The sequence below is a fragment of the Desulfosarcina sp. genome (genome assembly GCF_055467485.1).
Genome location: NZ_JBUOIV010000026.1, coordinates 1 through 56,866 on the forward strand (window position 1 = coordinate 1; position 56,866 = coordinate 56,866).

General features: G+C 58.3%; 55 protein-coding genes (1 of these 55 cut by a window edge). 37 read left to right on the forward strand and 18 right to left on the reverse strand.

What is annotated here, in order from left to right:
- The first annotated feature begins 220 nt into the window (after positions 1-220).
- Positions 221-619 (forward strand): hypothetical protein, encoded by a 399-nt coding sequence (locus ACZCED_RS13460; protein ID WP_464860998.1) that lies wholly within the window; start codon positions 221-223, stop codon positions 617-619.
- Between the two features lie 770 nt (positions 620-1,389).
- Here ACZCED_RS13460 and ACZCED_RS13465 read toward each other — a convergent pair.
- The 3 genes from ACZCED_RS13465 to gatB form a co-directional block, all read right to left on the reverse strand.
- On the reverse strand, positions 1,390-3,111 hold the full coding sequence (locus ACZCED_RS13465; RefSeq protein WP_464860999.1) for an FG-GAP-like repeat-containing protein: 1,722 nt from the start codon (positions 3,109-3,111) through the stop codon (positions 1,390-1,392).
- A gap of 168 nt (positions 3,112-3,279) precedes the next feature.
- Positions 3,280-3,645 carry a four helix bundle protein gene (locus tag ACZCED_RS13470; protein ID WP_462968518.1) on the reverse strand — a complete coding sequence of 122 codons (366 nt, stop codon included), beginning with the start codon at positions 3,643-3,645 and terminating at the stop codon, positions 3,280-3,282.
- A 232-nt stretch (positions 3,646-3,877) separates the two neighbouring features.
- Entirely contained in the window at positions 3,878-5,305 is a 1,428-nt protein-coding gene (gatB, locus tag ACZCED_RS13475) for an Asp-tRNA(Asn)/Glu-tRNA(Gln) amidotransferase subunit GatB (RefSeq protein ID WP_464861000.1), read from the reverse strand.
- 534 nt (positions 5,306-5,839) lie between these two features.
- Here gatB and ACZCED_RS13480 point away from each other — a divergent pair.
- The 3 genes from ACZCED_RS13480 to ACZCED_RS13490 all read left to right on the forward strand — a co-directional run bounded on the left by ACZCED_RS13480 (position 5,840) and on the right by ACZCED_RS13490 (position 7,778).
- A complete protein-coding gene (locus tag ACZCED_RS13480) occupies positions 5,840-6,616 on the forward strand; it encodes an enoyl-CoA hydratase/isomerase family protein (RefSeq protein ID WP_464861001.1) in 777 nt (258 codons plus the stop codon).
- 314 nt (positions 6,617-6,930) lie between these two features.
- Positions 6,931-7,383: a cyclic nucleotide-binding domain-containing protein gene (locus ACZCED_RS13485; RefSeq protein ID WP_462968515.1), complete on the forward strand. Its 453-nt coding sequence runs from the start codon at positions 6,931-6,933 to the stop codon at positions 7,381-7,383.
- Between the two features lie 110 nt (positions 7,384-7,493).
- A complete protein-coding gene (locus ACZCED_RS13490; protein WP_462968514.1) occupies positions 7,494-7,778 on the forward strand; it encodes an antibiotic biosynthesis monooxygenase family protein in 285 nt (94 codons plus the stop codon).
- Between the two features lie 66 nt (positions 7,779-7,844).
- On the opposite strand, the gene ACZCED_RS13495 is transcribed toward ACZCED_RS13490, so the two are convergent.
- Positions 7,845-8,138 carry a GYD domain-containing protein gene (locus ACZCED_RS13495; protein ID WP_462968513.1) on the reverse strand — a complete coding sequence of 98 codons (294 nt, stop codon included), beginning with the start codon at positions 8,136-8,138 and terminating at the stop codon, positions 7,845-7,847.
- Between the two features lie 489 nt (positions 8,139-8,627).
- On the opposite strand from ACZCED_RS13495, the gene ACZCED_RS13500 reads away from it, so the two are divergent.
- From ACZCED_RS13500 to ACZCED_RS13570, 15 genes are all read left to right on the forward strand, one after another.
- Complete coding sequence (locus ACZCED_RS13500) at positions 8,628-9,236, forward strand: arylesterase (RefSeq protein WP_464861002.1); 609 nt, start codon at positions 8,628-8,630, stop codon at positions 9,234-9,236.
- Positions 9,237-9,435: 199 nt separating this feature from the next.
- Positions 9,436-9,819 (forward strand): acyl-CoA thioesterase, encoded by a 384-nt coding sequence (locus ACZCED_RS13505; RefSeq protein ID WP_462968511.1) that lies wholly within the window; start codon positions 9,436-9,438, stop codon positions 9,817-9,819.
- Positions 9,820-9,821: 2 nt separating this feature from the next.
- Entirely contained in the window at positions 9,822-11,561 is a 1,740-nt protein-coding gene (locus ACZCED_RS13510) for a DegV family protein (protein ID WP_464861003.1), read from the forward strand.
- Positions 11,562-11,648: 87 nt separating this feature from the next.
- On the forward strand, positions 11,649-11,951 hold the full coding sequence (locus ACZCED_RS13515; RefSeq protein ID WP_462968601.1) for a TRL domain-containing protein: 303 nt from the start codon (positions 11,649-11,651) through the stop codon (positions 11,949-11,951).
- Between the two features lie 7 nt (positions 11,952-11,958).
- Entirely contained in the window at positions 11,959-12,357 is a 399-nt protein-coding gene (locus ACZCED_RS13520) for a hypothetical protein (protein ID WP_462968602.1), read from the forward strand.
- On the forward strand, positions 12,354-13,115 hold the full coding sequence (locus ACZCED_RS13525; protein ID WP_464861004.1) for a glycosyltransferase family 2 protein: 762 nt from the start codon (positions 12,354-12,356) through the stop codon (positions 13,113-13,115). Before ACZCED_RS13520 ends, ACZCED_RS13525 begins: the two co-directional genes overlap by 4 nt.
- A gap of 4 nt (positions 13,116-13,119) precedes the next feature.
- Complete coding sequence (locus ACZCED_RS13530; RefSeq protein ID WP_464861005.1) at positions 13,120-14,001, forward strand: LpxL/LpxP family acyltransferase; 882 nt, start codon at positions 13,120-13,122, stop codon at positions 13,999-14,001.
- 179 nt (positions 14,002-14,180) lie between these two features.
- Positions 14,181-14,435 (forward strand): acyl carrier protein, encoded by a 255-nt coding sequence (locus tag ACZCED_RS13535; RefSeq protein WP_462968605.1) that lies wholly within the window; start codon positions 14,181-14,183, stop codon positions 14,433-14,435.
- A gap of 97 nt (positions 14,436-14,532) precedes the next feature.
- Positions 14,533-15,771 carry a beta-ketoacyl synthase N-terminal-like domain-containing protein gene (locus ACZCED_RS13540; protein WP_462968606.1) on the forward strand — a complete coding sequence of 413 codons (1,239 nt, stop codon included), beginning with the start codon at positions 14,533-14,535 and terminating at the stop codon, positions 15,769-15,771.
- Positions 15,772-15,861: 90 nt separating this feature from the next.
- Positions 15,862-16,644, forward strand: coding sequence for a lysophospholipid acyltransferase family protein (locus ACZCED_RS13545; protein ID WP_464861006.1), 783 nt, complete (start codon positions 15,862-15,864; stop codon positions 16,642-16,644).
- 30 nt (positions 16,645-16,674) lie between these two features.
- Positions 16,675-18,159 (forward strand): B12-binding domain-containing radical SAM protein, encoded by a 1,485-nt coding sequence (locus ACZCED_RS13550; protein WP_464861007.1) that lies wholly within the window; start codon positions 16,675-16,677, stop codon positions 18,157-18,159.
- 14 nt (positions 18,160-18,173) lie between these two features.
- Positions 18,174-18,422: a hypothetical protein gene (locus tag ACZCED_RS13555; RefSeq protein WP_464861008.1), complete on the forward strand. Its 249-nt coding sequence runs from the start codon at positions 18,174-18,176 to the stop codon at positions 18,420-18,422.
- 377 nt (positions 18,423-18,799) lie between these two features.
- A complete protein-coding gene (gene dnaK / locus ACZCED_RS13560; protein WP_464861009.1) occupies positions 18,800-20,713 on the forward strand; it encodes a molecular chaperone DnaK in 1,914 nt (637 codons plus the stop codon).
- A 361-nt stretch (positions 20,714-21,074) separates the two neighbouring features.
- Positions 21,075-22,532: a 4-hydroxyphenylacetate 3-hydroxylase family protein gene (locus tag ACZCED_RS13565; protein WP_462968611.1), complete on the forward strand. Its 1,458-nt coding sequence runs from the start codon at positions 21,075-21,077 to the stop codon at positions 22,530-22,532.
- 111 nt (positions 22,533-22,643) lie between these two features.
- On the forward strand, positions 22,644-23,075 hold the full coding sequence (locus ACZCED_RS13570; RefSeq protein ID WP_464861010.1) for a YbhB/YbcL family Raf kinase inhibitor-like protein: 432 nt from the start codon (positions 22,644-22,646) through the stop codon (positions 23,073-23,075).
- 170 nt (positions 23,076-23,245) lie between these two features.
- Here ACZCED_RS13570 and ACZCED_RS13575 read toward each other — a convergent pair whose 3' ends face one another.
- The 5 genes from ACZCED_RS13575 to ACZCED_RS13595 form a co-directional block, all read right to left on the reverse strand.
- The gene (locus tag ACZCED_RS13575) at positions 23,246-23,665 is read right to left on the reverse strand and encodes a Fur family transcriptional regulator (RefSeq protein ID WP_464861011.1); all 420 of its coding nucleotides are present in this window, start codon (positions 23,663-23,665) and stop codon (positions 23,246-23,248) included.
- A 235-nt stretch (positions 23,666-23,900) separates the two neighbouring features.
- Positions 23,901-26,096 carry a response regulator gene (locus ACZCED_RS13580; protein WP_464861012.1) on the reverse strand — a complete coding sequence of 732 codons (2,196 nt, stop codon included), beginning with the start codon at positions 26,094-26,096 and terminating at the stop codon, positions 23,901-23,903.
- Positions 26,089-26,949, reverse strand: coding sequence for an alpha/beta fold hydrolase (locus tag ACZCED_RS13585; protein ID WP_462968615.1), 861 nt, complete (start codon positions 26,947-26,949; stop codon positions 26,089-26,091). The genes ACZCED_RS13580 and ACZCED_RS13585 overlap by 8 nt, the downstream gene beginning before the upstream one ends.
- 81 nt (positions 26,950-27,030) lie before the next feature.
- Positions 27,031-28,143, reverse strand: coding sequence for an NAD(P)/FAD-dependent oxidoreductase (locus tag ACZCED_RS13590; protein ID WP_462968616.1), 1,113 nt, complete (start codon positions 28,141-28,143; stop codon positions 27,031-27,033).
- A 230-nt stretch (positions 28,144-28,373) separates the two neighbouring features.
- On the reverse strand, positions 28,374-29,216 hold the full coding sequence (locus ACZCED_RS13595; RefSeq protein WP_464861013.1) for a rhodanese-like domain-containing protein: 843 nt from the start codon (positions 29,214-29,216) through the stop codon (positions 28,374-28,376).
- 302 nt (positions 29,217-29,518) lie between these two features.
- Here ACZCED_RS13595 and ACZCED_RS13600 point away from each other — a divergent pair, with 302 nt between their 5' ends.
- From ACZCED_RS13600 to ACZCED_RS13660, 13 genes are all read left to right on the forward strand, one after another.
- Positions 29,519-29,974 carry a ferritin-like domain-containing protein gene (locus ACZCED_RS13600; RefSeq protein WP_462968618.1) on the forward strand — a complete coding sequence of 152 codons (456 nt, stop codon included), beginning with the start codon at positions 29,519-29,521 and terminating at the stop codon, positions 29,972-29,974.
- Positions 29,975-29,977: 3 nt separating this feature from the next.
- Positions 29,978-30,862, forward strand: coding sequence for a DUF3786 domain-containing protein (locus tag ACZCED_RS13605; protein WP_462968619.1), 885 nt, complete (start codon positions 29,978-29,980; stop codon positions 30,860-30,862).
- Positions 30,828-31,040 (forward strand): hypothetical protein, encoded by a 213-nt coding sequence (locus ACZCED_RS13610; RefSeq protein ID WP_462968620.1) that lies wholly within the window; start codon positions 30,828-30,830, stop codon positions 31,038-31,040. The genes ACZCED_RS13605 and ACZCED_RS13610 overlap by 35 nt, the downstream gene beginning before the upstream one ends.
- A 21-nt stretch (positions 31,041-31,061) precedes the next feature.
- The gene (locus ACZCED_RS13615) at positions 31,062-31,283 is read left to right on the forward strand and encodes a hypothetical protein (protein ID WP_462968621.1); all 222 of its coding nucleotides are present in this window, start codon (positions 31,062-31,064) and stop codon (positions 31,281-31,283) included.
- 214 nt (positions 31,284-31,497) lie between these two features.
- Entirely contained in the window at positions 31,498-32,238 is a 741-nt protein-coding gene (locus tag ACZCED_RS13620; protein ID WP_464861014.1) for a DUF547 domain-containing protein, read from the forward strand.
- 11 nt (positions 32,239-32,249) lie between these two features.
- Entirely contained in the window at positions 32,250-33,737 is a 1,488-nt protein-coding gene (locus tag ACZCED_RS13625; protein ID WP_464861015.1) for a dihydrolipoyl dehydrogenase family protein, read from the forward strand.
- 139 nt (positions 33,738-33,876) lie between these two features.
- Positions 33,877-34,209, forward strand: coding sequence for an arsenosugar biosynthesis-associated peroxidase-like protein (locus ACZCED_RS13630; RefSeq protein ID WP_462968624.1), 333 nt, complete (start codon positions 33,877-33,879; stop codon positions 34,207-34,209).
- Positions 34,210-34,230: 21 nt separating this feature from the next.
- A complete protein-coding gene (gene arsS / locus ACZCED_RS13635) occupies positions 34,231-35,205 on the forward strand; it encodes an arsenosugar biosynthesis radical SAM (seleno)protein ArsS (protein WP_464861016.1) in 975 nt (324 codons plus the stop codon).
- A 232-nt stretch (positions 35,206-35,437) separates the two neighbouring features.
- Entirely contained in the window at positions 35,438-36,226 is a 789-nt protein-coding gene (locus ACZCED_RS13640; protein ID WP_464861017.1) for an alpha/beta hydrolase, read from the forward strand.
- A gap of 28 nt (positions 36,227-36,254) precedes the next feature.
- Positions 36,255-38,984 (forward strand): 2-oxoglutarate dehydrogenase E1 component, encoded by a 2,730-nt coding sequence (locus ACZCED_RS13645; RefSeq protein WP_462968627.1) that lies wholly within the window; start codon positions 36,255-36,257, stop codon positions 38,982-38,984.
- A gap of 119 nt (positions 38,985-39,103) precedes the next feature.
- A complete protein-coding gene (odhB, locus tag ACZCED_RS13650) occupies positions 39,104-40,396 on the forward strand; it encodes a 2-oxoglutarate dehydrogenase complex dihydrolipoyllysine-residue succinyltransferase (protein ID WP_462968628.1) in 1,293 nt (430 codons plus the stop codon).
- A gap of 1 nt (position 40,397) precedes the next feature.
- The gene (gene lpdA / locus ACZCED_RS13655) at positions 40,398-41,810 is read left to right on the forward strand and encodes a dihydrolipoyl dehydrogenase (RefSeq protein WP_462968629.1); all 1,413 of its coding nucleotides are present in this window, start codon (positions 40,398-40,400) and stop codon (positions 41,808-41,810) included.
- 325 nt (positions 41,811-42,135) lie between these two features.
- Complete coding sequence (locus tag ACZCED_RS13660; RefSeq protein ID WP_462968630.1) at positions 42,136-42,837, forward strand: flavodoxin family protein; 702 nt, start codon at positions 42,136-42,138, stop codon at positions 42,835-42,837.
- On the opposite strand, the gene ACZCED_RS13665 is transcribed toward ACZCED_RS13660, so the two are convergent.
- Entirely contained in the window at positions 42,785-43,372 is a 588-nt protein-coding gene (locus ACZCED_RS13665) for a hypothetical protein (RefSeq protein WP_464861018.1), read from the reverse strand. The genes ACZCED_RS13660 and ACZCED_RS13665 overlap by 53 nt on opposite strands.
- Here ACZCED_RS13665 and ACZCED_RS13670 point away from each other — a divergent pair.
- From ACZCED_RS13670 to ACZCED_RS13680, 3 genes are all read left to right on the forward strand, one after another.
- The gene (locus ACZCED_RS13670; protein WP_464861019.1) at positions 43,360-43,629 is read left to right on the forward strand and encodes a hypothetical protein; all 270 of its coding nucleotides are present in this window, start codon (positions 43,360-43,362) and stop codon (positions 43,627-43,629) included. The genes ACZCED_RS13665 and ACZCED_RS13670 overlap by 13 nt on opposite strands.
- Complete coding sequence (gene dksA / locus ACZCED_RS13675) at positions 43,626-43,991, forward strand: RNA polymerase-binding protein DksA (protein WP_462968632.1); 366 nt, start codon at positions 43,626-43,628, stop codon at positions 43,989-43,991. The genes ACZCED_RS13670 and dksA overlap by 4 nt, the downstream gene beginning before the upstream one ends.
- Before the next feature lie 271 nt (positions 43,992-44,262).
- Positions 44,263-45,654: a sigma-54-dependent transcriptional regulator gene (locus ACZCED_RS13680; RefSeq protein ID WP_462968633.1), complete on the forward strand. Its 1,392-nt coding sequence runs from the start codon at positions 44,263-44,265 to the stop codon at positions 45,652-45,654.
- A gap of 113 nt (positions 45,655-45,767) precedes the next feature.
- Here ACZCED_RS13680 and lpxD read toward each other — a convergent pair whose 3' ends face one another.
- The 5 genes from lpxD to ACZCED_RS13705 all read right to left on the reverse strand — a co-directional run bounded on the left by lpxD (position 45,768) and on the right by ACZCED_RS13705 (position 52,298).
- The gene (gene lpxD / locus ACZCED_RS13685; protein ID WP_462968634.1) at positions 45,768-46,787 is read right to left on the reverse strand and encodes a UDP-3-O-(3-hydroxymyristoyl)glucosamine N-acyltransferase; all 1,020 of its coding nucleotides are present in this window, start codon (positions 46,785-46,787) and stop codon (positions 45,768-45,770) included.
- Positions 46,788-47,153: 366 nt separating this feature from the next.
- Positions 47,154-47,744: an NF038143 family protein gene (locus tag ACZCED_RS13690; RefSeq protein ID WP_464861020.1), complete on the reverse strand. Its 591-nt coding sequence runs from the start codon at positions 47,742-47,744 to the stop codon at positions 47,154-47,156.
- A gap of 5 nt (positions 47,745-47,749) precedes the next feature.
- Positions 47,750-48,100 (reverse strand): hypothetical protein, encoded by a 351-nt coding sequence (locus ACZCED_RS13695; protein ID WP_462968636.1) that lies wholly within the window; start codon positions 48,098-48,100, stop codon positions 47,750-47,752.
- A gap of 89 nt (positions 48,101-48,189) precedes the next feature.
- Positions 48,190-49,953, reverse strand: coding sequence for a YeiH family protein (locus tag ACZCED_RS13700; protein ID WP_462968637.1), 1,764 nt, complete (start codon positions 49,951-49,953; stop codon positions 48,190-48,192).
- Positions 49,954-50,357: 404 nt separating this feature from the next.
- A complete protein-coding gene (locus ACZCED_RS13705; RefSeq protein WP_462968638.1) occupies positions 50,358-52,298 on the reverse strand; it encodes a c-type heme family protein in 1,941 nt (646 codons plus the stop codon).
- A gap of 140 nt (positions 52,299-52,438) precedes the next feature.
- Here ACZCED_RS13705 and ACZCED_RS13710 point away from each other — a divergent pair, with 140 nt between their 5' ends.
- Positions 52,439-53,590: a radical SAM protein gene (locus tag ACZCED_RS13710; protein WP_462968639.1), complete on the forward strand. Its 1,152-nt coding sequence runs from the start codon at positions 52,439-52,441 to the stop codon at positions 53,588-53,590.
- A gap of 102 nt (positions 53,591-53,692) precedes the next feature.
- Here ACZCED_RS13710 and ACZCED_RS13715 read toward each other — a convergent pair whose 3' ends face one another.
- Positions 53,693-54,628, reverse strand: coding sequence for a DMT family transporter (locus tag ACZCED_RS13715; RefSeq protein ID WP_462968640.1), 936 nt, complete (start codon positions 54,626-54,628; stop codon positions 53,693-53,695).
- A 254-nt stretch (positions 54,629-54,882) separates the two neighbouring features.
- Here ACZCED_RS13715 and ACZCED_RS13720 point away from each other — a divergent pair, with 254 nt between their 5' ends.
- The gene (locus ACZCED_RS13720; RefSeq protein WP_462968641.1) at positions 54,883-55,872 is read left to right on the forward strand and encodes a UbiA family prenyltransferase; all 990 of its coding nucleotides are present in this window, start codon (positions 54,883-54,885) and stop codon (positions 55,870-55,872) included.
- Between the two features lie 131 nt (positions 55,873-56,003).
- Here ACZCED_RS13720 and ubiE read toward each other — a convergent pair whose 3' ends face one another.
- Positions 56,004-56,819, reverse strand: a complete 816-nt coding sequence (gene ubiE / locus ACZCED_RS13725) for a bifunctional demethylmenaquinone methyltransferase/2-methoxy-6-polyprenyl-1,4-benzoquinol methylase UbiE (RefSeq protein ID WP_464861021.1) — start codon at positions 56,817-56,819, stop codon at positions 56,004-56,006.
- Positions 56,788-56,866, reverse strand: partial view of a bifunctional 2-polyprenyl-6-hydroxyphenol methylase/3-demethylubiquinol 3-O-methyltransferase UbiG gene (gene ubiG, locus ACZCED_RS13730; protein WP_462968643.1) — the 3' end only. 659 nt of this gene lie beyond the right edge of the window; the window shows 79 of its 738 coding nt (coding positions 660-738); the start codon falls outside the window, past its right edge — the gene reads right to left on this strand; the stop codon is at positions 56,788-56,790. Before ubiG ends, ubiE begins: the two co-directional genes overlap by 32 nt.

The window sequence follows — 56,866 nt, forward strand, 5'->3', positions numbered from 1 at the left end:
TCAGCTGGCTCATGACCTTGTGTGCTTGGTCATTGACAGATTGATTGAGATGTCGATTATTCAGGAACCTAACGGGTCCTAGCTTAAACTTGAATTTACACCCAATTTACTCACCCCCAGAATCCAGTTCTTCTCCATCACCGGTTTCGCCGGCTACCAGACCTATGAGCTGGACGGCGCGCAGAATTTCGACGTCGATTCTTACGTCGCCGGCATTGGCGTGGGACTGAACTTCGGTCCGATTTTTGTCAACCTGGGCGGCCACATCGGCCAGAACCTGGGCAACTATGGTGCCTACCAGCCTTATCTGGACGACGATGCCACCCTCGGCGCCACCGACATAGTGGACAATGACGGGCTGGGCTACCTGGCAGTTGTCGGTTTCAAAGCTTCCGACATGTTCACCATCGAAGCCGGTTACGGTCATGAAGAATCCGAACTGGATGATGGTGCCAACAACACCCAGGAGGCCGACCAGTACTACCTGAACGCCACGATCAACATCACCAAGGGCTTCTTCATCGTTCCTGAAGTCGGCATGATTACCCTCAGCGAAGACGCATCCGCTGCGGAACCCGAAACCTTCTACTTTGGTGCCAAATGGCAGATCAACTTCTAATCGCCGCTTAGCGGTTTAGTTAGAAGCCAATTCCAAAAATAAAAAACCCGGGGCGATTGCCCCGGGTTTTTTTTGTACTCAGGCCTGCAGGCCCCTTGGGAAGGGGGTTGCCATCGTCGGTCCGCCCGCGCGCCAATGGCTGAACCCGGTTCCATTGGTCATTGGTTCGATACCCACCGGCGCAATCGGCAACCGCATGAAGGTTGCCTGCCGCGATATCCAAAACCCTCGAAGGCTTGATGAAATCCATCGGATCGTATGATTGCGGGTAAAAAACGCACGACTATTCCACCATTTTCGGTGACCTCAAACGCCACCTCATCGGAATCGGAATCGCTATCGGGATCGACAAGAAAACCGATGCCTCCCAAACCGATAACGGTCCTGAAACCCATTCGGCATCATCCGGGCAGGGTGATGTCTGTTTCTTCGATTTCGATACCGATAGCGTAAGCTTGCGCCGGTCATCTCCCGAACGACGGAGCGAAGCGACCGCATCATTAATGATAACATGTCATTTACACCATTTGGCGCACGCCGCCAAGCATCGGCGCCATCCACCAAGTTCGATCAGTTTTGCGGACTCCGGACATCCGCGTTGTCGCTTCCGGGATGACACCCGTTTGGCGCTCCCTCAGGCGGCCGGCGTGGCCTTTCTATAGCAGCGGCATGGTTGGGTGGACGATCTGGTAAAGAAAAGCCCTTCCCCTGAATCTGAACAGGGGAAGGGCTTTTCTGATGGTGATGCGCTGGGGTGGTCGTGCTGTGGATTATTGGGGGTCGAGATCAAAAGCGATCAGGCTGCTCACCGCATCCGTAAACGCGATGGCACCCTCTTTGGACACCACGGCGATGATCAACTCGTCCTGGCCGTCATTGTCGAAATCGCCGACGACGAAATCGCTGGACCGGCCGCCGAATGTCTGGGTTTTCCATTGGGGGACGAGACCGAGACCGTCCCAGGACATGGACTCGATCTGGGCATTGCTGAAGGATCGAAAGTTCTTGAGCATGCTTTTGGCCAGTTCGGCATGCCGGGCCACCAGGACCTCGGGCTTGCCGTCCCGGTTGATGTCGGCCGTCCGGATTCTCAAGGGAAAAAACTGCAGGTTTTCATGGCCCGGTTCGACCTTGGGAAGAGTGAAAGAGAGGGTGTTGCCGCCGGAGCGGTCGCCGTCTTCCCAGATCATCTCACTGCCATTGCTGTAAACACGGACGCGGTCCCAGTCCGAATAGGCGACGATGGTACTTTGGCCGGAACTGGTGATATCGGCATAGGTTACCCCCATCAGGTTGGCCTTTCCGCTTTTGAGGAGTTGGCGGCCGGGTTCGATTCGATCGCCCTGCCAGCTCATTTCATGGATGGAACCCTGGAAAATGGATGGGTCGCCCGTTCGCTGCCGCTGGCCCAGGAGAACGGTTCCCCTGTCGTTGGTTCGAACCACCCGGTAGTACCAGCTTTCGCCATGGGTTATGCGCTTGTAGCGGCTACCGGTGAATTCCAGAACAAAGGAATCGACGGTGTTCTGGTTGGGCCCCAGACTGGTTACATAAATTTCAGGGATCCCGTTGCCGTTGATGTCGCCGGCATCCGCACCGATATAGGTGCCTGTGCGGGTTTCTGCGATTTCGGTAGATTTGACCAGCCGCCCATTCGCCATGCGGTAGATGGAAACCAGTTTGTCTGATACGACGACGACTTCCTGTTGGCCGTCATTGTCCACATCGGCAACGTCCATCCCGGTGATGCGCGTCTTGAAATTGCGGCTCTTCCAGAAGTTGCGATTTCCGGCAACCGCACCGGCGGCAGGTGCGGTTGCCACGAAGGCCGGGTTGGGCGTCTGGTAGGGTTGGCCGGCCACGGGCACCTCGGTTTCGGGTTGAAGACCCGACTGCAGCAGCTTTTCCGGGTGCATGCGCGGGTCTTGGACTGGCGGTGCCGGTTGAACCCCTCCGGCCGCCGCGGCTCCGGCCGGCACTGCCGCCGGCCGCTGGGCCACCTCGCGGCCGAATACGGCTGCGTTGATGTTGCTGGCGAACTGGTTGATCTGGGGGATCACCTCGCCCATGCTGCGGGTCTGGGCGAAAAAGGGCACAGGGGGCTGCTGGCCGGTCACATCCACCATCTTGGCGTCGATGCTGACGCTTTCGCCGAACACCGTCAGGCTGCCGAAAAGAACGTAGTCGGCCTGGAGTTTGCCGCCCACCAGCAGCGCCCGGCTCTCCCCTTCGAAACCGTCAACGGATGTCAGGGCCGCCTTGGTTTCATTTTTATTGATCACCTCCACCTTGTCCCGCCAGGCCAACCGGGACCCCAACATGTCCATAATGCCCTCCTGAAGAAAGGTCATGTCTTTTTCTGAATTGATGGCGAAGGGAAGGATGGCCACCCGGGCAGGAGCGGCGAGGACCGGAGTGGCAGTGCCGAGCAGCAGCAGGGAGAATAGCAATAATAGGGTGTTGCGGATCAGGTTGCATGAATTGTTCTTCAATGGGGTCTCCTGTACATTGGGTTGTACTTAACCCGGATTAACCGGAAATCATAAATCACAAAAATCAAGAATTAGAAAAAAATTACAAATTACAATAATCAAATTCCAAATAAATTCCAAACAACAATATCGAAATTTCAAACGGGAAGGAAACCCAGAAACTGAGGATTACTTTGATTTTTCCAAAATTGACGAAAGGATCTTTTTTAATTCTATTGCCTCTTGCATCAAACCCTGGGCATTATCACCGTTGTTCAAAGTGTTTGTTTCCTGAATCAGTCTGAGCCAATAGGCGCTTTCTTTGGCTTCTTTACGGCTTATTTTAATTCTCATCAAAAAGTCTTTTTTGCTCAATGATTCATTGGCTTCTCTATAATTTGCACCCACCGAACCTGAAGCCCGGACCAGTTGTCTGCCATCATCGATATTCGCAATCGTTTTAGGCAGTGTTTTAACAAAAAACCGCACCTTTTTGGCGAATTGGAATGTTCTTTCTTCGAGATCATAAGGCTTTTCGTTGATGGCTTCGTACATTTTTTAATTCTATTTGATTTGTTTTTCAGCAGTGAATAAAACGATCATATACGAAATCACAAATCACAATATCCAATTTACAAATTAATTCCAAATCTCAATGCCGAAATTTCAAACGAGTACAAAGGTTGATCTTGTTTGATATTTGGAATTTGGTCATTGTGATTTATTTGGAATTTGTGTTTTGGTTGTTGTAATTTTGACAGTCTGCTTTTAACCCTTCCCTATCGATTCAACCCAACTTCTTTTCCAGTATCTCATTCACCACCTTCGGATTGGCCTTCCCTTTGGTCTGCTTCATCACCTGGCCGACGAAAAAGCTGATCAGTTTTTTCTGGCCGCTGCGGTAGCGTTCGACCTCATCGGGGTGGTCGGCAATGATGCCATCGACGATGGGGTCGATGGCCGATGCGTCGGACACCTGTACCAGCCCCTTCTTTTCGACTATGGTTTCAGGCGGTTGGCCGGTTTCGGCCATGGCCTCGAAGACCGTTTTGGCGATTTTCCCGCTGATCACCTCGGCATCCAGCAGCTTCAGCAGGCCAGTCAGGCTGGTTGGCGAAACCGGCGAGTCAATAATGTCCAGGCCCCTGGCGTTGAGCAGGCCCAGCAGGTCTCCCATGACCCAGTTGGCTATCGTTTTGGGCTGATCGAATTCAGATAGGCAGGCTTCGAAGTAGTCGGCCAGTTCGCGACTGCCGGTCAATACCCGGGCATCATCGGATGACAGGCCGTAGTCTTTCATATACCGGACCTGGCGATCGGCTGGCAGCTCGGGCATCTGCGCGCGCATGCATTCGATCCAGTCCGGGTCGATCACCAGGGGCAGCAGGTCCGGGTCAGGGAAATAGCGGTAGTCATGGGCATCTTCCTTGCCGCGCATGGACACCGTCCGCCCGTTGTCCGGCTGCCACAGGCGGGTCTCCTGGACCACTTGGCCGCCATCGAGAAGGATCTCCTTCTGGCGGGCCATTTCGTAGTAGATGGCCTTTTCCACGTGCTTGAAGGAGTTGAGGTTTTTCACCTCAGCCCGAGTACCGAAGGCGGACGATCCCTCCGGCATGATGGAAACGTTGGCGTCGCAGCGGAAGCTGCCCTCCTCCATGTTGCCGTCGCTGATATCCAGGTATCGAAGGATGGCGCGCAGCTGGCGCAGGTACTCGCCGGCGGCCTCGGGGCTGCGGATGTCCGGCTCACTGACGATTTCCATCAGCGGTACGCCGGTTCGGTTCAGGTCCACCCGGCTGAAGGGGCGATCAGGGTCGTGGATGAGTTTTCCGGCATCCTCTTCCATGTGAATGCGGGTAATTCCGATACGCAGGGAGCTTCCGCCAACCTCGATGTCCAGGTAGCCGTCGGTGGCGATGGGCAGTTCGTATTGGGAGATCTGATAGCCTTTGGGCAGGTCCGGGTAGAAATAGTTCTTGCGTGCGAAGCGGCTTTCCGCCTGGACGGTGCAGTGGGTTGCCAGGGCCATTTTGATGGTATAATCCACCACCTTTTTGTTGAGCACCGGAAGCACGCCGGGCATTCCCAGGCACACCGGACAGGTGTGGGTGTTGGGGGGCGCCCCGAAAGCGGTGGAGCAACTGCAGAATATTTTGGTCCGGGTTTTCAGCTGGGCATGGACTTCAAGGCCGATGACGGGGGTAAATTCCATCTGATTGTGTTCTTTTCGTTGTTTGCAGGCTATTCGTGAAAATCTTCCTCTACCTTGCAAAAGCTTGCACTATCACCAACGGCAATGATTGTAAAGACCGGCATGGCGGTGCTTTGGAATGCATCGACAATGCAACAATCGCTTTCGTCGCCCAATCACCGAGACATGTTTGACGAGTCATCATCTCTTAATTGTATCATCCGCACGCAGCCATGGCCGTTTTATGTGACCGTTTTTTAATCATCGTTGGATGAAGGATCGATGAAGGTGAGATGATCGGTGCCGACGGGATGGCAGATCCCCCGGGCGGCGGGTTCGACACATTGGTCCCCGAAAGGGCGTGTTGGATCGAGAATTTTAGACCCTGGCAAGGTCTCAAAAAAAGGAGGCGTCGGACTTCCTTTTCTGGTATATAAAAAGCACTCCTGAACTTCGAATCCTCCGGTGCCTGGCCGGTTTTCGAACCGCTGGCATCGGACAGGGCTGTTTATTGCAGGAACGACTAAACCCCTCACCACTGCAAGGAGGCTTGAAATGGCCGAGACCGTTATTGTCGACATGCTGGAGAATCACATCGGCGAAATCACCCTGAACCGTCCGGAAAGCCTGAATACGTTCACACTGGCCCTGGCATCGGAACTGACCGCGGCGCTGCTTCAGCTGGACGGTGAATCGGCGGTGAGGGTCGTCATCCTCAAAGGCGCCGGCAAGGCCTTTTGCGCGGGAATCGACGTGGGAGATTTTTTCGGCAAGAGCACCAACGAATACCGGGAGTGGATCACCTCCATGGAAACGCCACTGGAGACGATCAGCCGCATGAAAAAGCCGGTGTTGGCCCAGGTGCACGGCGTGGCTGCGGCCAATGGCGCCGGCCTGGTGGCTGCCTGCGACCTGGCCATTGCCGCCGACAACGCCCGCATGGGCCTGACCGCCATCAATGTGGGCCTCAATTGCGTGGGGCCCGTGATTCCGGTGACACGGTCCGTGGGCCGCAAGCGGGCCATGGAAATGCTGCTCTACGGGGAGCTGCTCAAGGCTCCGGCGGCGCTGGACATGGGACTGGTCAACAAGGTGGTGCCGGCGGACGACCTGGAGATGGAAACCCGGCGCTGGGCCGCCGTGCTGGCCGCCAAAAGTCCCGTAGCCGTTCAGAACGCCAAGTCAGCCTTCTATGCCGCCGCCGACCTGAGTTATGACAAGGCGTTTGCCTATATGAACGAGGCCTTTGCCCGTCTGTGTTCCACCGAAGACGCCAAAGAGGGTGTTTCGGCCTTCCTGGAAAAGCGCAAACCGCAATGGCAGGAGAAGTAGTATAATTAAAATCTTGACGCCCGGAAGCTGTGGAACTAATCTTATCTTACGGCCGACATGCTAATCGTTCCAATCGGGTGCCAACACGGTTTTGCCTTCACAACCCTCGCGCTGAATCCCTACGCGACCTCATTCATTGCAGCGCCAGTTAAATTTTTAAAACAAGCCAAACGCAATCGGACCATTGCCTCAAATGAGGCTCCCGTGCAGACCGACACCTGCACGATCGTTTATTGTCAGGCTGAAAAGCCGTATGTTCGACGATCTGCATCACCATCGTTTGATGAACAGGCACAAGAGGGAGGGTGTGAAAGATGAACGAAAAATCAACCGGTTGGGAATTCCGTATTACGGAGATGGATCTTTTTTCAGGCCTGGACTTGACCGTCATGGGACAGATCGCCGACACCGCCTGCACGGAAGCAACCTATCCCGAAGGCGCGCTGATTTTCAATGAAGGCGATTCGGCAGATGCCCTTTACATTCTAAACAAAGGTGCTGTCGTCCTCAAGATCGGCGGGGAAAAAACCGTCTATCGACTGACTGAGGAGAGCGACATCTTCGGCTGGTCCAGTCTGGTTGAAAACGCACGTTACACGGCCACTGCAATCGCCGCCGCAGATATCCACGCGGTCAGAATCGACACCCGGAAAATGAATCGGGTGTTTAACGACAACCCTGCTTTCGGGCTTGCCGTTTACCGGCGTCTTTCGGCGGTTTTTAACAAAAGGCTGTCCAGTATCTACCACCGGTTTCTGTCCGTTTAACGATACGTTTAAGGTCGTATCATCCATGTGGGACGGTGCGACGCCCATTCGCCGCTGCAGGTGCGATATCCCGCTTAAGGCTGCATCGACGTAGACAAGGAGCGGCAACCATGATCAGAATCCACATTCGGCGGAGAGTCTCCGAGGACAAGCAACAGGCGTTGATGGCGCTGATAAACCAGATGCGATCGTCGATCGTGGGCAGTCCCGGTTATGTGTCCGGTGAAACGCTCAAACGGGTCGATCAGCCGGGTGAGATTCTTGTTATATCGAAATGGCAGTCTCATTACTACTGGTCACAGTGGCATGCCAGTAAGGAGCGCACGGCCTTGCAGGCCGAAATTGACGAATTGCTTGGGGAGCAGACGAATTACGAGATTTACGAATATGAATAGCGATCAACCCAAGCAGGGTTGACGGGAATGCCCGCCGCATGGGTGCTCGCCCGCCAGGTCCGGTGCTCAGATATTTTTCACCTTGGCGATCAGTTTGTCGAACAGTTCAACTTCGACGACCGGTGAGGTGGTAAATGCGATCCCGGTCAAGGTGTTCAGGGCCACCGACGTGGCAAAGGCGTTTTCCGCATCCGGAAAATCTAGCGTAAAAACCAGGTCGTGCCTGCCCATGACCGCGTACATCGAAATGACCTTCCCGCCGTTGGCTTTGATCACCTCAACAGCCTTTTCCGTCCTTTCCGGGCTGATGTTCTGCATCGCCTGCGTGGTGTACTTTCCAAACATCATGAAGATCGGCATGTTTTCCCTCCTTTTTAGATGGTGAATGACAAAGATGGTCGATTCCATTAGAACCTTAAGATCGCAAGTCGGTTCGATGTGGGTTGGATCTGAACAGATCCGCATGCATGGTGACATGAGAAGGAGGTAGGATGAGGCGCTGAGAACGTGCTAAAGCACGGGTTGCCGATACCGACGCGGCAATCGGTGCAGGTGTGAAGATCTGCAGACCTTATCAGATGGTCGAATTATAGACGAAAATGATGGGTGCTGCAAGACCCCGATCCTTGGGACGGCAGAACATAGATGCTAAAAAGGCTGTGGGCTGGTATAAATCCGTGCCAAATTTCTTGCTATCAGCTATCGGCTGGACTATTACTCTGGCAACCAAAGATGCCAGCCACATCTTGCCCGGCTTTCTCCGGAATGACATCCATAGGCATGGTTGATTGACAAAATATCAACAAACGCTGAGTTGAGGTAAAAAGACGATTCAAAAGTGACTGCGGCATGAAAAAAATCGCTATCGGAATCATCGCCCTCAGCGCGATTGCGGCGGTCTATCATTTCATCACGCCTGCCTCCACGATTGTCAATCGCGTGCCGTCCGGCGAGACCATTGTTTGCTTCGGCGACAGCCTGACATACGGGACCGGTGCATCCAAAGGGATGGATTATCCGGCCCAACTGTCGCGCCTGATCGGCCTGCCCATTATCAATGCCGGTGTCCCCGGCGATACGACCGCAACGGCGTTGAATAGGCTGGACAGTCTCCTGGAAACACGTCCGCGGGTGGTATTGATTACCCTGGGGGGCAATGATCTTAAAAACGGTATACCCCGGCAGACCGCATTCGCCAACCTGCGGGCGATCATCCGCTCCATTCAGGCCGAGGGCGCCCTGGTCATCATCGGTGGCATCGATATCCCTTTCTACGGCAAGGGCTTTGGTGAATCCTATCGGGAACTGGCCGAAGCGACCGGAACGGTGCTGGTACCCAATGTGTTCGCCGGCATCATGGGCAGGCGCAGCCTGATGAGCGACCCCATCCACCCCAACAGCCGGGGGTACGGCATCATGGCGCAACATTTTTACCGTGCCCTTCAGCCGTATATATAGCCCTCATCGACCCCCATCTTCCATGCGGCATTGATTAATTCCGACAAAGGCCTTAACGTTGGTCGTTGCTTTGAAATTGAAATTCCACTAAAAAGCAAACAGCAAACAATGGTCAAAGAAACGAATCTCTTGCCGGAGTGTGGCAGGTGTTCGAACCGAACCGTGACGTGAAAAAATGGCGGCCTCCTTCGATATTCAGATGAAAGTGCCTTTCCACGACCTGGATCCCATGCAGGTCGTCTGGCACGGCAATTACTTCAAGTATTTTGACGTGGCCCGATTCGGTCTCTTCGAATCGGTGGGCGTCGATCTTTACGGCTATCTTGAATCCCGGCAGATGGTGTTTCCCATCACCCGGTCTTCCATCAAGCACATCCTGCCGCTGCGCTTTGACGACACCTTCGTCTGCCGGGCGACGGTCACTGAAGCCCGCTATAAGATCGCCATGGATTTTGAAATCCGCCGTGTCGACACCGGCGAGATATGCACCCGGGGGAGAGGCGAACAGGTGGCCGTGAGGCTGCCCGACATGAACCTGGAGTTTGAAATTCCGCCGGAGATCACCCGGGCGCTGGGGTGTTGAGCATGGAACGATCCTCTGCCCCGGCCTTCACCCAGGCCCTGGTGGCCGGCTGCGAGCGGGTGGCGGCCTGGGCCGACCTGCTGGACGAGATCAACGTCTTTCCCGTTGCCGACGGTGACACGGGCCGCAACCTGAAAATCAGCCTGGGTCCCCTCGGGCGTGCCGATGGGGTTTCGTCCGGTCTCACTAAGGCGCTGATCCGATCCGCCACGGGAAACTCCGGTAATATCGCCGCCGCGTTTTTTTCAAGGTTCCTGTCGGAATCGGAATCCAGTGGCATGCATCCTTCGCTGGTATCCGGCAGGAATGCCGCCTGGCACGCCGTGGTCGACCCCAAGCCCGGCACCATGCTGACGATGTTCGACGCCCTGGTTCAGGCCACAGAAAAATGGCCGACAGGCGGTGCCAAGGTCGATGTCGACAGGGTCGTCGACCATCTGGACAAGGCGGTCCGCTCGACAGTGGAACTGCTGCCACAGCTGAAACAGGCCGGTGTGGTGGATGCCGGCGCCCTGGGCATGTTCATTTTTTTCGAAGGCTTCTTCTGCCGGTTGGCGGGTGACACGGCGGATATGGTGCCGGTGACCGAGCGCTTTGCCGGCCTGCTGAAGGTAGCCGGTGACGTCGCCGGCGGGCAATTCCCGGGCTATTGTGTGAATACGATCATCCATGCGCCGGAATCCGTCCACCTGGCATCGGGTGCTGCCGGTCTGGGGGACAGCGTGGTGGCCGTTGCGGATGGGGATCGACTCCGGCTTCATCTTCATACCCGGAATCAGCAGGCAACCCGCTCGCGGCTCGAAGCCTTGGGTGACATCGTCGACTGGCAGGTTGAATCCATGGGGGGGCATGGCCCGTTGCCCTTTCCCGGGGTTGACGGCCAATCGGTTCACGTGATGACCGATGCGGCAGGCTCCATCACCCGGGCGGAGGCCCGCACGCTCGGTATCACCCTGCTGGACAGTCAATTGGTGGTGGGCGACCGCAGCGCACCGGAAACCCTGTTCGACGCACAGCAGATGTATCGGGCCATGTCTGCCGGCCGGCGGGTATCCACGGGACAGGCCTCCGTGTTCCAGAAGCATCAGAGCTACCAGAGCGCGGTTGGCCGCCACGACGATGTGCTCTACCTGACCGTTGGATCGGTCTACACGGGCAACTTTGACACCGCCAGCCGGTGGCGTGAGGCGCACGGTATGGCAGAGCGTTTCATGGTGATGGATACCGGCGCCGCCTCGGGCCGCTTGGGCCTCATCGCCACGATGGTCGCCCGGTTTGCCCGATCGGGCAAACCGCTGAAGGCGGTGGCCGAGTTTGCCAGGCAGGCCATCGAGGGCTGCGACGAACTGATCTTTCTGGAGCAGCTCAGATTTCTGGCCGCCGGTGGCCGGATTTCCCGGTCAAGGGGTTTTTTTGGTGATCTTCTGGGCATCAAGCCGGTGATCAGTCCCACTGCCGACGGTGCCGCCAAGGTGGGCACCGTCAGAAAGTCTGCCGACCAGCTGCCCTTCGCACTGGAATACTTGAAGCAGCGGTTTTCACCGGAGGATCGGTTGACGATCCTGCTGCAGTTCTCCGACAATGAGAAACGGGTCCGGGAAACCATCTTGCCCGACATCCAGCTGCAGTTTCCGCGGGCGTCGATTACGGCCAGCCGCCTTTCCCTGACTGCCGGCGCCCACATGGGGCCGGGGACGTGGGCGGTGGCGTTTTGCCCTGATTTAGTTGGTGCCCATGCATAATTGGCATCTTGCGGCCTTGGCCTGAACCCCAACCGGCCAATTCTGAATGGACACTGATATAGAAGAACACAATCAAAAGGATCACTTATGAAACAGACCCGAATAATCGTCGTGCTGATCCTGGCTGCCAGCCTGATACTCCTTTCCGGCTGCGCCTATGTGAATGTGAAATCGCCCCTGGATGTGGATCTGGATCAAACCACCCTGGGCGAAAAGAGCGGCGTTGCCGAGGCCCGCAGCATCCTCTGGCTGTTTGCCTGGGGCGATGCCAGCTATGCCGCCGCAGCGGCCGATGGCGGTATCACCACCATGCGGCATGCGGATCAGGAAATATTCAATGTCCTGTTTGGCCTGTATACCCGCTGGCGGGTGGTGGTTTATGGAGACTGACCGGTCGATGACGATCCGTTCGGCGACGGCTTGGTTGATGCTGGCGATGGCCGCCATGGCGGGCCTGGCCGGCTGTGGCACGGGACCGCTGGTGGGCCTCGTGTATACCAACGTGAAAATGCCCTTGACCCGTGACCTGAAATCGACCCCCCTGCCGGCGCATCCGCCGGTTTCGGATCGTATAGTCGAGATCAAGGAGCCGTTTTCGGGTCTGGGCATGTATGCCCGGGTGAGTTCCAATGCCATTGGCGACATCGCCCGGCAAAACGGCGTGGATCCCCTTTTTTTTGCCGATCAGGAAGTGTTCAGCGTACTGGGCATCTGGAAGACCCAGCGTGTGTTTCTATACGGGGAGACCGGCGGCGCGCCTGAACGGCAGGAAGACGGAGCAGCCACGGACCCATGACCACCCACCCGGAAACCACCGAAGAACAGCCCGGCGAACCCCGCTTTGCCGTGATTATCCCCACATACAACCATGGTCGCCGGGTCGTCGCGGTGGTGCGACAGGCGATGTCGCTGGGATTGCCGATTTTCGTGGTGGATGACGGTTCCACCGACGATACGGCGACGCGGTTGCGTTCCATTATAGGCATTCACCGGTTGGTTCATCCGCAAAATCGTGGCAAAGGTGCTGCCCTGCTCACCGGCATGCGCGCGGCAGCCGAGGTCGCCGACTATGCCGTCACCATCGACGCCGATGGCCAGCACGACCCCGTCGACGCGCTCAAGCTGATGGCCGCCATCCCCGCAAAGCGGCGGGCCATCGTGGTGGGACGGCGGAAAATGGCCGACGCGCCGTGGACCAGTCGCCAGGGACGCCGCTTTTCCAACTTCTGGGTGCGGGTGTCCGGGGGGCCGACGCTGAGCGACTCCCAGAGCGGATTCCGGATTTACCCGCTGCCGGAGACCTTGGAACTGGGGGTCGTCGCCAGACGATACCAGTTCGAAGTGGAAGTGCTGGCCAGGGCGGCCTGGCAGGGGATACCAGTGAAAGAGGCGACCATTTCCGCCGACTACGGATCCGCGTTGCCCCGGATCTCCCACTTTCACCCGTTCATCGATTTCATGCGTAACTTCGGTGCCTTCAGCCGGCTCATCACCCGCCGGGTCTTCACACCGTCCCTGTGGCGGCCGGGTGTGAGACGCATTCGGTCCCGCTGATCCCATGAGAGCCGTCTTCTACCGCATCCTTGTTTGGTTGACCCGTTGCTTTGGCCTGTGGTTCTTCAGCCTCATCGCAGGAGGCATCGCCGTCGGGTATTTTTTTCTTTTTCCCCGGCGGGTGGCGGTGGGCATGCGCTTTTACCGGGCCCTTTACCCCCATAAAAGCCGGACCTTTCACCGCTGGTGCACCTTCCGCCAGTTTCTGGACTTCACCCATGTGTTCCGGGATCGGTTGTTGCTCTCGGATCCGTTGAAAATCACCACCGACTTCAATGGGTGGGAGCGTCTTCGGGATGCCATGGGGCACCGGGGCGGCATCCTGCTCATGTCCCACATGGGCAACTGGGAAGTGGCGGCCAGGCTGCTCAAAAAGACGCTCCCGGACCTGCGGCTGATGCTCTACATGGGCGTCAAACAGAAAGAGCAGATTGAAGGCTTGCAGAAGCAGACCGTCCGCGGCAGCGATATCCACATTGTCGGTGTGGATGATGCCGGCGGGTCCCCCTTCGACATCGTTGAAGGCATCCGGCATCTGCGCGGCGGCGGCCTGGTATCCCTCACCGGCGATCGGATTTGGCAGGCGGACCAGCGTACCGTTGCGGTTCGCTTTTTAGGTCAGACCGTCCACCTGCCTGCGGCGCCCTATGTCCTGGCAATGGCCGCCGATGCCCCCCTATTTGTTTTTTTTGCCGTGCGCACCGGCAAGTGCCATTACCGCTTTTTCGCCTCACCGCCCATCATCGTGCCGGCAGCCGACCGCGGCCGGCGTGAAACGGCAATGGTCCATGCTGCCCAGCAGTATGCCGATTTGCTGGAAACTACCGTCCGCCGCTATCCTTTTCAGTGGCACCATTTCGAGCCGTTTCTGGACGCTGGGCAATAAGGGGAGCAGGAGGCGGACCGCAAGCGAAAACAACCGGTTCGACAGACCAGCGGACCGATCGATATGCCTGTTGGCTGATGGATGGGGATCGTGGTCATTCTTTTGGCGCTCTCTTTAAATATGAACCATTTTATAGTAGAAGGCGGGCTGACCGATTTTGCAGACAGGATAGGAATCGAATGACACGCGACGAGATTGAAACAGCGATCGTCAGGATTTTCGCCGATCAATTTGAAATTGAAGGTCCGGGCCTGGACGAGGACCTGCGGGAGGTCCATGAATTCGACAGTATCGATGCCATCGAACTGCTGCGCGAAATTGAGATCCTGCTGGGTGTCCAGCTGGCTCGCGAAGATAAAAAGGCCGCCATGGAGATCCGTACCATCAACCAGATCGTGGACTATGTGGTCAGGCTGGACGCAAAGGCCGGATGATCAATTGGGAATGGCCGGATTTTGCAGGAGCGGCATTTCCACTGGATCAAAAACCCAGAAAATCCAGTAACCTAAAGAATAGTTAAAAAAGAATGACATGCAACGACGAGTCGTTATCACCGGCGGAGCGGCTATCACCCCCATCGGCAGCACCCGGGCCGAGATCATCCGGCACCTGACCCACGGCCTGTCCGGCGTTCGCCGGATGAAGGACGACGAACTGCTGGTGGCGCATATCCACTGCAAGGTCTTCGGTACCGTGTCCGATCCGCCGGCGTTCGATTTTGCCCGGCGGGACCGTAAAACCATGGGGCCGGTTGCCTACTACGCCTGCCAGGTGGCCAAAGACGCCTTGGCCCAGTCAGGCCTGTCCGATGAATTCATCCGCAGCGGACGCCTGGGGGTGGCCTTCGGCTCCACCCATGGCAGCCCGACGGTCCAGCGGGACATCTACCGCACCTTTTTCAGCGACGACGCCTCCAAGCTGCACAACGTGGGCGCCGTCGACTACCTGAAATCCATGGTGCACACCACGGCGGTGAACATTACCAAGATGTTCGGCATCCGGGGGCGGGTGATCAGTTCCTCCACGGCCTGCACCACCTCCAGCCAGTCCATCGGATTCGGCTACGAGGCCGTCAAATACGGGCTGCAGGATGCCATGCTCTGCGGCGGCGCCGACGAATACGACACCACCACGGTGGCGGTGTTCGACAACCTGCTGGCCTGCTCGACGGACTACAACGACACGCCGCATCTCACCCCCCGTCCCTTCGACAAGGGCCGTGACGGACTGGTGGTGGGGGAGGGTGCCGGGGCCGTCGTGCTGGAGGACCTAGCGTCGGCCCAACGGCGCGGCGCCGCGATCCTGGGCGAAGTGATCGGTTTTTCCTGCTACAACAATGGCGGCGATCTTATCCTGCCCAACCGGGAGGGCATCTCCCTGGCCATCGAACAGGGATTGGCCAATGCTCGCATCACCGCAGCGGATGTGGACTGGATCAGCGCCCATGCGACGGCCACCAAGATGGGCGATGTCACCGAGGCCCAATCCATCGCCGCCGTTTACGGCAGCCGCCCACGGGTTACCGGCCTGAAAAGCTATATGGGCCATACCATGGGATCCTGCGGGGCCATCGAAACCCTCATCGCCCTGTATCAGATGGCAGAGGGGTTCATTGCCCCCACGTTGCACCTGGAGACGGTCGACGACCGCTGCGCCATGCTCAACCATGTCACCGAGTTGGTGCAGGCCCCCATCGACATCGCTGCCATCCAGAATTTCGCCTTTGGGGGCGTCAATACGTGTCTGTTCGTCAAGAAGTGGTCCGAATAAAAAATGAACGTTGACCATCTATCGTCCACCATCGACGGGTGAACCGCGATAGCAACTGTATTTTCCGTGGCTTGCCGCGGGTCGGGCGCAATGAAAACCACTCCCCTGCAAAAATGGCAGTCTGCCCTCAAGGACCTGATTATCACCCTGATCCTGTGGGGCTACTACACGATCGGGTTTGTGGTCCTGTTCGCACCCTTTTATGCCTGGGCCCGGCTGTTCTCCACGGATGTAACCCTGGCCTTTCAGCGTCTCAACGCCCGGTTTTACCGGTGGTTTTTCGTGCTGCTGCGATGGTTGGTGCCGGTTTGCCAATGGCAGGTGGACCCCGCGGTGAAGACGATAAGGGGTGCGGTGATGGTGGCCAACCACCTCTCCTACCTGGATCCGATCCTGTTGATCTCTTTTTTTGAGCGTCACACCACCATCGCCAAACAGCGGCTGTTCCACATCCCGCTGTATGGACGGATGCTGCGCCTTTCCGGTTATATCCCCTCGTCGGCCGACGGTCCCCTGGCGGAGATCATGCTGGCCAGCATGGAGAAAATGCCCGCTTTTCTCTCCGGCGGCGGCAACCTGATCATTTTTCCCGAGGGCACCCGCAGCCGTGACGGGCAGATCGGAGCCCTGAACACGGGGGCCTTCAAGATCGCCCGGCTGTGCAATGCACCCATCCATGTGGTATATATCCAGAACACGGCCCGGCTCTTCCGGCCGGGGCAATTCCTGTTCGACACCTGTTCGGCCAATACGGTCCGCGTTGAACACCTGGCCCGCATCGAACCCGGCTATGACGATGCCGATTTTTCCCTCAAGGACTTGATGGCGCATGTGCGCGGAATGATGGAAACCCGGCGGTTACAGGTGAGATAAGCGATTACCGCGCATTCTCATGGAGGTTTAATGAAGATCCTGCTTTTATCCATGCCCGATGTGGCACCGGTGATCATGCACGAGTCGGCCTTTCACATGCCCAACCTGGGCATCGCCAGCATCGGTGCCAATATCGACGACGGCCACGAGGTTTACGTCGTTGACCTGGTCCGCAAGCGACTGGGGCTCAGAAAGCACCTCGTGCGCATGCTTAACGCCCTGAATCCCGACCTGGTGGGTCTGTCCGCCATGACCTGGCAATACGCCACCTGCGTCAAGATCATCAGGCTGATCAGGCAGTTGCTGCCGGAGGCGAGGATCGCTATCGGCGGCTATCACGCCACGCTCATGTTTGAAGAGATCGCTGCATCAGACGAGGCGCAGGCGATCGATTTCATGGTGCGGGGGGAGGGCGAGGAGACCTTCCGGCGACTGGTCAGAGCGCTGGACGGCAAGGATCGCCTGGCAGATATTCCTTCGTTGTCCTACAAGAATGAAAAGGGGTTCATCCACAATCCCAAAGGCGACCTGATGGACCTGTCCCGACTCAAGCTGCCCATACGCGACAAGCGTCGCCTGACCTGGGGCTACCACGTCATGAACCGGAACATGGAAATGATGGAAACCTCACGGGGCTGCACCCGCAACTGCAACTTCTGCAGCATCCGGCATATGTACGGGCGTTCCTTCAGACCCTTTCCCATACAGCGGGTTTTGGCGGACATCGACGATATCTACTACACGCGCAAGGTTCGCTACGTTTTCGTTTCCGACGACAACCTGGTCATGGATCCCGCGCGGGTGATCCGGCTGTGCGACGCCATTATCGCCAGGGGGTACCGCAACCTGACCTTCGTGGTTCAGGCCGACTGCGTCACCATGTCCCGAAACGAGAAAATGGTGGAGAAGATGGCCCAGGCCGGCTTCAGGTCGATCTTTCTGGGCATGGAGAATGCCTCGAAAAAGAACCTGGTCGCCGCCAACAAGGGCGACATCCTGGATGCCTCGAAAAAGGCGGTGGAGATCTGCCACAAATACGGCATCGTGGTCGTTGGCGGATTGATTTTCGGATTCCCGGACGATGGCGAGCCAGAGATCATCGAGAATTACCAATTTCTCAAATCCACCGGTGCGGACACCGCCTATTGCCAGATTCTCACCCCCTACCCCAAGACAGGCATCCGCCGGCAGTTGATGGATCAGGGGCTGGTTACCAACCCCTATGATTATTCCCGCTACAACGGCATGTGGGCCAATGTCAGGACCCGGCAGCTCTCCTCCGATCAGCTGCAGTATCTGTTCTGGTACCACAACCAGAAGATCATGGGCTGGTGGAATCCGTCCGAACGCATCCGCAAGCAGGGCCGGTTCTGGACGTCCATCTGGCTGTATGCCTTCAAACCCCTGCTGAAGGTGATCATCGCCCGGCAGCAAAAACGGCTCGGCTGGCGGGGTCGATTCGAGCAGGAGATAAAAGCCCGGGCGGCGGTTAACCGGTTTGCGGATCTGGACTGATAGGGAGGAATATCATGAATCTGGATACAATCGTCGTTAACGACGTCACCGTGGGGCAGCTGTTACCCTGGGTTGTCGCAGTGGTGGTGGTTTACGCAACCTTCAGGATCTACAAAACCCTGTTCGGAAAAAAAAAGGTCAACCTCCAGCACACGGTCTATTTCACCTGCGGCAGCTGCGGCTGGGAAGGCCACATCAGCAAGTTCGGCACGCGCTGTCCCAAGTGCGACGCACCGGCGGGAGATCTTCGGTCTGGGTCATGACAACCGGCTCTCAGAGCTGACGGAAGCCCTGCCGAGTCTTGGATTCATGCGTTACAGGTGGCGGTCTGTCCCCTGCGATCCCGCCGTTACACCCTTTTTACCATGGATGACGGTTTTGTTGAAAAGTACGATATCCGCGTTACGTGTCATCATTCGTCAATGGAGCGAACCCTCTTTCCGCCTCGTTTCACCAGATTCGTAAGTCCTGACCCCTACCCTTTCACCCGACCGTCTGCAGACGCCCAGGCAAAATTACTTAAATTAAAAAATAATAAAAAGTAATATAATATAATTGACATGGATCGATTCTGATTTATGATTGGTTCATACCAATCAACACGGGGCATACCGGTCCCGTTTTTAAGGAGGAACAGAAAATGAGCAAAACCATCGGAATCGATCTTGGAACCACCAACTCCTGTGTAGCCATCATGGATGGGGGCGACGCACGGGTGATTACCAACGCCGACGGCGGCCGCACCACACCGTCGATGGTGGCTATTTCCAGCAGCGGTGAACGGCTAGTGGGCCAGATCGCCAAACGCCAGGCGGTCACCAACCCGGAAAACACGGTCTTTGGCGTCAAGCGGCTGATCGGCCGCAAATACGACGCCGAAGAGGTGGTCAACGACAGGAAGAACCTGCCCTATGCGATAACCCCGGCGGAAAACGGGGATGTCCGCATTTCCCTTAAAGGGCGCCAGTACAGTCCGGCGGAGATTTCGTCATTCATCCTCGCGGATCTAAAAAAGTCGGCGGAAGCCTACCTGGGCGAACCGGTCACCGATGCGGTGATCACCGTACCGGCCTACTTCAATGACAGCCAGCGCCAGGCAACCAAGGATGCGGGCAAGATCGCCGGATTGAACGTGAAACGCATCATCAACGAGCCCACGGCGGCATCGCTGGCTTATGGGCTGGACAAGAAAAAGGAAGAGAAAATCGCCGTGTTCGACCTTGGCGGCGGTACCTTCGATGTCTCCATTCTGGAGATCGGCGACGGTGTCTTCGAAGTCAAGGCCACCAACGGCGACACCCACCTGGGCGGCGAGGATTTCGACCTGCGCATCATCGACTATTTGGCCGCTGAATTCAAACGGGAGCAGGGCATCGACCTGCGCGGCGACAAGATGGCGCTTCAACGGCTGAAAGAAGCGGCGGAAAAGGCCAAGATGGAGCTGTCCAGCGCCATGGAGACGGATATCAACCTGCCGTTCATTACCGCGGACGCCAGTGGGCCCAAGCACCTGAACATCAAGATGACCCGGGCCAAGCTGGAATCCCTGGTGGAAGACCTGCTGGAGCGCATGGACGGTCCCTGCCGTACAGCCTTGAAAGACGCCGGGTTTTCCCCAAGCGACATCGACGAAGTGATCCTGGTGGGAGGCATGACGCGCATGCCGGCGGTGGTGCAGCGCGTGAAGACGCTTTTCGGCAAGGAGCCCAGCAAGGGGGTCAATCCCGATGAAGTGGTTGCCATGGGCGCCGCCATTCAAGGGGCCGTGCTACAGGGCGATGTCAAGGACGTGCTGCTGCTGGATGTAACCCCGCTCTCCCTGGGAATCGAAACCCTGGGCGGCGTGATGACCACGCTGATCGAAAAGAATACCACCATTCCAGCCCGCCAGAGCCAGGTTTTCTCCACGGCCGAAGATAACCAGCCGGCCGTGACGGTTCATGTACTCCAGGGCGAACGGAAGATGGCGGATGGCAACAAGACGCTGGGCCGCTTCGAACTCACCGGCATTCCGCCGGCACCGCGGGGAACACCCCAGATCGAAGTGACCTTCGACATCGACGCCAACGGTATCGTGGAGGTGTCGGCCAAGGATCAGGCGACGGGCAAGCGGCAGAGTATTCGCATCACCTCGTCTTCGGGCCTCTCCAAAGAAGAGATCGACCGACTGGTTAAGGATGCCGACCTGCATGCCGATGCCGACAACCGCAAAAAAGAGCTGGTGGATGCCAAGAATGCCGCCGATGCGCTTGTCTACTCAACTGAAAAAACCCTCAAGGAGCTGGGCGCCAACGTCGACGGCAGCGTGCGCATGGAGATCGACGACGCGGTGGCCAACCTGAGACGAGCACTGAAAGGAGACGACGCCGCGGCGATCAAGCAGCTGACGGAGGTGCTTTCCCGTGCATCCCACCGGCTGGCCGAATCCATGTACCAGCAGCCGGGCAGCTCCCATGGCGACGGGCCGCAACCCGGCCGGGGCGCCGGAGGGCGGGCCAGTGCAAATGCGCCGGACGACGACGTGGTGGATGCCGATTTTCAGGAAGTGGCCTAACCACCAAAGCGTTTCAGAGATACGAATCGGTGCGTCTTTCCCCGCACCCGACACGCAACTAAAAAGCCGGGCGAATGCCCGGCTTTTTAGTTGTTGCGCACGGGACAGCTCCTAAAGGGGTATGTCGAAGGCCACTACGCCAATACCGCCTGAAGATTTCAAGGCATTGAGAACGAAAGCCATGGCTAGCGGAAAGCGACCTAATAGCGTTGATTTATCAAGCGGATATGGTAGTAAGGGGGCAATGGCCAAACAGAGAGCCATTTTTTCACTTAACCTCCATCAGGGTATCCGGGACAACCTTGTCGGTTGTGTATAAACGATGGGAGGATGGGTGATAAAAAGGTAAGGAGCGATCGGTATGCCCATGATGACGGCTGAACAATTCGAAGAGAGTCTGCGGGCGTTGAACCTTGAAGTATATATGTTCGGCGAACGGGTGGCCAACGTGGTCGATGACCCGATCATCCGGCCCTCGATGAACGCCGTCGCCAAAACCTATGAGCTGGCCCACATTCCCGAGTATGCCGACCTGATGACCGCCCGTTCACACCTCACCGGCAAGCGCATCAACCGCTTTACGCACATCCACCAGAGCATCGACGACCTGGTTAAAAAAAGTAAGATGGGGCGCATGCTCGGCCGGGAAACCGGCTGCTGTTTCCAGCGCTGCGTCGGCATGGACGCGCTCAATGCCCTGTCCATCATTACTTACAATATCGACCGGAAATACGATACCGCCTACAACCGGCGGTTCAAGAAATACCTGGGGTTCGTTCAGGAGAATGACCTGACCTGCGACGGCGCCATGACCGACCCCAAGGGTGACCGCAGCCTGCCGCCGCACCAGCAGCCGGATCCGGACCATTATCTTCACGTGGTTGAGGAAAAAGATGACGGCATCGTGGTTCGCGGCGCCAAAGCCCACCAGACCGGGGCGGTCAATTCCCACGAGGTGATCGTCATGCCGACCATCGCCATGCAGGCGGCGGACAAGAATTATGCGGTTTCTTTTGCGCTTCCCAGCGATGCCCGGGGCATCGTTTACATCATGGGGCGGCAATCCTGCGACACCCGGAAGATGGAGGGCGGTGACCTGGACCAGGGCAATGTCCGGTATGGCGGCCACGAGGCGCTGGTTGTCTTCGACGATGTTTTCGTCCCCTGGGAGCGGGTGTTCATGTACGGGGAACACGACTTCGCCGGGCCGCTCGTCGAGATGTTCGCCGCCTACCACCGGCAGAGCTATGCCTGCAAAGTCGGCGTGGGGGACGTGCTGATCGGCGCGGCCCAGCTTGCCGCCGAAAATAACGGCGTCGCCAACGCCTCGCACATCAAGGACAAGCTGATCGAAATGAACCACCTCAACGAAACCTTGTACTGCGGCTGTATCGCCTGCGCCACGGAAGGGCAGAAAAAGCTCAGCGGCACCTATGCCGTGAACACCCTTCTGGCAAATGTGCACAAACAGAACGTGACCCGCTTCCCATACGAAATTGCCCGGCTGGCTCAGGATATTGCCGGCGGGTTGATGGTCACCCTGCCAGCTGAAAAGGATTTGAAGGCCGGCGCCACACGCAAATGGGTGGAAAAATATTTCCAAGCCCGACCCGGCATCCGTACCGAAGACCGCATGCGGATTCTTCGACTGATCGAGAACCTGACCCTGGGAACCGCAGCCGTCGGCTATTTGACCGAATCGATGCATGGGGCCGGATCTCCTCAGGCCCAGCGGATCATGATCGGAAGAAAAGTCAACATGGCCCAGAAAAAGGAAGCCGCAAAGCGGCTCTGCGGGATCGTCGACGAAACGTCCTGACGGGAAATAGCGCCTTGACCCTTTAGTTCAAGCGGGTCACGGGGGCACCAATCGACATGCCCTGTTGAAAGCCTTGCACTGCGTTCCACAAACCGATCAGATGAGGCGAACATGAAAAAATGCGATTCAGTCGTCATCCTCGCAGCCCTGCTCATGCTTACCGTTGGCTGCGCCAACAATCCGGACCAAATCAAAATCCCCAAAGACGCCGCCGAGATGACGGTGGACTTTTCCTGGGAGGGAATCGACGCCTGCACCCATGAATCTCCGGAACTCCGGGTTTCGGCCGTTCCGGAGGGCACCGCTGAATTGCGGGCCAGGCTCACGGATATCAGCCTGCCGGAATGGAACCAAGGCGGCGGCAAGGTGACATATGACGGGTCGGGGATCATCCCTGCCGGGGCCCTTAAACTCGGTTATAACGGTCCCTGCCCGCCGCCGGCAAAACGGCACACCTATGAGTTCTCCGTCATGGCCATGGATGCCGACGGTGCAATCATCGGTTTCGGCAAGGCCAGGCGATCCTTCCCACCTAAAAATTAATCGATTCGCCCGTAACCGCGGGCCAATCCCCTTCTTGCCCAGCATCCTGCAGAGCGGCTGATGCGTGTGCTCAACGCATATCGGTTTGCAGATATTACCGCCTGCGTTTTGATCGGCGGTCGGTGCCTTTGCGTCCAAGATGAGGATTGGGTTGATTCGAGAAGAAGATCCTACTGCCTGCCCTGGCAGTCCGGGCAGATGCCGAAGAAATCGAGGCGGTGGCGGGTGATGGTAAAACCGGTCTCCCGGGTCAGTTCCTGGGTCATGTCCGCCAAGGCCGATATGTCGGGGTCGAGGATTTTCCGGCAGACGGTGCACACCACATGGGGATGGTCGTAGGGTTTGTTGCCGTCATAGCGGTTGCTGTCGTCGCTGAAACCCAGTTCCAACAGCTGATCGAGGTCTTTGAGGACCGCCACGTTCTTATAGATGGTGGCCAGACTGGTGGTGGGAAAGCTGGTTTTGACCTGGTCGTAGATCGAATCAACGCTGGGGTGCCCCTTGCTTTCGGCAAGGATTTTCAAAATAGCCAGGCGCTGGGGGGTGATTCGGTAATCGTTTTCCCGAAGGGCTTCCACCATTTTTCGCATTCGGATCTCAGGGTCTGGCATGGGCACGCTCGACTATTTCAGGTTTTATGGAAAATGATTATCAATAAATAGCAAAGACGAGGCACAGGTGTCAACAATCGCAAAAGGCAGTGGGATGTTCGCCACCCGGAGGGGGGCATTCCGGTCCGGGCCGCTGCAAAACGAGGGGACAACCGACAGCTCGGCCTTTTCACCGCAGGTCTCCGGTGTCTCCGGCCGTTGCTGACGGACCTTTTCATATCTTACCCATGGCTCGCTGAACCTTTTCCGACAGCGCATCCATGGTGAAGGGTTTTTGGATGAACCCGATGCACCCCCGGTCGAATACTTCCTGGGTCTGGCCGCTGAGGCTGTAGCCGCTGGACAGAACCACATTGACCTCGGGGTCTACCGCTTTCAATCGGTCGAAAACCTCGCCGCCGCTCATGTCGGGCATGATCATGTCCAAGATGACGATGTCGGCCTTTTTCGCGGTGTACGTGCTGATGGCCTCGTTGCCACTGGTAGCCACGGAGACGCGGTAACCGAGCTTTTCAAGCATCATTTTTCCCACGTCGATGATCATTTGCTCGTCATCCACCAGAAGAATCGAACCCGAGCCTTTAACCGGCTTCCGTGGGATCCGGCTCACTTCGACCACCGCTTGGTCGGACGCGGGGAGATATACGGTAAATGCCGATCCGCTGCCGGCCTGGCTGTTTACCTCGATGGCACCGTGATGATTCAGGATGATTCCATAAGAGGCCGCCAGTCCCAGCCCGGTTCCGCGACCTCTCTCCTTGGTCGTAAAAAAAGGATCAAAAATGCGTGGCAGGACCTCAGACGTCATGCCGATGCCTGTATCCGACACGGTAATCGTTGCATATCTTCCCGGTACAAGCTGATGCAGCCCGGCCCTGTCTGCGGCCAGCTCCTGATTACTGGTTTGAATATAAAGGTCTCCGCCGTCGGGCATGGCCTGCCAGGCATTCACATACAGATTCAGCAGGACCTGTTGAATCTGGCCCCGGTCCACGTCAACAGTCCACAAATCCGGCGCCAGCTTCTTATGGATTCGAATTTCCTTCTTGGTCCTGCCGAACAGGTCGGCACCCTCATCGGCGATGCGGTTGAGATCGGTGGGTTTGGGTTCGTATTTGCCTCCCCTGGCAAAACCCAGCAGCTGCCTGGTCAGACCGGCAGCGCTGCGAATGTAAGTCTCGATGCTCTTCAGGTGTTCGGCGTGGGGGTCAGACGGGTCCAGGTCCAGCAGTATCAGCGAGGTCCGGCCCTGGATGCCCATCAGCAGGTTGTTGAAATCGTGGGCGATGCCGCCGGCCAAGGTACCGATGGCCTCCATTTTCTGGGACTGCTGAAACCGTGCCTGCAGCAGCTGCTTTTCGTGTTCGGTACGTTTGAGCTCAGTGATGTCGACGGCGATCCGCAGCTTGACCATGCGCTCGTCGACCCAGGATACGGCCCGGTCGTGGTTCATGTACCAGTTCCCGGTGACCGGGCTCTTGGATTCCCAGGTGATGACTCGCCCGGGCCTGCCATGCTCATCCAGCAACCGGCTGTTGGTGCAGATTTTACACGGTGACTTCTCTTTCCGGAGCTCGCGGTAGCACTTCTTTCCGATCAATGAATCGCCGAAATCCTCCTTCATCTTCCGATTCATGAACAGGATCTCGTATGAGTGCAGGTCAATTGCATAGACGTGCGCATCGATGCCGTCGAGAACCGTAACAAATCGATCGTTGGCATTTTTAAGCGCCAGTTCGGACTGTTTCCGATCGGCGATTTCAGCCTTCAACTTCAGGTTGGCCGAGACCAGCGCCCGTGTGCGTTGGTCGACACGGGCCTCCAGTTCCTTGTTGAGCCGGGCCAGTTTCTGCATCAGATACTGATTGTCGATACGGCTCACCGTCATGTCCACGATGCGATCCAGCATGAACAGCATCGGGGTCAGCCGGTCGGCGCTGCCGTCGCCATCCATGAAAAGAAACAGGCCGTTGGAAAAAAAGTGGCTTTTAAAGGGGATGACTACCGTAAATGAGGGGTGAAACGCATCGCCGGCAAAGTCCACGGAGAGTTCAGCCACGTTCTTGGTTACATAGGGCCCTTGTGTGATTTCATCGAACAGGGAGTCCTTAAGCTGGATGGGCCAACCGACATTTGTCTCGTCCGAAAAGGAGGCATACGTGGCAACGGGCTCAAGCTGGCGGTCCACCAGACGGCCGCATGCGATATAGGGAATGTTTTTGAGGATGGAGACCCGCTCCTGTACGCTTGCGACGATCTCTACCGGGTCGGTGATGGTCTGGAGGGTTTCCGCCACCAGTCCCAGCAGCATGGCTTCCTCCGCCCGTTCGGACAACTGGGCGTTCTCGGCCTCCAACACGTCGATGGTGTGATGGAGGGCGTCAATTTTTGCCCGGTAATCGCTATCCATCAGCGTTTTCCCCTCTTATTGGAGACGAATGACCCAACACATGCCAGAAGCGCATCATCTCCTCAGCCAGCATCTCCGGTTCGTCTTCCTGGATGAAGTGGCTGCCGGTGGCAATTCTGCACAGACGGCTGTCGGGGATATCCCGATGCAGTTTTTCGGCAATCGCCCCGCTCAGGTACAGGTCGGCGTCTCCCCGTATGATCAGCACCGGCAGGCGGAGCTTTTTAAGATCACCCTCGATCTCAATGAGGTGCCGGTTGTTCAGGCTGTTGGCAAAATGCAGAAACCCCTTTCGGCCCAGCCGGGTGCGCATGGGCGCCCAGAATCGATCGATTAGATCCTGGTCGAGCCGATTTTTGTGATACAGGCCCCGGCGGACCACCAGGCGGAGAGCGCCGATGTCCAGCGTGGCCATGGCCAGCTGGCGGATGATGGGGGTGCGCATGGCGATGATGGGCTGCACGGGCCAGAAATCGTGGCCCACGCTGTTGATCAGGGTCAGGTCGGTGATGGCATCCGGGTAGCGCACGGCAAATATCTGGCCGATGCCGCCGCCCACATCATGGCCTACGAAATGGAATGCGCCCAGCTCCAGGGTGTCGGCGAATTCCTTAAGCAGGCGTGCGTGCTGTCGGATGGAATAGGAGACTTCCAGGGGTTTGTCCGAGGCGCCGCAACCGAGAAGATCAACGGTGATTACCCGGTAGTGGTCTTTGAGCAAGGGTACGATCCGCCGCCAGATGAACGAATAGGTCGTGATGCCGTGCACCAGCAGGACGGTTTCGCCTTCACCGTCACAGTGGTAAGCGATGTCGTGGCCGGCAACCCGGCAAGTCAATGGCTGTTTTTCCATCTGTGTCCCCCAGTTGCAGTGGACAGGCAACCGACCTGCAAAAGGGCGGGTCCTGGTGCCTCCAACCCTTATTATCGGCCGCTATTCGATTGCCTGAAATTCTTGCATGAATTTTCGGTCGATATAATCCTTGATCATGAATGCGGGCCGGCCGCCGAATTCCAGCCATCGTTTTTTCAGGACGCCGACCCGGCCGCCCAGGTTGAAGATCAGCAGGTAGTCACCGCCAGGGTCGAAGGGCATCAGTTCGCCGCCGTCCAGCTGGGCCATGAGGTTGTGGAGCAGAACCGGGTTCTGGCGAACCGCATAGACACCCACCTTGTCCAGGGGCCGGTCCTGAAAGTAGATGCAGTCCCCGCCGCCGAAGATGTCCGGATGCTGGGTGCTCTGCAAAAATTGGTTGACCCGCAGCCCGCCGTCGGGACCGGTTTCGATGCCGGATTCCGCAAAAATAGGAGATGGGGTGACGCCCAGGGCCAAGAAAATGAAATCCGCCGGCAGGGTGTCATCGTTATCCAGGGTGACGGTAGTGCCGGATATGGATTTCACATAAACGCCTTCGCGAATGGTGATTCCCCGCCGGCTCAAGGTGACCATGATCCGGCGACGAACCGATATGGGAAAGCGGGGCATGAAGGTCCGGCCGGCGCAGACGGTGATGCGCGGCATGTGTCCGCCGGTGGCGGCGGCCAACTGCCAGACGTTGCCAGCCACTTCTGCCGAAGAGGGGCCGCCGCCCACGATGACCACATCCGGTGTGTGCCGGCCGAAATGGTCGGCCAGGCGGTCCTTGGCCTCCATGAGCCGCTCGATGGGTTTGACGGTAAAGATATCGTCCCTTTCACCGACGATGGCCGGCTTGGGCACATGGCTGCCTGCATTGCAGGAGAGCACGTCGTATGGAATTGCGTCCCCGTTTTCCAGCATCACGGTTTTCTTTTTTGGATCGATCCCGACCGCTTTACCGGTCAGGAAGGTTCCGCCCTGCTTTTCGACCACATGCCGGGTGGCAAAGCGAATTTCTTCGGGCCGGTAGGTGCCGGAAAGCATCCCCGGTCCCATACCCGAGTAATAGTGAAACGCCGACGGACCGATGACGGTGACGCCATGACCCTTTTCAACAATTCTAGATAAATTGGCCAGCGTGACCATGTGGGCATGGCCGCCGCCGATGAGCACCAGTCTTTTTCTCATGGGAGCCTCTTGGCAGGTGGTTCGCTTATCAGATTTAAGGCTGAGGGGGTATGTCCCAGTCGTTCCAAAATCTCAACTGCTTTTAGCATTCAGCCTGCAATCTTGTGTTCATTTGTTCAGGCGACGGCGTAAACCGTTCGAGATCAGGGTTTGCGAGTCCCGGGGAGCGAGGTGTATTGACGATGCTCCGCAGTGACGAGGGGCGACGCGTAACGCAGGTATCGGGCAGTTTACGTCGTCGCCACGGTTTCTTCCATCAACTGTCCCAGCCGTGCCAGATGGGTCTTCTCTTCGTCGGCAATCCGGATCAGGGCCTTTTTACCCGCCTCGTTCTGCGCCTTTTGCGATGCCCGAAGATAGAGGTCCAGGGCCTGGGCCTCGATGGACATGGCCAGTTCGATGATTTCCTGCACCGTGTCGTAAGCGGGCATGAGCAGGTTGGCATACTCCTCGGTGGTCAGCCCCCCTTCCAGCACCTCGGATACCTGTCGGGCCTCGAAGGTCTCCCGGGTGACCGGCTTGCCGGTCAGCTCGGTGTACTGCTCCAGAATGCGATCCTGATGTTTCACCTCAATTTGAGACAGTTGGTGAAACAGTTGTCTCGCCGGGTCACTGTCAACCTTGGCTGCCATGTCGTCGTAAAAGTCCTTTAAACCCGCTTCGAGCGAGTAGGCCACGGCCAGGGCGTTTTCCACCGACGTGACCCCGTCGAAAAGCGCCAGGCCCTTCTCTTCGCCCAAGAAGGCCGCCCCGCTGGTCCAGGCGTTGAAGCCGCCGGCCATGTTGATGATGGATTTGAAGTCCTGTCCGGCAAGCAGCTGCGCAGCCACCCGGCTGCGTCCGCCGGATGCTCAGTATACCATGACCGGTTTGCTGCGGTCGATGCGCTGCATGTGGTCGGTGAGCTCCGGCAGCGGCGCCAGAATGGCACCGGGAATGTGGCCGGCCTCGTACTCTTTGGGTTGGCGAACGTCAAGAATGGTCACGTCGTCCACCTTTTTGTCCGCAAGATAGTCCCGGGCCTGGTCGGTGTCGATGGATGTCACGGGGGTCAGGAATTGTCGCCAGTTCATGGGGTCCTCCGCATGGATAGGGTTATTGCCGGCAATGATTGTCAGATCCCGTGTACCACGCAACGCCGGTTCTGCCGGTGGTTTCATCACCTGCCGGCATCTTTATCTTGTATGTGATCCACGGTTCTGAAATCATATCTTTGCAGTTCGGAAGGGTTGTGCGAGTATACACAAAACAAGGCCTTCCTGCCATGGCTTTTTGATGGCACACGGTTTGCTTTTGTAAGCTTGCGGCACTATTTTTAAAAATCGGCCGCTGCCCGCAGTTTTCCCATTCTTTTTCAAGACAAACGGAGGGTATCATGAAGCTTAGCGAGTACAAGGATATCATCAAGCAGGCCATCGCCAACGAGGTGGAGGCCAGGAAATTTTATGACGATGCGGCCCATACGCTCAAGGATCCGCATCTGAAAAAGCTCTTCATCGCCCTGGCCGAGGAAGAGAAAAAGCACCGGGATATCCTGACCAAGATTTACACCAGCAACACCATGGACCGCTATTTCTCCGAATCCCGGGACTACAAGGTGGCCGAAACCGTCGACGAACCGGAATTGTCCATGGCGATGAAGCCGGCCGATGCATTTGCCCTGGCCATGAAAAAAGAGGAGGCGGCCATGAAACAGTACACCGAGATGGCCGCGATGTGCGATGACGACGACAAACGGCAGGTTTTCCTGGATCTGGCCGCCATGGAGCGGGATCACAAGCTGAAAATGGAATCCGCCTTCATCGATATCGGCTATCCCGAGGTCTGGTAGCCGATGGCCCTTTCCGTCGTCGATCTCTACCGCGACGTGCTGCCCAAAACCAATTGCGGCGACTGCGGATTTTCCACCTGCATCGCCTTTGCGGGCATGGTGGTCTCCGCCAGGCACCCGCTGGACGGCTGTCCCCACCTGATGCCGGAGACGGTGGCACGCTGCAGCCGGGAGCTTGGCGAGCAGTATGCGGCCGGGAAATGGACCCAACGGGACCTGGCGGAGGATGCCCTGAAGTGGGCCGTGGAGCGATCTGCGTCCATGAACCTGGCGGACCTGCCCGATCGAATCGGCGGCAGCCTGGTTGAAAGGGGTGCCGGCCCGGCCTTGAAGCTGCCCTACTTTTCAGGCCATGTCCTGATCGGCGAGCGCGATATCCAGCGACCGGACGGCACGGATCTCACCCGCTGGGAGAAGGTCTTCCTGTTCAACCACGTTGCCCAGGGAGGAACTCGCAGACCCACGGGAAAGTGGAAGGGCTTCGAAGCGTTTCCCAACACGGTCTCCAAGGTCAAGACCATGAGCAGTCAGGTGGAAGGCCCCTTGGCAGACCGCTTTCACGGTCGTCTGGAAGAACTGGTTGGCGCTGCGGTCCGCATCGGTGGCCAGGACCATGCGGGCGTGGAGAACGGCGCGGATGCCGCCTTTTTCTTCCAGCCGTTGCCCCGGGTGCCGCTGATGCTCCTCTTCTGGGACGAAGACCCGTCGGAGGGATTCAGCGCCAGCGCCAGACTGCTCTTTGACGAGACCGTTACCGACCACCTGGACATCGAATCCATCGTTTTTTTGAGCGAACGGCTGCGGCAGATGCTTTGCGATGCCGCCGACCAAGCGCGACAAAGGAGCATCGACAATGACCCAATCCAAATGCCCGGTATGCGGCTGTAAACAATTCCATGTCAAAAACCCCGACGATGAATACGATGTCTACGAAATCGAGTGCCGCGACGGGGAGGTCCGTTTTGAAGCGGGCCTGGAGGATGACGAGTGCCCGCCGGTCGGCGACGACACGGAAACCTTTTGCAATGCGTGTGCATGGCATGACAAATTAAATAAAATCAAATAGTTTTTTAAATTGGGAGCGACCATGGAAACCCATGACGTAACCGTGTTCAAACCCTATCCGTTCAGGGTGGGTCAGAAAATCAATATCGCCGATGGACCCCGCAAGGGGGACTGGGAGGTGGCGGCCGTCACCGACCGCAAGGTCAGGCTCCACTGCCCGTTCAGCCATCGGGAGTTCGAGTGGAACCGGTTCTGCTACGTGGTCGATGAACAGACCGGTGTTCAATGGCCCGGAAAAGAGTAGCCCCCCGTTCACAGGCAGGCCAGGTGCGAGGACGGCACCTGTGCGCCCCTGGAGGCTGAACCGCTCGGCCACTGCGTCGTGTCGCGCTGCCGGCAGCCCGGCGCAACGGCTTTTGCCAGGGCGGGCGGAAACGGTGTAAGGTTCTCGCCTGCCGGGCGACCAACCTGGAAAAACGCAACGGGATCAACCGGAAAGAATTTCTCAAGGGGGCCGCATGAAAAAGATATCCATAGCAACGATCATCATGATTGCCGGGATATGGATCGCCGGCGCACATGCCGCCCAGGTGGACCACGCCTTGTTCGCCTCCCTGTTGAACCGCCATGTTAAAGACGGTGTCGTGGACTACCAGGGCGTGAAGGATGACGAGGCCGTCCTGGACCAATACCTGGAGGTGCTGGCCGCCGTCGATCCGGACCGGCTGTCGGCGGACGATCAGTTTGCTTTCTACGCCAACGCATACAACGCGTGGACCATCAAACTGATCCTGTCCCGCTACCCGGATATCCGTTCCATCAAGGAACTGGGGAGCCTGTTCTCGTCACCCTGGAAAAAATCCATCGCCCGCATCGACGGCGACCTGTTGACCCTGGAACAGATCGAACACGACATTTTGAGAAAACGGTTCAAGGACCCCCGGGTCCATTTTGCCGTCAACTGCGCATCCAAGGGCTGCCCGCCCCTCCAAGGCGAGCCGTTTGCCGGAAACCGCCTGAACGATCAGCTGGACCGGGCTGCCCGGGCATTTATCAACGACCCGCGGTTCAACCGTCTGGAGGACAATACCCTGTGGGTCAGCAAAATCTTCGACTGGTTCTCGGAAGACTTCCATGGTGATGTCATCGGCTATTTCATCCAATTCGCCGACGTTCCGATGCGGGATCAGCTGGAAAAGAACAAAGGGCGGATCAAGGTCAGATACCTGGACTACGACTGGTCCCTCAACGGAACCTGAAGGAGGCGACGATGGCAAACTACGACTACGATATCGGCATCATCGGCGGCGGTGCAGCCGGCCTTACGGTCGCTTCGGGGGCGGCCCAGCTGGGGGCCAAGACCCTGCTCATCGAAAAGGAGCCGGCGCTCGGCGGAGACTGCCTGCACTATGGATGCGTGCCCAGCAAGACCCTGATCCGTTCGGCGCACGTTTACCATGAGATGAAGCATGCCGATCGTTTCGGGCTGCCCAAAGTGGACCTGCCGCCCGTGGATTTTTCCCGCATCGCCGAGCGCATACAGGATGTCATCGCCGTCATCCAGAAGCATGATTCGGAAGAACGGTTCTGCAAACTGGGAGCGAAAGTCGCTTTCGGGACCGTTTATTTCAAGAATGAGCGCACGGTGGACCTGGACGGCCGGGCGATTACCGCCAAGAACTGGGTCATTGCCACCGGATCTTCAGCGGCCATCCCCCCCATACCGGGCCTCAAAGAGATCGGCTACATCACCAACCGCGAAATTTTTTCCCTCGACCAGCTCCCCGGCAGCCTGCTCGTACTGGGCGCCGGACCCATCGGCATCGAGATGGCCCAGGCATTCAACCGGTTGGGATCGTCGGTGTCGGTGGTCGACCGGGCCGCTCAAATTTTAACCAAGGAGGATGCGGACATGGCCGATGCCGTCCAGGCGGTCATGGAATCCGAGGGCGTAAAATTTTACCTGGGTGCCGCCGTTGAACATGCATCCGCGGCAGGTGAGAAGAAAAGCGTTACCCTGCGGCTGGGAGACGGTGCTTCGGTGACCCTGACGGCCGACACGGTGCTGGTGGCCGCGGGCCGTGCGGTCAACGTCAAGGATTTGTGGCTGGACGCCGCCGGAGTGGCATTCGATCGAACGGGTATCACGGTCGACGCACGGCTGCGCACCAATCAGAAGCACATATATGCTGCCGGTGACGTCAGCGGCGGTTACCAGTTCACCCATGCCGCCGGATACGAAGGGGGGATCGTGGTGAGCAACGCGGTATTCCACCTGCCGCGCAAGGTCGACTACACATGGCTGCCCTGGTGCACCTACACGGATCCCGAACTGGCCAGCATTGGACTCAACGAACGGACGGCAAGAGATGCGGGCCTCGACTATTCCGTCTGGACGGAGGCATTCCGGGACAACGACCGCGCCCTGGCCGAAGGGCAGACCCACGGCCGGATCAAACTGATCCTCGATAAAAAGGAAAAACCCCTGGGGGTTCAGATCCTGGGGCCGCGCGCCGGCGACCTGATTGCCGAATGGGTGGCGGCCTTAAATGGCGGTGTAAAGCTTTCCACCATGGCTTCGGCCATTCATCCCTATCCCACGCTGGGAGAGATCAGCAAACGGGTGACCGGCAGCGTCTTCTCGCCCAAAATATTTTCCGAGAAGGTGCAAAAAGGCCTCAAGTTCTTTTTCAATTTGAAGGGGCGCGCTTGCACGCCGGAGGTGTGCGAGGATAAGAGCCTGATGTCGGATTCCTGATGACAGAGGCCTGAGTTCTGAGGTCGGAGGGTGGAGAGAAGGATTCCCAATTCAGGAATTTCTGCATTGAGAGATTGTTGGAGCGGCTTCCCGCCGTGAACGATTTTTGGATGACGGATGCTTTTTTCAGGAGACGACCATGGAGACTTACTACAAACCTGACGATTTGCCCAAGTTCGGTGATATCGGTAAAGACAATCCCAACCTGGCGCAAAAGTTTTTCGAGTATTACGAAGCGGTCTTCGCCGAAGGCGAATTGACCCAGCGGGAGAAATCGCTCATCGCCCTGGCCGTGGCCCACGCCGTCCAATGCCCCTACTGCATCGATGCGTACACCCGTGCATGCCTTGAGACCGGTTCCAACACGGCGGAAATGATCGAAGCCGTCCATGTGGCCACCGCCATTCGGGGAGGCGCTTCTTTGGTTCACGGCGTCCAGATGAAAAATATTGCCGAAAAGATGTCCATGTAAAGGCAGGGTGAAGAGGCACCTATGGCTGACGACCGATCGTATGTTCATGAAACCCATGCCGAGCCCACGGGGTTTTCGAGAACCCTTGCCCGGCATGGGTTGAAACTGATCCGGGACAACACCCACGTTCTCCAGATTAACGTGGGGCTATTGTGCAACCAGGCCTGCGGCCATTGCCACTTGAATGCCGGCCCCGCTAAAACCGAGGTCATGACCCGTCAGACCGCCGATCAGATCGCGGCCTGGGCCGGACGGGTGTCCTTCGAGACAATCGATATCACCGGCGGCGCTCCGGAGATGAACCCGGATATCGCGTACATCCTGGAGACCTTCGCCGCGCTGACGCCGACGTTGAGCCTGCGGTCCAACTTGTCGGCGCTGAACAGCGGCGGACGGTCGCATCTGATGGACCTGCTTAAACGCCTCAAGACCACCATTGTGGCCTCCCTTCCCGCCATCAATGAATCCCAGACCGATGCACAGCGGGGCGACGGGATCTTCAAGGCCAGCATCGCCGCCCTGCAGCGGCTGAACACCCTGGGATACGGGCAGCCGGGAACCGGCCTCCAACTGAACTTGGTATCCAATCCGACCGGTGCGTTCATGGCCGCCGACCAGGCGCAGACGGAAAAGCGGTTTCGCCAGATGCTCGAACGCAAGTGGGGTATTGCGTTCAATCATCTCTTCAGCTTTTCCAACGTGCCCTTGGGGCGCTTCAGGCAGTGGCTGGAGCGATCCGGCAATCTGCCGGCCTACATGAAGAAGCTGGCGGACAGATTCAACCCGTGTGCGGTGGACGGGGTGATGTGCCGGACCCTGGTGTCGGTCTCCTGGGACGGATACCTGTATGATTGTGACTTCAATCTGGCCCGGGGTCTGCCCATGGGCCGCAACCGGATCCATGTGACCGATATGACCGGAGGCCCGGAACCGGGCACTCCCATCGCCACGGCAGACCACTGCTACACATGCACCGCCGGCGCCGGATTTACCTGAGGCGGGGCTATCGGCACCTGAGGCTCAGGTGGTTGCATACCCGGTTCCATCTTGAGACATCCTGTCTCAAGTGAACCACCCATTTTATTCCGACAAGCATCCTATGGGTCCGTTGCACCGTATGCCCGCTGGATTCAGCAAATCGGTGTCACCGGACCTTTTTGCCTTGACGTTCATGGCATGGATCTTGTTAGTATGAGAAGGCATCTCGATCCCTTCCCGCGGAGAACAAATGGAACAGCAGATCCAATTCGACAATCATATGGGGGAAACCCTTTCCGGAACCCTGCATCAGCCCGAGCAGCCACCGGTCGGCGCGGTCATTGCCGGCCACTGTTTTACCTGCTCCCGGCACACGGGTGTCCTGCGGCGCATCTGCAGCGAGCTCTGCCAGGCCGGTTTCATGGCCCTCAGATTCGATTTTTCCGGCAACGGCCAGAGCCAGGGACGGTTCGAAGACTCCACCTGGTCCAAGCAGGTCCGGGAGATGGAGGCGGCCATTGCGCTGATTCAGGAAAAAGGCGCCCCATGGATCGGTCTGGCCGGGCACTCGCTGGGTGCGGCCATCGCCCTGCTTACCGCCCGGCGAGTCAAGACCGTATCGGGGGTCTGCCGGGTGGCCGGGCGCGTCAGTCAGACACGACCCATGCAATTTCTCACACCCTCACAGCAGGAAACCCTGGAGCAGACCGGTCAGGTGGGATTTAGCAGCCGCGAGCGGGAGCTCAAGCTCACCAGAAATTTTTTCGCTGATGCGGACCGGCACGACCTGATGGATGCCACCCGGTCGCTGACGATTCCCATGCTGGTGGTTCACGGTGACCGGGACGAGATCATTCCCGTCGCCGAAGCGCATCTGGCCAAAACGGCAAACCCCCGGCTGGTCGAGCTGGCCATTGTCGCCGGGGGCGATCACATGCTCGCCCAGCCGGACCACCAGCGGCAGGTCGCCCGCACGGTGGCCGATTGGTTCTGCCGCCAGGCCGGAGTCCCGGTGCCCGGCGGGAAGAGCCGTCAATAATGACATCGCCCACAGGAGACCTTGAAAGATGAACCTGTCCGAAACCTTGAGCGCCGACTTCATCGACGCCCAATACCGCAAATGGAAAACCGACCCATCGTCGCTTTCGGATGGCTGGCAGTTTTTCTTCAAAGGATTCGAATTGGCCGGGGCGGCCGGGCCGGCGGATGCCGACCCGGCGCAGGCCCTGCGCCAGGCCAACGTGGGCGAATTGATCCGCCGCTACCGGGACCTCGGCCACCTGCTGGCCTGCATGGATCCATTGTCCGCCTGCCCGACATCTCACCCGCTTTTGGATCTCGACGCCTTTGACCTGGAGGCCTCCGACCTGGACCGCGCCTTTGCCGCACCCGGGTTGATCGAACAGACCGCGGCACCGCTGAAAGAGATCGTGGGCCGGCTGAAACAGACCTATTGCCACAGCATCGGCGTGGAGTACATGCACCTTCAGGATCCCGACGAGCGCCGGTGGCTTCAATCACGCATGGAGCCGGTGAATAACCGGGTCGAACTCACGGCTGGCGAACGGGTCGATATCTTTAGAAAACTATCCGCGGCCTCCCTGTTTGAAGCATTTCTCAACAAAAAATATGTGGGTGTGACGCGTTTCTCGCTGGAGGGCGGTGAAGCCCTTATCCCTTTCCTGGACGTGCTGCGCCGGCGGGCGGTTGAATCCGGGTGCCGTGAAATCATCTTCGGCATGGCTCACCGGGGACGCCTCAACGTGCTGCGCAACATCCTTGAAAAGCCGGCCGAAGAGATTTTTTCGGAGTTCGAAAGCTGCTACGATCCCCAGGACCTGGTGGGGTCCGGAGACGTCAAGTATCATATCGGCTATCTCACCGAACACAAGATGGACGACGGCGCTTCGCTTTCCCTCTATCTGGTGAGCAATCCCAGCCACCTGGAGGCGGTGGATCCGGTGGTGGAAGGCATGGTCCGGGCCCGGCAGGATCTGCTGGCAGCCGACGGCGACAAGGCGGTTCTCCCGGTGCTGCTGCATGGCGATGCGGCCTTCGCCGGGCAAGGCGTCGTGGCGGAAACCCTGAATATGTCTCAATTGAAGGGCTACCGGACGGGTGGGACGGTGCACGTCATCATCAACAACCAGATCGGCTATACCACCCTGCCCGAGGATGCCCGCTCCACGCGCTACTCGACCGATGTGGCCAAAATGCTCATGGTGCCGATTTTCCACGTCCACGGTGAAGATCCGGAGGCCGTGGTTCACGTGGCCCGACTGGCCGCCGACTACCGTTACCGCTTCGGCAAGGACGTGGTCATCGACCTGGTCTGTTATCGCCGGTACGGTCACAACGAAGGGGATGAACCCTATTTCACCCAACCGACCATGTACCAGCGTATCCGTGAGCGCCCACCGCTCAACCGGGTTTACGGCGACCGGCTGGTTGCCGAGGGCGTGTTGTCGAAAACAGATGCGGAGGAGATTGAACAGGACGTTACCAGCGGCCTCGATGCGGCCTACGAGGAGATCCACGGCGCCACCTGCCTTTTCCCCGAACCCCGGTTTTACCCGGAATGGGAGACGGTCAGCGGGTCGTATTCGCATGACCCGGTCGAGACCGCGGTGGACAGCCAGACGCTGGTCAACCTGGCCACCCGGCTGGCTGAGCTGCCCGAGGGGTTTACCGTCCACCCCCGACTGAAGGGCGTGCTCGACAAGCGGCTCGAAGCCGTCAACACCGGTGAAGGCATTGACTGGGCGGGTGCCGAAGCCCTGGCCTTTGCATCCCTGCTTGCCGACGGCCACACCGTGCGGCTGAGCGGCCAGGATGTGGGCCGCGGCACCTTCAGCCAGCGTCACAGCGTCCTCTGGGACTATGAGACGGGCCGATCCCACATCCCGTTGAACCATCTGGAAGCGGGACAGGCACCTTTCGAGGTGTATAACAGCCTGTTGGCCGAGGCCGGCGTGCTGGGGTTCGAATATGGCTACGCGGTCACCCGTCCCCAGGTGCTGACCCTGTGGGAGGCCCAGTTCGGCGATTTCGTCAACAACGCCCAGTGCGTCATCGACCTGTTTATCGCCAGCGGCCAGGCCAAGTGGCAGCAGTTGTGCGGATTGACCCTGCTGCTGCCCCACGGCTGGGAGGGGCTGGGACCGGAGCATTCCAGCGCCCGGCTGGAACGCTTTCTGCAACTTTGCGCCAACGACAACATGCAGGTGGCCAACCCGACCACCCCGGCGCAGTACTTTCATCTGCTGCGGCGTCAGATCGAGGCGCCGTTCCGCAAGCCATTGATCCTCATGACCCCCAAGAGCCTGCTGCGCCATCCCATGGCCGTCTCCTCGCTGAGGGAACTGACCCACGGACAGTTTTCACCGGTTCTGGACGATGCGGAAGCAGCCGCATCGGTAAAAAAAGTCATTTTCTGCAGCGGCAAGATTTACTACCAACTGATTGCCCGGCGACAGCAGATCAATGCCGCCGATACCGCCATCGTCCGGGTCGAAATGGTTTACCCCTTCCCTGAAAAGGCCTTTGAAGCGGTTATCGGCAGGTACAAAAAAGCCAAGGACTGGACCTGGGTACAGGAGGAACCTGAGAACATGGGCGCCTGGCAGTTCATGCGTCCCAGGCTGGCGGCGCTGCTGAAAAAACCCATCGGCTATGTCGGTCGCAACGCTGCGGCGAGCCCGGCCACGGGTTTTCCCAAGATCTACAAAATGGAGCAGGACGGCATCGTCGACCGGGCCGTCGGCACCCATAACCAGGCCCGGGGAATGGCAGGTTAACGGATGTCAGGGGACGGAATTCAGTCATCTGACATCCGACCTCGGTTAAGAATAGCGCCAAACCAACCCGACAAATGCAAAAAACCCAACGAACGCGATAGACTAACCAAGGAGCCCGCATGTCCATTGAAATCAAGATTCCCAGTGTTGGCGAGTCGGTCCAGGAAGCCGTCCTGGCCGAATGGTTCAAACAGGATGGCGACACCGTCCGCAAGGACGATCCCCTGTTTGTCATCGAAACGGACAAGGTGACCCTGGAGGTGGTGGCCGAGGCGGATGGCGTGCTCAAGATCATTGTTAAGGCCGGTGAAACCGTGTCCATCGGCGCCGTGGTCGGCTCCATTGAAGCCTCAGGTGCCTCGACTGAATCAAAGCCAACGACGAAAACCGAAAAGGACCGACCGGACAAGCCGGAACGAGACACGGACAAGGACAGCTCCGGCAAGGCCGAAATGCAGAAAGGGAAGGTACCAGAGGAGAAGACGGCCCCGGTTCAACCGGCTGCCAAAACTTCACCACCTAGCGCCGAAGACATTCCTTTGGCGCCGTCGGTGCGCCGGCTGATCGCCGAAAAGAACCTGGATGCATCGAAGATCCAGGGTACCGGCCCCGGCGGGCGAATCAGCAAGGGAGACGTACTGCTTTACCTGGAGAAGGCGCCCGCCGGCATTCCCGATGCGGCTCCCACCCCGGCGGTGCAACCGTCGGCGGCAGCCATGGAAGAGCGAAAACCCATGACGCCCATCCGCAAACGCATCGCCGAGCGGCTGCTGGAATCCAAGCAGAGCACGGCCATGCTCACCACCTTCAACGAGATCGACATGGCCCGTGCCATGGAAATCCGGTCCTTGTACAAGGAGGCCTTCGCCAAGCGCCACGGCGTCTCGCTGGGGTTCATGTCCTTTTTCGTCAAGGCATGCGTGGAGGCCCTCAAAGAGGTGCCCGAGATCAACGCCTTCATCGACGGCAGCGACATTGTCTACCACAATTACCAGCACATCGGTGTGGCCGTGGGGACCGAGCGCGGACTGGTGGTGCCGGTGATCCGCCACGCCGAGCGCCTGAGCTTCGCCCAGGTGGAACAAGCCATCGTGGACTACGTGACCAAGATAAAGGAGAACCGGCTGGAACTGGCCGACCTGGAGGGGGGCACCTTCACGGTGAGCAACGGAGGGGTTTACGGCAGCCTGCTCTCTACGCCTATTCTCAACATGCCGCAAAGCGGCATCCTGGGCATGCACAAGATCGAAAAGCGGCCGGTGGTGATCGATGAGCAGATCGTCATCCGCCCCATGATGTACGTGGCGCTCAGCTACGACCACCGCATCGTGGACGGCAAGGGTGCGGTGACCTTTCTCAAGCGGGTCAAGGAGTTTGTCGAAAACCCGGAACGCATGGCATTGGAGGTGTGAGATGGCACAGCAAGCACAGTTCGACCTGGTGATCATCGGCTCCGGACCCGGCGGATACGTGGCGGCCGTTCGTGCGGCTCAGCTCGGCATGAAAACCGCCGTGGTGGAAAAAGCCTCCCGGTTGGGCGGCGTCTGCCTCAACGTGGGGTGCATCCCCAGCAAGGCCTTGCTGGATTCCTCCGAGTACTATCACCTGGCCAAGGACCGTTTTGCCGAATACGGCATCAAGACGGGAAAAGTCTCTCTGGATCTGCCGGCCATGATGGCCCGCAAGGACAAAGTGGTGGAGGAGCTCACGGAAAACGTGCGCAAGCTGCTGGACGGCAACAATATCGAGATCATCCACGGCACGGCATCGATCCCGGCGCCCGGCTCCGTCGAGGTGGATACGGGCAAAAAGAAAAAGACGACCCTGTCGGCCAAATACATCCTGCTGGCCACCGGCTCCGAACCCATTGAAGTCAAGGGTCTGGAATTCGACGGCAAGCATATCGTCAGCTCCACCGAGGCCCTTTCCTTCGACACGGTGCCCAAACACCTGGGCATCGTCGGCGGCGGATACATCGGTTTGGAACTGGGCTCGGTGTGGAGCCGGCTCGGTTCCACGGTCACCGTCATCGAGATGCTGCCCACGATCGCCACCACCCTGGACGGCCAGGTCGGGCGGACCCTGGACCGGATTCTCAAGCGGCAGGGCCTGGAGTTCCGACTCAACACCAAGGTGGCCAAAGCCGCGGTGGCCGGTAAAAAGGTCAAGGCCGTGCTGGAAGGCAAGGAGAAGACCGAGGAGATGACCTTCGACCGGCTGCTGGTTTCCATCGGCCGGCGACCCCTCACCCGCGGTTTGGGAATCGAGGTGCTGGGCATCGACACCGATCCGAAAACCGGCCAGATCCTCGTGGATGAAACCTACCGCACCAGCGTCGACGGCATTTATGCCATCGGCGACCTGGTTCCCGGGCCCATGCTGGCCCACAAGGCTTCCGCCGAAGGCACCGCGGCGGTGGAATGCATGGCCGGCCGTGCCGGCGAAGTCAACTACGACACCATTCCCGCGGTGGTCTACACCTGGCCCGAGGTCGCCAGCGTGGGCCTGACCGAAGAGCAGGTGCGTGAAAAGGAGATCCCTTACTGCGTGGGCAGCTTTCCCTTCTCCGGAGCGGGACGGGCACGCTGCATGGGTGAAACCGACGGGTTCGTCAAGCTCATCTCCCACGGCAAGACCGACCGGATCCTGGGCGTCCACATCATCGGCCCCCGGGCGGCGGACATGATCGCCGAGTGCGTGCTGGCATTGGAGTTCGGCGCCAGTTCGGAAGATATCTCCCGCACCATCCATGGCCACCCCACCTTTGCCGAAGCGCTGCAGGAGGCGGCCATGAATGTGCGGAAATGCTCTATCTACGCCTCCTGAGCGCCAGCTTCAAAACGCCCCATTTCGACCCATCTCGGCGTTGGGCTCACATTTCAATCCTCGACGTAGCGCTGCTACGCCTGCGGGTGAAATGATCGCCCGCCTTGATCTTGGCCGAACTGCAACGTTTTGAAACAGGCGCTGTAGAAAAAAGAGCCAAGGCATGAGCAACCATCACCATAAATTGATGACAAAGCGATGATTACATCGGTCCTCTTCTCGGTGAAAGCCGGGCCTCAGGATCTTTATGGATGCCAGATCAAATATAGTATGTCTGAAGTTCAACGATTCATTTGCAGCCTGGTAGATACAGAAAGGAATCCGTATGAAAATACTCGGCATATCCGGCAGTCCCCGCAAAGAGAGCCAGTCCGGTGTATACAAGCTGGTCCAGACGGTGCTCGAGAACACCGGCGTGGACTATGAAATTGTCTCCCTGCGGGCAAAGACCATCTCCGGGTGCATCGCCTGCCTGGGGTGTGTGAAGGACAATGTCTGCAAGGTGGAAGACGACCTGGCCCCACTGCGCGAAAAAATCGTGGCCGCGGATGCCTATGTGTTCGGCGCACCCAATTACTACTCCACCCTCAATGCCGCCACCCATGCCTTGCTGGAGCGCTGGTTTCAGTTCCGCCATCAAACCGGCGACCTCCTGTGGGGCAAGCTGGCCGTGGCTGTGGGCGTGGGCGGCACCAGCGGCCGTTTTCCGGCAGACGAACTGGAAAAGTACTTTCTTTACAACTTCATCGAGACGGTGGCCAAGGTGACGGGACAGGGGGCCGCTTCGTGTTACAGCTGCGGGTACGGGGAGACCTGCCAGGTGGGCATTCCCAGCATGATTCACGGCAAGGGTGTCAAAATCACTCCTGACATGGTCCCGGATGTGGCCAGGCAGCCCAAGGTCATGGCTGCCGCTGTCGAGGCCGGAAAACGGCTGGGCAAGCGGCTGAAAGAGGGCCACGACCGCAAGGCCGTCACCCGGAAGATGCAGGAAAAGATGATGGCGATGTTCGCCTCCTCCGCTTGATCCGGCGGATCACTTCCGCTTCCATCCAGACACGTTTCTTTTCGATCCGTTCAATTTTAACAAGCAGGGCGGCCCTTGCGGAACCCCCTTTTCTGTTGAGAACCGCCTGCTGGGTCGGGCAGATGTACTGGATGCACATCCACGGCCGGATTCGCGGGGGCAGGCGACATCCGTGGTGGGTTAAAAACGGGCAGGCCGCTTTGGGCTCCGATGCCGCCTGGCAGGGCGGAATGGGTTCGTCGAGCAGGTGCAGAAACAGCAGATCACGAAAATCGATCCATACCGTGTGGTTGATACAGCAGGGTTCGGGGCAAAAGCGGCAGGTCCGGCGGCACAACGCCGCCATCAATGGCGTCAGTTCGTCAATTCCGCGGCGGATTTCCATGGCCACTGCGACCGCCATCCCCAGATCCCTGCGGTGGATTGCCAACAGGCGGGTCAGCGTGCAGTTCGAGTCCTGCCATTGCGGGGATTGGGAGACGACTCCGCTGCCTGACCAAAAGGGGGGGGTGATTTCTGCGAATGCGCCTTTCATTGCCAATCCTGCTCGACTACCTAAAACTGAATTCTAACGGATGTCGCCCTGCCGGTGCAACCCATAACCGCGCCACAGCGCCCGTGCAACCGGTTGCCTCCATGATGAACGCCATCGATCAATTGGTGTTAGATTATGATTTGCCCCTTGATTCTTTTACTATCGATGTTATTTTCAGGCCCAACGCATCGGCGAGGCAGGTGCGTGAGCCAAATTTTAAATGGATGCAACCGCCTTTTTTCAGGATGGATAAATGAAGAAAACAGACATCGACTATTTTCAAAATATGTTGCAGAACGAGCTTGATGCACTGCTGGCAAAGGCGGGGATTGCGGTGGTGGAACTGATCGGCTCGGTCTACACCAACGAGGCCGACCCGCTGGACCGGGCCACGGAGGAGGAGTCCCGCAACAATCAGCTGCGCATTCGGGGCAGGGAGAGCCGGTTGATCGCCAAGATCAAAAAGAGCCTCCAGGCCATTGAAGAGGGAACCTACGGCATCTGTGAAGAATGCGAGGAACCCATTGCGATTGACCGCCTGAAGGCCAGGCCGGTCACCAGCTATTGCATCGACTGTAAAACCAAGCAGGAGGCTTTTGAGCGAGTCACCGGCAATTAGCCGTAGTCTTGCCGGTCAGTGCTGCCCGCCTCCTGCCCGGGCAGGGCGTTGCCCACCCGATCGTTCCAGCTCGCCGTGATTTTCCCGCCTTTCATTCAGATCGTCTGCATCCATTTTGCTGGTGTCCCTTTCGTTGGAGACCAGACCGCAGAGTTGAAAAATTCTATGAATTGTCCGATGATGCCGTTAACGGTCCGGGGCGGATGTAATCGACGGAACCGGGTTTGTGGATTTCGTGCGCGCTAGCCGCGCCATCACTTTGGGAGGCGTCATGGAAAAGGACACGATACTGGTTGTAGATGACGAAACCGACCTGGTTCACGGTCTCCGGCGCATCCTTTCCATGGAAATGGATTGCCGGATCCTGACTGCCGAAAATGGTGTTCAGGCGCTTGATATCCTTTCGAACACGGCCGTTGACGTCGTTCTCGCCGACGTCCTCATGCCGCACATGGATGGACTCACCCTGCTTGAACGAATCAAATCCCGGGACCCGGCGGTGACGGTCATCATCATGACTGCATACGGTACAATCGAAAAAGCCGTGGAGGCCATAAAAAAAGGGGCATACGACCTCATCCAGAAACCCCTGGATGAGGAGCGGCTGGTCCACCTGCTCAGAAAAGGCCTCGAGTTGAACCGGCTGGTGCGGGAAAATGCCCGCCTGACCGAAGCGATTTCGCGAAAGGAAACCGTCGGCAGCATGGTGGGCCAGAGCCGGCCCATGCGGGCGGTGTTTGATAAAATCAATATGCTTGCCCAGTCGGACGTTACCGTGCTTATCCGCGGGGAGACAGGTACGGGAAAGGATCTTGCCGCCCGGGCAATACACAAACTCAGCCGGCGGGGACGCCGCGGCCTGGTTACGGTCAACTGTCCGGCCCTGCCGGAAACCATACTGGAGAGCGAGCTTTTCGGCTACCGCAAGGGTGCCTTCACGCATGCCGTTGCGGATCATACCGGCATGTTCGACCAGGCCAACGGCAGCTCCATCTTTCTCGACGAAATCGGGGACCTGACGCTCCCGGTCCAGACCAAGCTGCTGCGGGTTTTACAGGACAAGGAGATCCGGCCCCTGGGCTCGAACCGGAGCCACCTGGTGGACACACGCATTCTGGCGGCCACCAACCAGGATCTCGAGCTGAAAATAACCCAGAACCGCTTCAGGGAGGATCTGTTTTACCGACTGAACGTGGCCACATTGACCCTGCCCCCTCTCGATGCCATCCGTGAAGACATCCCCCTTCTGGTCGCTCATTTTCTGGATCGCGTGGCACGCGAACAGGACAAGGCCAGAAAAACGGTCGCCCCTGAAGTGCTTGACCACCTGATGGGCCAGGAATGGCCCGGAAACACCCGTCAGCTGGAAAACCTGATACGCGGCTGGTATGCGGTGCTGCCGGATGCACAGATCACCTCCCGCCACCTGGCGGCGGAGGTCTGCCAGGTGGTGCGCCCAGTCGCCGATATCAACCTGGACGAGCCCTATCAGGACCTCAAGGAAAAGGCCATCGAATCATTCACCCTGACGTACCTGAACCGGTTGCTCGGCAGGACCGCGGGCAACGTCTCGGCCGCCGCGCAGCTCAGCGGAATGAAGCGCCAGTCCCTCCAGAAAATCATCAAACGCTATGGCATCGATGTGCAGCAGCTGCGCTCGTGATTGCGGCGGGTGGGCGCGAAACGATGTGACGCTGCTGCCGGCTTCACAACCGCTGCGCCGCGGACGACCGACCGGCATGTCAGATGGTGCGGCGGTTAATCAAATCGCTGGATTCAGCGCTTCTTTATGGTCATCTGTTTGATAAGCTCAGGCAGTTGCCTTTGGGCTGCCCATAAGCGCAAGGTCTGTCGATGGTCGTCGGCAGGAAGCCCGAGAAGGGTTTTCCCCGGTGCGACATCACTGACGACGCCGGCGTTGCCGCCAATCCTGGCCCCGTCACCAACAGTCACATGGTCGCTGACGATCGCCCTCCCGCCCATCATCACACCATCACCCAAAGTCACGGATCCAGCCAAGCCGGACTGCCCGGCCATCACACAGGATCGACCCAGTCTGCAATTGTGGGCAATTTGAACGAGGTTGTCTATCTTCGTGCCGTCGCCGATCGACGTGGCACTGAACTTGCCCCGGTCGACACAGCTTCCCGCGCCAATTTCGACGCCGTTTCCAATTTCGACGGTACCGATCTGCGGGATCTTGACCAAGCCCCGACCATCGGGTGACGGGCGATAACCAAAGCCGTCGGCACCGATGGTCACATTCGGGTGGATGATGCAGTCGCTGCCGATACGGCATCGTTCGCGGATGACCGCACCGGACCAGATTACCGTTCCACTGCCGATGCGGGTGTCATCCATAACGGTGACGTTGGGATAAAGCCGGACGCCCGGGCCGATAACCACACCGGGCCCGATATAGCAGCCGGCCCCGATGGCAGCCTCCGCGCCGATCGTGGCGGTTGGATCGACCACCGCGGTCGAATGGATGCCGACCGCACATGACGGCGGTGGCGGCTCGAACATCTGAAGGACCTGTGCCAAGGCCAGATCGGCGTCGGCAACACGCACAAGCGCACGTCCCTGTTCCGGCCGGACATCCAGGCCATCCTTGACGATTGCCGCCGACGCCCTGGATTCGTACCACGGCTTGATATATTTTTTCTGGCCGATAAAGGTCAGCTGGTTTTCCATTGCCTCCAGGACTTGCTCCACACCGGTGATCAGGATTGCCGGGTTGCCGGTAAGTGTACCGCCAATGGCCTGGCTAATCGCCTGGATTGAAAATCGCTTCATCATTGCTCCTTCATAATGAGTCTGGTTTGGGGTCCATCGCATTCACAGCCCATGGCAGTAATAGCATCAACCCGGTTTTTTAAATATAGACAATCTCAACACCTGCGAAACCCTGTCCGGCCATGGCGGCCAGCATCGATTGAACGTTCCCCCGGCAAACCGAGGGGAACGTTCACCGTAAGGGTAGAAAGTCGATCTTCAGTTCGCGCGCCAACCGCGCCGCAAGCGACGGGAAATGCGCTCGTTATCGCGGTTCACCAGATGCGCAACCGTTTGAATGGTTGGATGTTAACTCAGAATGCCGGCAATCCCACGGCGGTCTTTTTTTATAAGCGCCTTCCGTTTTCTGAACCCTGCACGCCGGCTTTACGGAAAGATGGTTTCGGCAAGCTGCCGACGCAGGCTGATGACGCTCTCTTCCATGAGCTTGATGATGCCGTTGACATCGTCGGTGGTTTTTTCAAGGTGGGGTTTGAGGGCTGCATCGAAATCCCGCTCCACCTGGTTCAGGCGGTTGAGGAAGAGCAGGTAGTTGGTGCGGGTTTTGTAGGTGGATTTGACCAGCTCGGGGTAACTGCTGCCATGGGCGAGGATCAGGTCCCGATAGTGTGCGACGAGCAGGGTCACCCAGGGGCGGTAGCCGTGCCGGGTCTTCTCCGGGATGTCGGAAGCCTGAACCAGCGCCTCGATGTCAGGATCGTTACCGTTTTCGGCGGACCGCAGGGCTTCGTCGAGCGCCCGTTGCCGCGTGATCAAAAAATTTGCGGCAAAGGTCTTGCGGCCTTTGGCGTACCGTTTCAACTGCCAGAAATAAAAAATGAAGAACACGGGGATGAGGATCATCCAGACATCCAGTCTGGGCTTGTCGATCACCCGGTTGGAAACCTGGGCGGCAAACCGCTTTTCGTCTGCCAGGATCAGATCCCGTTTGTGGGTCAGGGTCAGTGCGTCGGTCATGCGGCTCACTCGGGCAGGTATCGGAAACCGATGCACAGCAGGACGAGACAGGAGACGATGCCCGAGATAAACGGCCATGTCAGGCCGAACGCGTCCGGTGCACCCGTTTCAAGGGATTGCCGCAGGTACTTCTCCCCGGTATAGGCCCCTTCGATTTCCGTGTAGAAATACGCCCCGGAGTCGATGTCGTTTTCATCGATGACCTGAACGATCTCGTCCATGCTGTAGATGTAGTGCTGAAGCCAGGGGCCTACCACCACGGCGAACAGCCAGAGCGATAAAAAGGTGATCCCCAGGATACCCCAGGCCTTGGCGCGGGGCATGGGCCGGTTGTCGGTCGCTGTCGCTGATTCCATCGGAATCGTCTTCCTTTCGGTAGTCCGCATCGATGAATGCCCCCGGCGGCAAGTGCCGCCAGGGGCAGTATACTTTCACCATATATCGTTTAGATGGTGGCGGTCAACTCGGGGAAGACCACGTAGAACATGATGTAAGCCATCACCAGGGTCAGTATCAGGTTGAAGGACTGTCCCACCACGTAGAGGATAAAGGGCTTGCCGCCGACCAGGTGTTCTTTCAGCTCACGGAAGTTGGTGGCCAGGCCGATGCTGACGAAGGAGAGGCAGAAGAACCATCCGCGGAACAGGTCGCCCATGCCCTTGACAACGCCCTGGTCGATCATGGCCGGTCCCATACCGTCCACCTGGCTGTTGAAGGAAGTGTAGACCAAAGAGAAGATGATCGAAGCGCCGATGAAGCCGAGGACGAACTTGGGAAAGCGGTACCAGATCTCGATGGCGCCGACTTTCTGTCCCGTTTCGGCGGTTTCCACGCGGGTGGTGAAGTACAGGGCCACGAAAAAGGCGATGACGCCGATGAGCACGTTCTGGATCATCTTGATCGTGGCGGCCACGTACAGGGCCTTTTCACCGAGGAAGGCACCGGCCGCAGCCACGGCGCCGGTGGCGTCGATGGTGCCGCCCATCCAGGCGCCGCCCAGGATCAGCTGCTTGTCGACCGGGAAGGTGGCCTTGATCACCGCCGGCATGACGATCATCATGATCGAGGTGAAGACCAGGGAGAGGCCGACGGCGAGGGTCAGTTCCTCCTTTTTGGCCTTACAGGCCGCCGCCGTGGCGATGGCTGCGGAGACGCCGCACACCGACATGTCCGAACAGATGGTGGCGTTGAGGCGCTTCGAGGGGATCTTGATGACCTTCTGGCCGAACCAGTAGGTGAGCAGCCAGACGGTGGGGGTGACCACCCAGGCCACGAAGATGCCGGCGGTGCCGATGGTGATGATTTTTTCAAATAGGATGCTGGCACCCAGAAGCACCAGGCCGGTCTTGATGTAGTACTCGGTCTGCACGGCCGGCATGGCCCACTTGGGGGTTCCCACGGTGTTGGAGATGAGCATGCCGAAGAAGATGGCCCAGGCGGCGTATCCGATGCCGTATTGCTTCATGGTGGCCTGGCTGCTGGCTAGGTAGGCGAGCACGGCGATCAGGAAGACGAAGATGAAGCCGATCACGAACTTGCCGAAATCCTTGCCCATGGCCTTCATGCCGATGCCGAAGAAGACCGCGAAACTGACGCACAGGAAAGCGAGCCAGCCGATCTGGTTGTAAGGGCTGACCTTGGTTTTGCCTTTGGCTTTGCTGGCCGCCAGATGGGCGTTGCGCCATTTGGCGATAGAGGCTTTGGCCTCGGCATTAAGGGCGGGGTCACTGAAGCCGGCAGCCTCGGCGGCGGCCTCGGCGGCCGTGGCCAGGGCCAGCGCCTCGCTTTCGGGAACTTTGGCCTTGTCATACTTGGCAACGGCCTTGGCCTTTTTGGCATCGGCCTTTTCCTTGCTCATGAAAAAGGCGTCCATGGGGTTGGTGCTCCAGCCGTGGGTCTTTTTCGAGAAGGTGGACATCCATTTGCCGGCCGGAATCGAATTGGCCTTGACCCCTTTTTTAGCATCGTACATCTGATACCAGGCAATGGTCTTGAACTTGTCGGTGCGCTGGGCCTGCTGGGCATACTTGGCCTCGATGTCCATCAGTTTGGATTTCACCGCTCCGGCGTGGGGAAAATAGAGCACAGCCCCGGCCAGGAGAATGAAAAAGCCAAGCCAGATAGCCCACCAGTCTTCCTTCTTCCACAGTTCCGACCACTCCCATTTGCCGACGTCTTTGACGACCTGGCTGTCTGAGTTCGCTGCCATCTAACTCCTCCTTTGGTGATTAGAGATATGTTGGATCAAGGGACCCCGGGTCCCGGTTTAAATTTCAGGCGATCGGGCCGCAGCATCACGCTGACGTTTAAGCATCATAAAAAAGCAATATGAGTGCCATTTTGTGGTATATTGAAAAAATATAATAATAACAAGGTTCTATGTTGAGTATCAGCGGCGTGGATTGGCGGCGGGATGCCACCTTCAGGCGGCATCCGTTTTTAGCAATGCTGGCAATTACAGATGAAGTTGCATGGTAGATATATTTAAAAATACATAAAAAACAGATGAATATATATATTCGCCCTGCTGTTTGGAGCGCCTGCAGCCTTCAGGCGGCAGTGCTGCACGAAGGCTGCAGATGTTTATGCGGTCGAAAGCGACCATCCCTGCCTTCATGGTTGATCGGCGGGAAGCAGGATTTTGAACGTGGTTCCTTTTCCGTGGTCGGAATCCACCGTGATGCTTCCTTTGTGTTGCTGGACGATGCCGTAGCTTACCGAAAGCCCAAGTCCGGTGCCTTTTTCCGGCCCTTTGGTGGTGAAGAAGGGATCGAAAATCTTGGAGATGTTTTCCTTGGAGACGCCCTGTCCGGTATCCGATATGGCGATCGCCAGTTGCTTGCCGTCTTTTACCAGTCCTGTTTTTATGGTAATCCGGCCGCCATCCGGCATGGCCTGACTGGCGTTGATCAGCAGGTTCATCAATACCTGTTTGATCTTGTTGCCGTCCACCGTTATCCGGGGCAGTGTCGCATCGAATTGCCGTTCGATGGTGAACTTGTCCTTTTGAAGTTGAAGATCCAGCACACTGACCACCTCTTCGATGCAGGCGTTGATGTCGGTTTTATTCATGCGGGGCTCGGCGGCCCGGGAAAAGTTGAGCAGCGCTTCGACCACCTCACGACACTGGTCGGTGTGCTTGCGGATGATTCCCACGTCGGCAAGGATCTGGGGGTCCGGTGGCTGCGACCTGGCGATCAGGTTGGCATAGCACTGGATGACGCCCAGCGGGTTGTTGATCTCGTGGGCCACGCCGGAGGCCAACTGGCCGATGGAGGCCAGTTTTTCCGTCTGGGCCAGGTACTTGTCCATCCGTCGCATTTCGGTGACGTCCCTGAGCATGGCGGTGATGCCCGCAACGGCGCCGTTTATACCCCGTCTGGCGGTTGCCGAGACCATGATGGACATCTTGTTGCCTTGGCGGTCCACCATTTCCACCTCCAGGCCGTTGACGAACCCCTTCTCCTCGATCTCACGGGAAAACCTGGCAGCATCCCGCGTGTCGAAGAATATCTGGAAGTAGGTTTCCATGGACAGGGCTTCGGCGCGGTCCATGAAGCCGAACAGGGCGATGCCCGCCGAATTGATATCCCTGACCCGCTCCTGGTCGTCGATGATGATGATGGTGTCCTGGCTGGTCTCGAACATGAGCCGGTACTTGCTTTCAGAGGCTTTCAGGTTGTTGTGGGTTTGCTGAAGCTCGAGGGCGGCGATTTCGAAGGCCCGTTTCAACTGGTCCACCTCGTCACCGGTTGTCAGGGGCAGCACCACGTCGTCACCGCTCGTCGGACCGGGTATATTGCGAAAGGTGGACAGCAGGCCTTTCAACTCCAACACGACGGTCCGGTTGAACAGCAGGTAAAAAAGCCCCCAGAGGAAAAACAGGGAGACGATGGCCACCAGAAAAGTGAGCCAGGCCGCTTCCTTGATCCTGACGAAACTGAAGCCCACCGGGATGTAAATCGTATCGGCGGCCACCACGTCCCCTTCCCGGTAGCCGTACCCCCCGGCGATGCCGTAGATATCTTTCATGTCGGCCGGCGCATCCGCCGGCACGCCGTGGCATTGCAGGCACTCGCTTTCCGCATAGATGGCGCGCATGCGGGCGTAATAGGCTTGTCCGGTCTTGGTGATCATGCCCTGCCACTGGTCATGGCCCCGGTTGTCGGCGAACCACTTGAGCATCTGCTTTTCAAATCCGTCCGCCTGGTTGATCGGGTTCATCGGATTGGCGGCCGCCCGCCGGTATTCGAATTCCGGGAAGCGCTCCCGGATGCGGGACATGACTTCCCGTCCGACATAGGAGGTGGACATGGCCTGGGGCATGAAGCCGTCGGCCGGCATCAGCGCCGCCACATGAGGGCGCAGCACATCCTTGACGTAGGTGCGGGTGGCATCGGCCGCACTTTCAAGGAGCTGGGTCTCCTTGTAGATTTCATTTTCGACCATTTCCTTCAGGAAGTGATAGGCGATGGTTGCGGCGGTGACGCAGTACAGGAAAAGGATGCAGCCGGCACCGAACTGGAATTTGGCTTTTACCGAAAGCTTTTTCATGAGCGACGTTCCCCTGTGATCGAAAATTGCGCGGTTGACGTACGCGTACTTCCTGATCATTATACAAAACGTAATGCTTAGGCAACCACTTGAGGGATGGCGAGCGACGCCTCGTCTACACCATTTACGGGTAAGTTCACATGATCTGGCCATTCGGCAGTAAAAAAAGCCACCCGGGCAAGGCCGGGCCGGCCCGCTCACAAGCGCCTGCACCCGAACCCGCACGTACCTGGCGGATGCTGCAGGTGGAGCCGTCCCTGACCTGCAACCTGGAATGCGTCATGTGCCCGTGGCGGGGGGAATCCGGACGGTCGGATGCATCCGGCCTGATGGATCAGCGGGTGTGGGAGGCCGTCAGGCCATGGCTGCACGAGGTGGAGATGCTCGATTTCACCGGTGGCGGCGAGCCGCTGCTGCAACCCCGCCTGCATCGATGGATACAGGATGCCGCCGATGCCGGCTGCCGTGCAGGCTTTTTGACCAACGGCACCCTGCTGACCCGTGAGCGGGGCCGCCAACTGCTCGACGCCGGTCTGGACTGGATCGGCTTTTCCTTGGACGGTGCCACCGCCGAGGTTTACGAAGCGATCCGGCCCGGTGCCGATTTTAAACAAATCTGCGCCGGTATCGCCGATTTTTCCCGCCTAAAAACGGACCACCGACCGCGGATCATCCTCAACTTCGTGATGATGACGGTCAATGTGCACCAGCTGGCGGATCTGGTGCACCTGGCCGCCGATATGGGAGTGGATCGGATCAACTTCAAGCAGTGTGACGTGATCCGTGCCGTCAACCAGCAGGCATTCGGACTGTTCGGTCAGCGCCGCGAAAAACGAATTGTCGCACTGGAAGCGCAATTGAAAAAGGCCCGCCGTCTGGCTGAGCGGCTGGGGCTGGAAACCACCGCCTTTTCGTTTTACCCCGAACAACTGCCCGTGTGCGGCCAGGATCCGGTTCACTCCCTGTTCATTGCCAGGGACGGCAGCGTGGCGCCATGCATCAACACGGCATACGGCGGTGCGAGCCGGTTTTTTGAGAATCCGGTGATGCTGCCCCGCCTGATTTTCGGCCGGCTGCCGCAGCAGGATTTGATGGATGTCTGGCGGTCTGAAGGATGTGTTGCTTTCCGCGACCGGTTCGTGCAGCGGGACCAGGCCTACAGCACTGTCCTGGGCCGCAGCCAGTTCGAGGCCTCATTCATCAAGCTCGAAGAGGCATTTGCGTCGGCAAGGGATGCCATGCCGCCTGCCACGGAAGGGTGCCGGGTCTGCCACTACCTGTATGATGTCTGATAACGGATGACGCAGGGCCGAATGCAAATTGGCGCGAAAAGCGTTCCGAAACAGGGCAGCCGGGGACGGGCAGTGGGCCGGACGGTGTCCATCCACGATCGGCTATACGCCTTCCTGCACGGAGCGGTCCGTGTGGTGTGGCGATTGCGAACGCTTGGCCGTCCGGTCGATTGTTGACAGGCATAGCGCATTGCCTGCCAGAATGACAACCACACCCGCCACGGCGGGCAGCGACCATTGGTAATCTTCAAACACGGTGGAGATGGCCAGGGCGATGATGGGAAACAACAAGGTGGCATAAGACGCCCGATCCGCACCGATGTTGCCCACCAGCGTCAGATAACAGCCGAAGGCGATCACGGAACCGAACAGGGCCAGGTAGAACAGAGAGACAATATACGGTGCAGACAGATCGATAGTGAAGGATTTCCCCGCGATGAGGGCGGCCGACAGCATGAGCAGCGTCCCGTAGACCATGCCGTAGGCGTTGGTCTGGACCACGGGCAGGCCATGTTTCTGGTTGCGGGAGGAAAGGATGTTGCCGAAGGAGGCCAAAAGGGTAGCGGCCATGCTCAGCACGAACCCCCTGAAGCCGTCGTCGGCCAGGCTGAAGCCGGACAGTTCGGGCCAGAACACCAGGCAGATACCCGCGATGCCCAGCACCGCGCCGCCGATCACGTTGGCCCGCACCGGGGTTTTCAAAAAGACGCGACCGTTGAGAATATTCCAGAAGACGATGGTGGAAAACATCACCGCGACGATGCCGCTGGTCAGGTGCACCTCGGCCAGGTAGAAGAGCCAATAGTTGACCGCAAACAGGCAGGTGCCCTGGAGGGCGATGAACAGGTGGTCGCGCAGGGCAAAACGCATGCTCAAACCCCGCAGACCGCACCAGGCGAACAGCAGGCCCGACGCCAGGCAGAAGCGGTAGATCACCGACACCAGGGGGTCCACCTCGCCCAATTGGAACTTGATTCCCAGCCAGGTCGACCCCCAGACCAACACCGTAACGGCATAAAGCGACAGATTTCTGATCAATTGGGCACTCTCATTGTTTGTGTTGCGTCGGGGCTCCTGGTCCCAGGGCAGGATCTGCATTGTGCAGCCGATACAAACCCTGCCTATCACCCCGTCGGTACCAGGTACAGATGCAGAATCCAAACTAAAAACGCATAACAGCGTGGCGGCCCCCAGAAACGCGATTCGGAAAGCCAGCAATTGCGGAAATGGGTTCGTCATCGGCTTGAAATTGACAAATCACCGCGATTCTGGCAAGTTGCACCGATCTTGATATGGAGACTGCCGGCTGTTCCGAAACGCCTCAACCCTTTTACACGCATTGCGAAGCCATGAGCGTAGACGTGATCCTGACTCATCCCCGATTGAAGCTGTTCCTGGCCCTGTCCCGCACCCCCCACGGGGTTATCGATATTGCCACCCCGGCATTGGCGGCGCTGTTGTGCCTGGGCCACTTTCCCCCGCTCGTCACCACGGTTCTGGGGGTGATCACCGTCTTTGCCGGGTACACGGCCGTTTACGCCCTCAACGATCTGGTGGACTATCGCACGGACAGAGAGAAAGTCCGCGTGGGCGGATACGGAGACGGTGAGAATTTCCTGGACGGCGTGCTGGTTCGCCACCCGCTGGCCAAGGGGGTGCTGAGCCTGCCCGAGGGCCTCCTGTGGGCCGGGGGATGGGCCCTGGTGGCCATGATCGGGGCCTGGCTGCTCAATCCGGTTTGCTTTTTCATCTTCCTGGCCGGGGGGCTGCTGGAGGCGGTCTACTGCCTGTTGTTGCGGGTGACGCCCCTGCGGGCGATGATCAACGGCATCGTCAAGTTCCTGGGTGCCGTGGCCGCCGTCTATGCCGTCAATCCCCAGCCGCCGATTCTATTTCTCATCGTCCTGTGCGGCTGGGTTTTCTTGTGGGAAATTGGCGGGCAGAACATACCCAACGACTGGACCGACATCGAAGAGGACCGCCGCTTCAAGGCCAGGACAATCCCTGTGAAACTGGGGCTGGCGCGGGCCGGCCTGCTGGCTCTGGCCTGCCTGGTGGCGGCTTTCTTTTTAACTTTTCTGCTGGCGTGGATGTCGCCGCTGACCCTCGGTCCCCTTCATCTGCTGGCCCTGGCGTGTCTGGGCGCCTGGCTGCTGCTGCTGCCGGCCTTGCGGTTGGTTGAAGCCAACGACCGAAAGCAGGCCATGGACCTTTTCAACAAGGCCAGTTATTTTCCCTTGAGCGTGTTCATTGTCGTCGTTATCCGCTTGGTGGTCTTCTGACCCGTCAAGGACTGCTTTTTTTTGACAACGGCAGGACACCTTCACCCGACCCGTTGAACCCTCGGATCCTCGAGCCCTATCAAGTGCTTTATGGGGCGCCAATCCGGGCCGCGAATCGCCGATTCTATATACTATCGCTTTACTCCCACATGCGCCACACTGATCCCATTGGTCATTGACGTCCATCGAACGTCGCGCAAACCGATATCCGTGAGCATGGCTGCCAGTTCGTCGGGCAGGGGGAACATGCGGATCGTTTCGGGCAGGCAGGCGTAGGATTCGGCCGATCCCGCCAGCAACTGGCCCAGGGCGGGCATGACGTTGAACGAGTAGAAATCATAGAGGCCGCGGAACACGGGATTGGTGGGCTGCGAGAATTCCAGGCACAGGAACCGCCCGCCGGGCTTGAGCACCCGGACCATCTCGGCAAAGCCTTGTTTCAGGTGGGTGAGATTGCGGATGCCGAAGCCCACCATGGCGCAGTCGAACGTGTCGTCCGGAAAAGTGATGCGCTCGGCGTCTCCCTGAACGTAGCCGATGTGGGCGAGTGCAGGAAAGGGGTCGATCTTGTGACGGCCGGCCTGAATCATGGCGTAGTTGATGTCGTAAATCGTCACCTGACCCGTCGGGCCCGAGCGCCGGGCCGCCAGGATGGCCAGGTCGCCGGTGCCGCCGCACACATCCAGCACCCTGTCTCCTGGCCGGACGCCGAGCATGCGCACGGCGGCGCGTTTCCACGCATGCTGAATGCCGAAGCTGAGCAGTGAGTTCATGAAATCGTATTTGGGGGCCACCCGGTTGAAGTGTATGCGAACCGCCTCCACCTTCTTGTCCTCATCCAGCTCGCGGATGCCGAAGCGGGCCTTGCCGGTGGTGCGAACGTGATCGTCCAGCTGTTCCTGCCGTTTCTTACCGTCAAACCATCGTGGATTGTTCCAGAGGGCCATGGTTTTCCTTTCTGACGTGCATCAGGTAGTTCATGCGGGTGCTGCGG

Bases quoted from the DNA above. Each gene is read 5' to 3' on its own strand.
- ACZCED_RS13520 (WP_462968602.1), top strand. From the start codon at position 11,959: ATGACGATCCGTTCGGCGACGGCTTGGTTGATGCTGGCGATGGCCGCC.
- ubiE (WP_464861021.1), bottom strand. From the start codon at position 56,819: ATGGCCCTCTGGAACAATCCACGATGGTTTGACGGTAAGAAACGGCAG.
- ACZCED_RS13630 (WP_462968624.1), top strand. From the start codon at position 33,877: ATGGAGACTTACTACAAACCTGACGATTTGCCCAAGTTCGGTGATATC.
- ACZCED_RS13545 (WP_464861006.1), top strand. From the start codon at position 15,862: ATGAAAACCACTCCCCTGCAAAAATGGCAGTCTGCCCTCAAGGACCTG.
- ACZCED_RS13605 (WP_462968619.1), top strand. From the start codon at position 29,978: ATGGCCCTTTCCGTCGTCGATCTCTACCGCGACGTGCTGCCCAAAACC.
- ACZCED_RS13505 (WP_462968511.1), top strand. From the start codon at position 9,436: ATGAAAGTGCCTTTCCACGACCTGGATCCCATGCAGGTCGTCTGGCAC.
- ACZCED_RS13610 (WP_462968620.1), top strand. From the start codon at position 30,828: ATGACCCAATCCAAATGCCCGGTATGCGGCTGTAAACAATTCCATGTC.
- ACZCED_RS13490 (WP_462968514.1), top strand. From the start codon at position 7,494: ATGATCAGAATCCACATTCGGCGGAGAGTCTCCGAGGACAAGCAACAG.
- ACZCED_RS13665 (WP_464861018.1), bottom strand. From the start codon at position 43,372: ATGAAAGGCGCATTCGCAGAAATCACCCCCCCCTTTTGGTCAGGCAGC.
- ACZCED_RS13615 (WP_462968621.1), top strand. From the start codon at position 31,062: ATGGAAACCCATGACGTAACCGTGTTCAAACCCTATCCGTTCAGGGTG.
- ACZCED_RS13695 (WP_462968636.1), bottom strand. From the start codon at position 48,100: ATGGAATCAGCGACAGCGACCGACAACCGGCCCATGCCCCGCGCCAAG.
- ACZCED_RS13495 (WP_462968513.1), bottom strand. From the start codon at position 8,138: ATGCCGATCTTCATGATGTTTGGAAAGTACACCACGCAGGCGATGCAG.
- ACZCED_RS13530 (WP_464861005.1), top strand. From the start codon at position 13,120: ATGAGAGCCGTCTTCTACCGCATCCTTGTTTGGTTGACCCGTTGCTTT.
- ACZCED_RS13625 (WP_464861015.1), top strand. From the start codon at position 32,250: ATGGCAAACTACGACTACGATATCGGCATCATCGGCGGCGGTGCAGCC.
- ACZCED_RS13525 (WP_464861004.1), top strand. From the start codon at position 12,354: ATGACCACCCACCCGGAAACCACCGAAGAACAGCCCGGCGAACCCCGC.
- ACZCED_RS13580 (WP_464861012.1), bottom strand. From the start codon at position 26,096: ATGGATAGCGATTACCGGGCAAAAATTGACGCCCTCCATCACACCATC.
- ACZCED_RS13585 (WP_462968615.1), bottom strand. From the start codon at position 26,949: ATGGAAAAACAGCCATTGACTTGCCGGGTTGCCGGCCACGACATCGCT.
- ACZCED_RS13680 (WP_462968633.1), top strand. From the start codon at position 44,263: ATGGAAAAGGACACGATACTGGTTGTAGATGACGAAACCGACCTGGTT.
- ACZCED_RS13640 (WP_464861017.1), top strand. From the start codon at position 35,438: ATGGAACAGCAGATCCAATTCGACAATCATATGGGGGAAACCCTTTCC.
- ACZCED_RS13690 (WP_464861020.1), bottom strand. From the start codon at position 47,744: ATGACCGACGCACTGACCCTGACCCACAAACGGGATCTGATCCTGGCA.
- ACZCED_RS13540 (WP_462968606.1), top strand. From the start codon at position 14,533: ATGCAACGACGAGTCGTTATCACCGGCGGAGCGGCTATCACCCCCATC.
- ACZCED_RS13620 (WP_464861014.1), top strand. From the start codon at position 31,498: ATGAAAAAGATATCCATAGCAACGATCATCATGATTGCCGGGATATGG.
- ACZCED_RS13510 (WP_464861003.1), top strand. From the start codon at position 9,822: ATGGAACGATCCTCTGCCCCGGCCTTCACCCAGGCCCTGGTGGCCGGC.
- ACZCED_RS13565 (WP_462968611.1), top strand. From the start codon at position 21,075: ATGCCCATGATGACGGCTGAACAATTCGAAGAGAGTCTGCGGGCGTTG.
- odhB (WP_462968628.1), top strand. From the start codon at position 39,104: ATGTCCATTGAAATCAAGATTCCCAGTGTTGGCGAGTCGGTCCAGGAA.
- ACZCED_RS13485 (WP_462968515.1), top strand. From the start codon at position 6,931: ATGAACGAAAAATCAACCGGTTGGGAATTCCGTATTACGGAGATGGAT.
- ACZCED_RS13535 (WP_462968605.1), top strand. From the start codon at position 14,181: ATGACACGCGACGAGATTGAAACAGCGATCGTCAGGATTTTCGCCGAT.
- ACZCED_RS13705 (WP_462968638.1), bottom strand. From the start codon at position 52,298: ATGAAAAAGCTTTCGGTAAAAGCCAAATTCCAGTTCGGTGCCGGCTGC.
- ACZCED_RS13700 (WP_462968637.1), bottom strand. From the start codon at position 49,953: ATGGCAGCGAACTCAGACAGCCAGGTCGTCAAAGACGTCGGCAAATGG.
- dnaK (WP_464861009.1), top strand. From the start codon at position 18,800: ATGAGCAAAACCATCGGAATCGATCTTGGAACCACCAACTCCTGTGTA.
- ACZCED_RS13550 (WP_464861007.1), top strand. From the start codon at position 16,675: ATGAAGATCCTGCTTTTATCCATGCCCGATGTGGCACCGGTGATCATG.
- ACZCED_RS13555 (WP_464861008.1), top strand. From the start codon at position 18,174: ATGAATCTGGATACAATCGTCGTTAACGACGTCACCGTGGGGCAGCTG.
- ACZCED_RS13660 (WP_462968630.1), top strand. From the start codon at position 42,136: ATGAAAATACTCGGCATATCCGGCAGTCCCCGCAAAGAGAGCCAGTCC.
- ACZCED_RS13480 (WP_464861001.1), top strand. From the start codon at position 5,840: ATGGCCGAGACCGTTATTGTCGACATGCTGGAGAATCACATCGGCGAA.
- ACZCED_RS13515 (WP_462968601.1), top strand. From the start codon at position 11,649: ATGAAACAGACCCGAATAATCGTCGTGCTGATCCTGGCTGCCAGCCTG.
- ACZCED_RS13710 (WP_462968639.1), top strand. From the start codon at position 52,439: ATGATCTGGCCATTCGGCAGTAAAAAAAGCCACCCGGGCAAGGCCGGG.
- ACZCED_RS13570 (WP_464861010.1), top strand. From the start codon at position 22,644: ATGAAAAAATGCGATTCAGTCGTCATCCTCGCAGCCCTGCTCATGCTT.
- ACZCED_RS13575 (WP_464861011.1), bottom strand. From the start codon at position 23,665: ATGCGAAAAATGGTGGAAGCCCTTCGGGAAAACGATTACCGAATCACC.
- ACZCED_RS13470 (WP_462968518.1), bottom strand. From the start codon at position 3,645: ATGTACGAAGCCATCAACGAAAAGCCTTATGATCTCGAAGAAAGAACA.
- ACZCED_RS13500 (WP_464861002.1), top strand. From the start codon at position 8,628: ATGAAAAAAATCGCTATCGGAATCATCGCCCTCAGCGCGATTGCGGCG.
- ACZCED_RS13720 (WP_462968641.1), top strand. From the start codon at position 54,883: ATGGAGACTGCCGGCTGTTCCGAAACGCCTCAACCCTTTTACACGCAT.
- lpdA (WP_462968629.1), top strand. From the start codon at position 40,398: ATGGCACAGCAAGCACAGTTCGACCTGGTGATCATCGGCTCCGGACCC.
- ACZCED_RS13600 (WP_462968618.1), top strand. From the start codon at position 29,519: ATGAAGCTTAGCGAGTACAAGGATATCATCAAGCAGGCCATCGCCAAC.
- dksA (WP_462968632.1), top strand. From the start codon at position 43,626: ATGAAGAAAACAGACATCGACTATTTTCAAAATATGTTGCAGAACGAG.
- ACZCED_RS13670 (WP_464861019.1), top strand. From the start codon at position 43,360: ATGCGCCTTTCATTGCCAATCCTGCTCGACTACCTAAAACTGAATTCT.
- ACZCED_RS13590 (WP_462968616.1), bottom strand. From the start codon at position 28,143: ATGAGAAAAAGACTGGTGCTCATCGGCGGCGGCCATGCCCACATGGTC.
- ACZCED_RS13645 (WP_462968627.1), top strand. From the start codon at position 36,255: ATGAACCTGTCCGAAACCTTGAGCGCCGACTTCATCGACGCCCAATAC.
- gatB (WP_464861000.1), bottom strand. From the start codon at position 5,305: ATGGAATTTACCCCCGTCATCGGCCTTGAAGTCCATGCCCAGCTGAAA.
- lpxD (WP_462968634.1), bottom strand. From the start codon at position 46,787: ATGAAGCGATTTTCAATCCAGGCGATTAGCCAGGCCATTGGCGGTACA.
- arsS (WP_464861016.1), top strand. From the start codon at position 34,231: ATGGCTGACGACCGATCGTATGTTCATGAAACCCATGCCGAGCCCACG.